The sequence below is a fragment of the Pseudomonas sp. Pseusp49 genome (genome assembly GCF_059491875.1).
The window spans coordinates 5226960-5282660 of the sequence record NZ_CP168514.1 but is presented as its reverse complement, the minus strand read 5'-3'; the positions used below and the strand labels follow the sequence as shown (position 1 = coordinate 5282660).

Annotated in this window: 52 protein-coding genes and 1 pseudogene (1 of these 53 cut by a window edge); 31 read left to right on the top strand and 22 right to left on the bottom strand. The window is 60.2% G+C overall.

Annotation, left to right across the window (positions count from 1 at the left end; genetic code table 11):
- Nucleotides 1-35 precede the first annotated feature (35 nt).
- Nucleotides 36-827 carry a dienelactone hydrolase family protein gene (locus ACEN83_RS23455; protein WP_495578570.1) on the bottom strand — a complete coding sequence of 264 codons (792 nt, stop codon included), beginning with the start codon at nucleotides 825-827 and terminating at the stop codon, nucleotides 36-38.
- A 146-nt stretch (nucleotides 828-973) separates the two neighbouring features.
- Between ACEN83_RS23455 and ACEN83_RS23450 the strand changes: the two genes are divergently transcribed.
- The 3 genes from ACEN83_RS23450 to ACEN83_RS23440 all read left to right on the top strand — a co-directional run bounded on the left by ACEN83_RS23450 (nucleotide 974) and on the right by ACEN83_RS23440 (nucleotide 3716).
- The gene (locus ACEN83_RS23450) at nucleotides 974-1576 is read left to right on the top strand and encodes a hypothetical protein (RefSeq protein WP_104449070.1); all 603 of its coding nucleotides are present in this window, start codon (nucleotides 974-976) and stop codon (nucleotides 1574-1576) included.
- A 119-nt stretch (nucleotides 1577-1695) separates the two neighbouring features.
- Entirely contained in the window at nucleotides 1696-2373 is a 678-nt protein-coding gene (locus tag ACEN83_RS23445) for a response regulator transcription factor (protein ID WP_007980106.1), read from the top strand.
- Nucleotides 2370-3716, top strand: a complete 1347-nt coding sequence (locus tag ACEN83_RS23440; protein ID WP_116579921.1) for an ATP-binding protein — start codon at nucleotides 2370-2372, stop codon at nucleotides 3714-3716. Before ACEN83_RS23445 ends, ACEN83_RS23440 begins: the two co-directional genes overlap by 4 nt.
- Nucleotides 3717-3876: 160 nt before the next feature.
- Here ACEN83_RS23440 and ACEN83_RS23435 read toward each other — a convergent pair whose 3' ends face one another.
- Nucleotides 3877-4875, bottom strand: a complete 999-nt coding sequence (locus tag ACEN83_RS23435; protein ID WP_495578569.1) for an AraC family transcriptional regulator — start codon at nucleotides 4873-4875, stop codon at nucleotides 3877-3879.
- Nucleotides 4876-5213: 338 nt separating this feature from the next.
- On the opposite strand from ACEN83_RS23435, the gene ACEN83_RS23430 reads away from it, so the two are divergent.
- A complete protein-coding gene (locus ACEN83_RS23430) occupies nucleotides 5214-6548 on the top strand; it encodes a dicarboxylate/amino acid:cation symporter (RefSeq protein ID WP_116579923.1) in 1335 nt (444 codons plus the stop codon).
- Between the two features lie 144 nt (nucleotides 6549-6692).
- Nucleotides 6693-7874: a CaiB/BaiF CoA transferase family protein gene (locus ACEN83_RS23425; RefSeq protein WP_495578568.1), complete on the top strand. Its 1182-nt coding sequence runs from the start codon at nucleotides 6693-6695 to the stop codon at nucleotides 7872-7874.
- Nucleotides 7875-7994: 120 nt separating this feature from the next.
- Here the strand turns inward: ACEN83_RS23425 and ACEN83_RS23420 are convergent, their stop codons facing one another.
- On the bottom strand, nucleotides 7995-8489 hold the full coding sequence (locus ACEN83_RS23420; RefSeq protein WP_007980095.1) for a SprT family zinc-dependent metalloprotease: 495 nt from the start codon (nucleotides 8487-8489) through the stop codon (nucleotides 7995-7997).
- A gap of 157 nt (nucleotides 8490-8646) precedes the next feature.
- Complete coding sequence (locus tag ACEN83_RS23415) at nucleotides 8647-9249, bottom strand: Yip1 family protein (RefSeq protein WP_007980093.1); 603 nt, start codon at nucleotides 9247-9249, stop codon at nucleotides 8647-8649.
- Nucleotides 9250-9593: 344 nt separating this feature from the next.
- On the opposite strand from ACEN83_RS23415, the gene ttcA reads away from it, so the two are divergent.
- Together ttcA and ACEN83_RS23405 are read left to right on the top strand one after the other, a co-directional pair.
- Complete coding sequence (gene ttcA / locus ACEN83_RS23410; protein WP_015096458.1) at nucleotides 9594-10418, top strand: tRNA 2-thiocytidine(32) synthetase TtcA; 825 nt, start codon at nucleotides 9594-9596, stop codon at nucleotides 10416-10418.
- 180 nt (nucleotides 10419-10598) lie between these two features.
- On the top strand, nucleotides 10599-11273 hold the full coding sequence (locus tag ACEN83_RS23405; RefSeq protein WP_116579925.1) for a DNA-3-methyladenine glycosylase I: 675 nt from the start codon (nucleotides 10599-10601) through the stop codon (nucleotides 11271-11273).
- 94 nt (nucleotides 11274-11367) lie between these two features.
- Here the strand turns inward: ACEN83_RS23405 and ACEN83_RS23400 are convergent, their stop codons facing one another.
- From ACEN83_RS23400 to arsC, 3 genes are read right to left on the bottom strand one after another with little or no spacing between them, the layout of a single operon-like run.
- Nucleotides 11368-11793, bottom strand: coding sequence for a DUF2069 domain-containing protein (locus ACEN83_RS23400; RefSeq protein ID WP_218482615.1), 426 nt, complete (start codon nucleotides 11791-11793; stop codon nucleotides 11368-11370).
- A 1-nt stretch (nucleotide 11794) separates the two neighbouring features.
- The gene (wrbA, locus tag ACEN83_RS23395) at nucleotides 11795-12391 is read right to left on the bottom strand and encodes an NAD(P)H:quinone oxidoreductase (protein ID WP_116579926.1); all 597 of its coding nucleotides are present in this window, start codon (nucleotides 12389-12391) and stop codon (nucleotides 11795-11797) included.
- Complete coding sequence (gene arsC / locus ACEN83_RS23390; RefSeq protein WP_116579927.1) at nucleotides 12388-12741, bottom strand: arsenate reductase (glutaredoxin); 354 nt, start codon at nucleotides 12739-12741, stop codon at nucleotides 12388-12390. Before arsC ends, wrbA begins: the two co-directional genes overlap by 4 nt.
- Nucleotides 12742-12855: 114 nt before the next feature.
- Between arsC and ACEN83_RS23385 the strand changes: the two genes are divergently transcribed.
- Nucleotides 12856-13323 (top strand): TlpA disulfide reductase family protein, encoded by a 468-nt coding sequence (locus tag ACEN83_RS23385; RefSeq protein WP_104449059.1) that lies wholly within the window; start codon nucleotides 12856-12858, stop codon nucleotides 13321-13323.
- An 86-nt stretch (nucleotides 13324-13409) separates the two neighbouring features.
- On the opposite strand, the gene ACEN83_RS23380 is transcribed toward ACEN83_RS23385, so the two are convergent.
- From ACEN83_RS23380 to ACEN83_RS23365, 4 genes are all read right to left on the bottom strand, one after another.
- Nucleotides 13410-13814 (bottom strand): META domain-containing protein, encoded by a 405-nt coding sequence (locus ACEN83_RS23380; protein WP_007974527.1) that lies wholly within the window; start codon nucleotides 13812-13814, stop codon nucleotides 13410-13412.
- Nucleotides 13814-14248 carry a hypothetical protein gene (locus ACEN83_RS23375; protein WP_015096451.1) on the bottom strand — a complete coding sequence of 145 codons (435 nt, stop codon included), beginning with the start codon at nucleotides 14246-14248 and terminating at the stop codon, nucleotides 13814-13816. Before ACEN83_RS23375 ends, ACEN83_RS23380 begins: the two co-directional genes overlap by 1 nt.
- A gap of 77 nt (nucleotides 14249-14325) precedes the next feature.
- Nucleotides 14326-15318 (bottom strand): 2-hydroxyacid dehydrogenase, encoded by a 993-nt coding sequence (locus ACEN83_RS23370; protein ID WP_495578567.1) that lies wholly within the window; start codon nucleotides 15316-15318, stop codon nucleotides 14326-14328.
- Nucleotides 15319-15474: 156 nt separating this feature from the next.
- On the bottom strand, nucleotides 15475-18228 hold the full coding sequence (locus ACEN83_RS23365; protein ID WP_495578566.1) for a response regulator: 2754 nt from the start codon (nucleotides 18226-18228) through the stop codon (nucleotides 15475-15477).
- Nucleotides 18229-18444: 216 nt separating this feature from the next.
- Between ACEN83_RS23365 and ACEN83_RS23360 the strand changes: the two genes are divergently transcribed.
- The 3 genes from ACEN83_RS23360 to ACEN83_RS23350 all read left to right on the top strand — a co-directional run bounded on the left by ACEN83_RS23360 (nucleotide 18445) and on the right by ACEN83_RS23350 (nucleotide 21157).
- Nucleotides 18445-19164, top strand: a complete 720-nt coding sequence (locus ACEN83_RS23360) for a response regulator transcription factor (RefSeq protein WP_116579930.1) — start codon at nucleotides 18445-18447, stop codon at nucleotides 19162-19164.
- Nucleotides 19154-20512 carry a sensor histidine kinase gene (locus ACEN83_RS23355; RefSeq protein WP_495578565.1) on the top strand — a complete coding sequence of 453 codons (1359 nt, stop codon included), beginning with the start codon at nucleotides 19154-19156 and terminating at the stop codon, nucleotides 20510-20512. Before ACEN83_RS23360 ends, ACEN83_RS23355 begins: the two co-directional genes overlap by 11 nt.
- A gap of 141 nt (nucleotides 20513-20653) precedes the next feature.
- The gene (locus tag ACEN83_RS23350) at nucleotides 20654-21157 is read left to right on the top strand and encodes a hypothetical protein (protein WP_495578564.1); all 504 of its coding nucleotides are present in this window, start codon (nucleotides 20654-20656) and stop codon (nucleotides 21155-21157) included.
- 46 nt (nucleotides 21158-21203) lie between these two features.
- On the opposite strand, the gene ACEN83_RS23345 is transcribed toward ACEN83_RS23350, so the two are convergent.
- Nucleotides 21204-21584, bottom strand: a complete 381-nt coding sequence (locus ACEN83_RS23345; RefSeq protein ID WP_495578563.1) for a hypothetical protein — start codon at nucleotides 21582-21584, stop codon at nucleotides 21204-21206.
- A gap of 463 nt (nucleotides 21585-22047) precedes the next feature.
- Between ACEN83_RS23345 and cysM the strand changes: the two genes are divergently transcribed.
- The 6 genes from cysM (at nucleotide 22048) to ACEN83_RS23315 (ending at nucleotide 29327) form a co-directional block, all read left to right on the top strand.
- Nucleotides 22048-22950 carry a cysteine synthase CysM gene (gene cysM, locus ACEN83_RS23340; RefSeq protein ID WP_116579933.1) on the top strand — a complete coding sequence of 301 codons (903 nt, stop codon included), beginning with the start codon at nucleotides 22048-22050 and terminating at the stop codon, nucleotides 22948-22950.
- Nucleotides 22950-24302 (top strand): 23S rRNA (uracil(1939)-C(5))-methyltransferase RlmD, encoded by a 1353-nt coding sequence (rlmD, locus tag ACEN83_RS23335; RefSeq protein ID WP_495578562.1) that lies wholly within the window; start codon nucleotides 22950-22952, stop codon nucleotides 24300-24302. The genes cysM and rlmD overlap by 1 nt, the downstream gene beginning before the upstream one ends.
- Before the next feature lie 122 nt (nucleotides 24303-24424).
- Complete coding sequence (gene relA / locus ACEN83_RS23330) at nucleotides 24425-26668, top strand: GTP diphosphokinase (RefSeq protein ID WP_007974540.1); 2244 nt, start codon at nucleotides 24425-24427, stop codon at nucleotides 26666-26668.
- Nucleotides 26669-26787: 119 nt separating this feature from the next.
- Entirely contained in the window at nucleotides 26788-27621 is an 834-nt protein-coding gene (gene mazG / locus ACEN83_RS23325) for a nucleoside triphosphate pyrophosphohydrolase (protein ID WP_495578561.1), read from the top strand.
- 28 nt (nucleotides 27622-27649) lie between these two features.
- On the top strand, nucleotides 27650-28192 hold the full coding sequence (locus ACEN83_RS23320; RefSeq protein ID WP_015096441.1) for a DUF2058 domain-containing protein: 543 nt from the start codon (nucleotides 27650-27652) through the stop codon (nucleotides 28190-28192).
- 187 nt (nucleotides 28193-28379) lie between these two features.
- Nucleotides 28380-29327: a hypothetical protein gene (locus ACEN83_RS23315; RefSeq protein WP_495578560.1), complete on the top strand. Its 948-nt coding sequence runs from the start codon at nucleotides 28380-28382 to the stop codon at nucleotides 29325-29327.
- 57 nt (nucleotides 29328-29384) lie between these two features.
- Here the strand turns inward: ACEN83_RS23315 and ACEN83_RS23310 are convergent, their stop codons facing one another.
- From ACEN83_RS23310 to ACEN83_RS23285, 6 genes are all read right to left on the bottom strand, one after another.
- Complete coding sequence (locus tag ACEN83_RS23310; RefSeq protein ID WP_056728002.1) at nucleotides 29385-29573, bottom strand: hypothetical protein; 189 nt, start codon at nucleotides 29571-29573, stop codon at nucleotides 29385-29387.
- Between the two features lie 402 nt (nucleotides 29574-29975).
- Nucleotides 29976-31196: a beta-ketoacyl-ACP synthase I gene (fabB, locus tag ACEN83_RS23305; RefSeq protein WP_007974551.1), complete on the bottom strand. Its 1221-nt coding sequence runs from the start codon at nucleotides 31194-31196 to the stop codon at nucleotides 29976-29978.
- Nucleotides 31197-31207: 11 nt separating this feature from the next.
- On the bottom strand, nucleotides 31208-31723 hold the full coding sequence (fabA, locus tag ACEN83_RS23300) for a 3-hydroxyacyl-[acyl-carrier-protein] dehydratase FabA (protein ID WP_003227150.1): 516 nt from the start codon (nucleotides 31721-31723) through the stop codon (nucleotides 31208-31210).
- A gap of 247 nt (nucleotides 31724-31970) precedes the next feature.
- A complete protein-coding gene (locus tag ACEN83_RS23295) occupies nucleotides 31971-33872 on the bottom strand; it encodes an ATP-binding protein (protein WP_495578559.1) in 1902 nt (633 codons plus the stop codon).
- Entirely contained in the window at nucleotides 33869-34801 is a 933-nt protein-coding gene (locus tag ACEN83_RS23290) for an ABC transporter substrate-binding protein (protein WP_495578558.1), read from the bottom strand. The genes ACEN83_RS23295 and ACEN83_RS23290 overlap by 4 nt, the downstream gene beginning before the upstream one ends.
- 1 nt (nucleotide 34802) lies before the next feature.
- Entirely contained in the window at nucleotides 34803-36926 is a 2124-nt protein-coding gene (locus ACEN83_RS23285; RefSeq protein WP_495578557.1) for a TonB-dependent receptor plug domain-containing protein, read from the bottom strand.
- Between the two features lie 195 nt (nucleotides 36927-37121).
- On the opposite strand from ACEN83_RS23285, the gene ACEN83_RS23280 reads away from it, so the two are divergent.
- From ACEN83_RS23280 to ACEN83_RS23260, 5 genes are all read left to right on the top strand, one after another.
- Nucleotides 37122-38147 (top strand): NAD(P)H-dependent glycerol-3-phosphate dehydrogenase, encoded by a 1026-nt coding sequence (locus ACEN83_RS23280; protein ID WP_033047849.1) that lies wholly within the window; start codon nucleotides 37122-37124, stop codon nucleotides 38145-38147.
- A gap of 31 nt (nucleotides 38148-38178) precedes the next feature.
- A complete protein-coding gene (locus ACEN83_RS23275; protein ID WP_007974561.1) occupies nucleotides 38179-38526 on the top strand; it encodes a DUF4389 domain-containing protein in 348 nt (115 codons plus the stop codon).
- On the top strand, nucleotides 38523-38978 hold the full coding sequence (gene sixA / locus ACEN83_RS23270; RefSeq protein ID WP_102699776.1) for a phosphohistidine phosphatase SixA: 456 nt from the start codon (nucleotides 38523-38525) through the stop codon (nucleotides 38976-38978). The genes ACEN83_RS23275 and sixA overlap by 4 nt, the downstream gene beginning before the upstream one ends.
- 143 nt (nucleotides 38979-39121) lie before the next feature.
- Nucleotides 39122-40789 (top strand): AMP-binding protein, encoded by a 1668-nt coding sequence (locus ACEN83_RS23265; protein ID WP_495578556.1) that lies wholly within the window; start codon nucleotides 39122-39124, stop codon nucleotides 40787-40789.
- Nucleotides 40790-40821: 32 nt separating this feature from the next.
- A complete protein-coding gene (locus tag ACEN83_RS23260) occupies nucleotides 40822-41265 on the top strand; it encodes a hotdog fold thioesterase (protein WP_495578555.1) in 444 nt (147 codons plus the stop codon).
- Nucleotides 41266-41301: 36 nt separating this feature from the next.
- On the opposite strand, the gene ACEN83_RS23255 is transcribed toward ACEN83_RS23260, so the two are convergent.
- Nucleotides 41302-44262 carry an RHS repeat-associated core domain-containing protein gene (locus ACEN83_RS23255; RefSeq protein WP_495578554.1) on the bottom strand — a complete coding sequence of 987 codons (2961 nt, stop codon included), beginning with the start codon at nucleotides 44260-44262 and terminating at the stop codon, nucleotides 41302-41304.
- Between the two features lie 196 nt (nucleotides 44263-44458).
- On the opposite strand from ACEN83_RS23255, the gene ACEN83_RS23250 reads away from it, so the two are divergent.
- The 5 genes from ACEN83_RS23250 (at nucleotide 44459) to ACEN83_RS23230 (ending at nucleotide 48766) form a co-directional block, all read left to right on the top strand.
- Nucleotides 44459-45265, top strand: coding sequence for an alpha/beta fold hydrolase (locus ACEN83_RS23250; RefSeq protein WP_495578553.1), 807 nt, complete (start codon nucleotides 44459-44461; stop codon nucleotides 45263-45265).
- Nucleotides 45262-46116, top strand: coding sequence for an alpha/beta hydrolase (locus ACEN83_RS23245; RefSeq protein ID WP_102699772.1), 855 nt, complete (start codon nucleotides 45262-45264; stop codon nucleotides 46114-46116). Before ACEN83_RS23250 ends, ACEN83_RS23245 begins: the two co-directional genes overlap by 4 nt.
- A 50-nt stretch (nucleotides 46117-46166) precedes the next feature.
- On the top strand, nucleotides 46167-46826 hold the full coding sequence (locus tag ACEN83_RS23240; RefSeq protein WP_495578552.1) for a glutathione S-transferase family protein: 660 nt from the start codon (nucleotides 46167-46169) through the stop codon (nucleotides 46824-46826).
- An 8-nt stretch (nucleotides 46827-46834) separates the two neighbouring features.
- Nucleotides 46835-47641: a DUF4892 domain-containing protein gene (locus ACEN83_RS23235; protein WP_495578551.1), complete on the top strand. Its 807-nt coding sequence runs from the start codon at nucleotides 46835-46837 to the stop codon at nucleotides 47639-47641.
- A 69-nt stretch (nucleotides 47642-47710) separates the two neighbouring features.
- On the top strand, nucleotides 47711-48766 hold the full coding sequence (locus tag ACEN83_RS23230) for an AI-2E family transporter (RefSeq protein ID WP_116579945.1): 1056 nt from the start codon (nucleotides 47711-47713) through the stop codon (nucleotides 48764-48766).
- A gap of 232 nt (nucleotides 48767-48998) precedes the next feature.
- Here the strand turns inward: ACEN83_RS23230 and ACEN83_RS23225 are convergent, their stop codons facing one another.
- Together ACEN83_RS23225 and ACEN83_RS23220 are read right to left on the bottom strand one after the other, a co-directional pair.
- Nucleotides 48999-50048, bottom strand: a complete 1050-nt coding sequence (locus ACEN83_RS23225) for a sensor histidine kinase (protein ID WP_495578550.1) — start codon at nucleotides 50046-50048, stop codon at nucleotides 48999-49001.
- On the bottom strand, nucleotides 50048-50806 hold the full coding sequence (locus ACEN83_RS23220; protein WP_104449037.1) for a response regulator: 759 nt from the start codon (nucleotides 50804-50806) through the stop codon (nucleotides 50048-50050). The genes ACEN83_RS23225 and ACEN83_RS23220 overlap by 1 nt, the downstream gene beginning before the upstream one ends.
- 296 nt (nucleotides 50807-51102) lie before the next feature.
- On the opposite strand from ACEN83_RS23220, the gene pyrF reads away from it, so the two are divergent.
- Nucleotides 51103-51801 (top strand): orotidine-5'-phosphate decarboxylase, encoded by a 699-nt coding sequence (gene pyrF, locus ACEN83_RS23215; protein WP_495578549.1) that lies wholly within the window; start codon nucleotides 51103-51105, stop codon nucleotides 51799-51801.
- A gap of 86 nt (nucleotides 51802-51887) precedes the next feature.
- On the opposite strand, the gene ACEN83_RS23210 is transcribed toward pyrF, so the two are convergent.
- On the bottom strand, nucleotides 51888-52892 hold the full coding sequence (locus ACEN83_RS23210) for an NADP-dependent oxidoreductase (RefSeq protein ID WP_104449035.1): 1005 nt from the start codon (nucleotides 52890-52892) through the stop codon (nucleotides 51888-51890).
- A 236-nt stretch (nucleotides 52893-53128) separates the two neighbouring features.
- Here ACEN83_RS23210 and ACEN83_RS23205 point away from each other — a divergent pair, with 236 nt between their 5' ends.
- The 3 genes and pseudogenes from ACEN83_RS23205 to ACEN83_RS23195 all read left to right on the top strand — a co-directional run.
- Complete coding sequence (locus ACEN83_RS23205) at nucleotides 53129-53890, top strand: SDR family oxidoreductase (RefSeq protein ID WP_218501378.1); 762 nt, start codon at nucleotides 53129-53131, stop codon at nucleotides 53888-53890.
- A 262-nt stretch (nucleotides 53891-54152) separates the two neighbouring features.
- Entirely contained in the window at nucleotides 54153-55538 is a 1386-nt protein-coding gene (locus tag ACEN83_RS23200) for an aminotransferase-like domain-containing protein (protein WP_495578548.1), read from the top strand.
- 108 nt (nucleotides 55539-55646) lie between these two features.
- Nucleotides 55647-55701 (top strand): annotated as a pseudogene (locus ACEN83_RS23195) (HAMP domain-containing protein); its annotated part runs 1052 nt beyond the window's last position; the annotation flags it as partial.

The following is a 55701-nucleotide window of genomic DNA, read 5'->3' as shown; positions in this document are numbered from 1 at the left end:
AACGGGGGCAAGCCCCCTCGCCACAGAGGACGGTGTCAACCAAAGATTTTTTTGAAGAAAACCTGCATGTCTGCCCAGGACTTTTCATCCGCCGCCTTGTTGTAGCCAATGTCCGGCCCGCCATGATCGCCATGGCCCAGTCGATCGGCATCCGGGTTGGTGAACCCATGCTTGGCGCCGTCGAGGCTGACAAATGTGTAGTCGGCCCCGGCCTTGTCCATCTCACTTTTGAAAGCCGTGATGTTTTCCGGGGTGACGATGCTGTCCAGCGCCCCGTGCTCCACCAGAATCTTCGCCTTGACGCTGCCTGGCGTTGCCGGCGTATTGGTCGCCAAGGCGCCATGGAAACTCACCACGCCTGCCAATGGCACGCCCTGTCTGGCGGCATTGAGCACCACGCCACCGCCGAAGCAGTAGCCGATGGCGGCGATTTTATGCGGATCGGTCTGCGGTTGTTTTTTCAACAGGTCGAGCCCGGCCTGAAACCTCGCGCTGGACACGGCACTGTCTTTTGCCACGGCTTGCATGAAGGCCATGGCGTCCTTGGGGTGCTCGGTATTTTTGCCGTCGCCGTACATGTCGATGGCCAGGGCGCTGTAGCCCAGACCGGCGAGATCCCGGGCGCGGCGCTTGGCGTAGTCGTTCAGGCCCCAGAACTCATGCACCACCACGACCCCGGGGCGCGGGCCCTTGAGGGCGTCATCGTAGGCGAAGTAGCCAATCATTTTCGTGCCATCGGCGCTTTGGTAGGGGATTTCCCGGGTCTGGATGGCAGCCTGGCTGAGCCCGCTCAAGGCCAGCAGGAGGACAGCGAAGAACATGCGCATGGTCGGAACTCCTGTTGAAACGTGTCGAAACATTCGGGAAAGGGCGGTTCAGCCCAGGTTCAGAGTGCGTTCAGGGGGAGTTCAGGGCGCGGTGCGTAACCTTGCCTCGTACCCAAAAAACAAACGGCACATGAGGAAACTCCCCAATGACTGCATTCAAAAAACTGCTTCTGGCATTCACGGTTCTGGGCGCAAGCACCGCAGCCTTCGCCTCCGACGACAACTTCGCCAGCCTTACTCTTGGACAGACCAGCGACAAGGTCAAAAAATCCCACGCCCTGAACGACAACCTCAATCACCCGAACGCCGATGGTGTGATCGGCAAGGACACCACCTGGGGTGTGCGTCTGGGCCAGCAGAATAGCCAGGGCCGCTACTACGCCACTTACGACAACGTGTCGGGCTCGCACAACGGCATTAAACTGCGTCAGGAAAACCTTCTGGGCAGCTACGATCTGTTCTACCCGGTGGGCGGCAGCACCAAATTGTTCGGCGGCGCCACGGCGGGCCTGACCAAAATGACCCAGGAGTCGCCAGGCTTCAGTCGCGACAGCGATATCGGCTACGCCATCGGTGGCCAGGTGGGTGTGCTGCAACAGGTTTCGCAGAACACCTCGGTTGAACTGGGTTACCGTTACCTGCGCAGCAACGCCAGCACCGAGATGAGTGAGCGTGGTGGCAGCAAGCAGGGTTCGCTGGACCTGACCAGCAGCGCCCAGACCTACCTGTCCGCCAACTACGCTTTCTGACAAGCGTTTCGCGAGCGGCCTGCGCCGGATCGGTCCGAGTGACGATCCGGCGTTGCCATGTTAGCTATTGAGGCGCGGCGTTGCGCCTCTGGAGATGTTGATTTGCCCGGGAGAGTGTTATGAAACTGCTGGTCGTCGAAGATGAAGCGTTGCTGCGTCATCACTTGAAAACCCGCCTGACGGAGAGCGGCCACGTGGTCGAGTCCGTGGCCAACGCCGAAGAGGCGTTGTACCAGACCGCGCAATTCAACTTTGACCTGGCGGTGATTGACCTCGGTCTGCCGGGCATGAGCGGGCTCGACCTGATTCGCCAGTTGCGTTCAGGTGGCAAGACCTTCCCGATCCTGATCCTCACCGCGCGCGGTAACTGGCAGGACAAGGTCGAAGGCCTGGCCGCCGGCGCCGACGATTACGTGGTCAAGCCGTTCCAGTTCGAAGAGCTGGAAGCTCGCCTGAATGCCTTGCTGCGCCGCTCCAGCGGTTTTACCCAGTCGACCATCGTTGCCGGTCCCTTGCTGCTGGACCTCAATCGCAAGCAGGCGTCCCTCGACGAACAGCCGCTGGCACTGACCGCGTATGAGTACCGCATTCTCGAATACCTGATGCGCCACCATCAGCAAGTAGTGCCCAAGGACCGCTTGATGGAACAGCTCTACCCGGATGACGACGAGCGTGATCCGAATGTGATCGAGGTGCTGGTCGGCCGTCTGCGCCGCAAACTGGAGGGGCCGGGTGGATTCAAGCCGATCGACACCGTGCGCGGCCTGGGCTATCTGTTCAATGAGCGTTGCACTTGATCCGTTCGCTGCGCATTCGCTTGATGCTCGCCGCCACGCTGTTGGCGGTGTTGTTCATGCTGGCGTTGCTGCCGGCGATGCAGGGCGCCTTCAGCCTGGCGTTGCAGGACTCCATCGAGCAGCGTCTGGCATCGGATGTGACCACGTTGATCTCCGCCGCCCGGGTGGAGAACAACAGCCTGCAAATGCCGGCGCAATTGCCCGACGAGCGCTTCAACCTCACCGACAGCCGACTGCTCGGCTATATCTATGACCGCGAAGGGCATCTGGTCTGGCGCTCAAAGGCGACCCGGGAAGAACGCATCAATTACAAGCCTCGCTATGACGGACGTGGCAACGAGTTTGCGCGGATCCGCGAAGCCAATGGCCAGGAATTCTTCGTCTACGACGTCGAGGTCAAGTTGCTCGGCGGCAAAAGTGCAGCCTTCAGCATCGTGGCCTTGCAACCGGTTCGCGAGTACGAACTGACCCTCGAAGGTCTGCGGGAAAATCTCTATCTGGGTTTTGGGGCGGCACTGCTGGTACTGCTGGCGTTGCTGTGGATCGGCCTGACCTGGGGCTTGCAGGCATTGCGGCGCTTGAGCCAGGAGCTGGACCAGATTGAAGGTGGTACGCGTGAAAGCCTCAGCGAGGAACATCCCCGGGAATTGCTGCGCCTCACCGGCTCCCTCAACCGTTTGCTGCACAGTGAACGTGAGCAGCGCAGTCGCTACCGTGATTCCCTCGATGACCTGGCCCATAGCCTGAAAACGCCGCTGGCGGTGTTGCAGGGCGTCAGTGAAGACATGGCCCAGCGTCCCGAGGATCGCGATCAGGCCTGGGTGCTGCAAACCCAGATCGAGCGCATGAGCCAGCAGATCAGCTACCAATTGCAGCGCGCCAGCCTGCGCAAGAGCGGTCTGGTACGTCATCAGGTGCACTTGCACCCGGTGCTGAAAAGTCTGTGCGACACGCTGGACAAGGTCTATCGCGACAAGCGCGTGCATGTCGCGTTCGACCTGCCCGACCCGTGCCATGTACCGATCGAGCAGGGCGCTTTGTTGGAAATGATGGGTAATCTGCTGGAAAACGCCTATCGCCTGTGCCTCGGCGAAATACGTATCAGCGTGCGTGAAACCCTCAGCGGCACCGAGTTGTGTGTCGAGGACGACGGGCCCGGTGTACCGCCGGATCAGCGCGCACGGATTCTCGAGCGCGGTGAGCGCCTGGACCGTCAGCATCCGGGGCAGGGCATCGGCCTGGCGGTGGTCAAGGACATCATCGAGAGCTACGGCGCCCAACTGACCTTGGGGGACTCACCGATGGGCGGGGCGGCTTTCCGGATTCATTTTCCGGTGGTTTGACCGGGAGTTTGATAGTGCTCTTTCGGGCCTCTTCGCGGGCAAGCCCGCTCCCACAGGGTTTTGAGTGAGTCAGATGATTTGTGAACAACGTCGGCCATTGTGGGAGCGGGCTTGCCCGCGAAGAGGCCGGTGATCACACCGAAAAAACGGGCACTGAACCTCAGCTCTCCTGCGCCCGATAAGCCCCCGGTGTCAGCCCGGTCCACTTCTTGAACGCCCGGTGAAACGCCGACGGTTCGGAAAACCCCAATTGCTCGGCGATCTGTTGCAACGACAGGTCAGCGCGGCTCAGGTGGTAAATCGCGATGTCCCGGCGTAACTGGTCCTTCAATTCCTGAAAGCTCGTGCCCTCTTCACGCAAATGCCGGCGCAAGGTTTGCGGGCTGATGTGCAGGTGTGTGGCCACGGCTTCCAGGTCGGGCCAGCGAGAACTGTCTCGGCTCAGCAAGCGGCGTAAGCGGCTGCTCAGGCTGTCGCCGTCATCCGGACGCGAAAGCAGGTTTGCCGGGGAGTGCTCAAGAAAATGCTTGAGGGTGCGCTCGTCCTGCAACAACGGCATGGTCAGGTAACGGCTGTGAAACAGCAGACTGCTTCGAGTGTGTGAAAACTCAAGCGGGCAGGAAAACAGTAGATCGTACTCGGCGCCGTGTTCCGGTCGTGGGTAGCTGAACGTGGCCTGTTCCAGGCGAATGCGCTGGCCGATCAGCCAGCTGCCAAAACGGTGCCAGATCACCAGTAGAGCCTCGGTCAGAAAGTGGTCCGGGTCCCAAAGCTGCGAGTCGTCCAGGCTCAGGCGGACCCATTCGTCCTCGTGAGTCAGCGTCAAACGCGGAGTCCCGGGGAATAGGCTATAAAACAATAAGCCGCGATTGAGTGCCTTATCCAGGCTGCGGCAGTGGATCACGGCATGGCACATCATCGCGAAGCTGCCCGGTCTGCTCGGAGCTTGCCCGAACCCCAGGTACTCGTCGTCCAGTGCCAGCCATAAGGCCTTGATCAATTGGGTGAACTGCTCCGGAGCGAGGCGCGCCCGCGGTTCGTCCAGCAGTTCGGGGCTGATTCCCAGTTGTTGCAGCAGTCTCGAATAGTCGTAGCCGTGTCGACGTGCCCCGCCGAGAACGGCGCGGGCGAAATGACTGGCAATGGTGCGTTCGCGCATGGCAGCAGGCCTGGCCGTTGAACGACGGATGGTAGCTGCGCACTGCGGGCATGAACAGGGCGGATATCCGCCAAATTGCAGGACGTCTTTAAGTGGAAGGGCGGAAATCCGCCACATGTTTGTAACCGTCCGGTGACAGGGGAGTTGCTGCAACCCCTGATATCAAAAGGCTTGCAGGGTTTTTACGGAAGGTGGCACGGGCCTTGCGATACAACGAGCAGATGCCTGCCGTTGCGCAGCTCGAAAAAACAAATCCCTCCAGTGCAGGAGGGTTCGCAATTGCGGTGTTGCGGGCAACAGATGGATGTTGTCACCGGGCACCTTTGAGGAACTTTGCAATGACGACTCGTCAGCCACTGTACAAATCCCTGTATTTCCAGGTGATCGTTGCAATTGTCATCGGTATCGCCCTCGGTCACTTCTACCCACAGCTCGGTGTGGCCGTGAAGCCACTAGGTGACGGGTTCATCAAGCTGATCAAAATGATCATCGCCCCGATCATCTTCTGTACCGTTGTCAGCGGCATCGCCGGTATGCAGGACATGAAGTCGGTCGGCAAGACCGGTGGCTATGCGCTGCTGTACTTCGAGATCGTATCGACCATCGCCCTGCTGGTCGGTCTGGTCGTGGTCAACATCGTGCAGCCGGGCAATGGCATGCACATCGACGTCGCCACCCTCGATGCCTCCAAGATTGCCACTTATGTTGCAGCCGGTGCTGACCAGAGCGTCGTCGGCTTCCTGCTGAACGTGATCCCGGCCACCATCGTCGGCGCTTTCGCCACCGGCGACATCCTGCAGGTGCTGATGTTCTCGGTGATCTTCGGTTTCGCCCTGCATCGCCTGGGTGCCTACGGCAAGCCGCTGCTGGACTTCATCGATCGCTTCGCCCACGTGATGTTCAACATCATCAACATGATCATGAAGCTCGCGCCGATCGGTGCCTTCGGTGCCATGGCGTTCACCATCGGTGCCTACGGTGTCGGTTCGCTGGTGCAGTTGGGTCAGTTGATGGCGTGCTTCTACATCACTTGCCTGCTGTTCATCCTGATCGTGCTGGGCTCCATCGCTCGCATGCACGGCTTCAGCGTGCTGAAGATGATCCGCTACATCCGTGAGGAACTGCTGATCGTGCTCGGTACTTCTTCTTCGGAATCGGTACTGCCACGCATGCTGGTCAAGATGGAGCGTTTGGGCGCGCAGAAATCCGTCGTGGGTCTGGTGATCCCGACCGGCTACTCGTTCAACCTCGACGGTACCGCCATCTACCTGACCATGGCCGCAGTGTTCATTGCCCAGGCCACCGATACGCACATGGACATCACGCACCAGATCACCCTGCTGGTGGTGTTGTTGCTGTCCTCCAAAGGCGCCGCCGGTGTGACGGGTTCGGGCTTCATCGTACTGGCAGCCACCCTGTCCGCCGTCGGCCACCTGCCGGTTGCCGGCCTGGCGCTGATCCTCGGCATCGACCGCTTCATGTCCGAAGCCCGCGCCCTGACCAACCTGATCGGTAACGCCGTGGCGACCATCGTTGTGGCCAAGTGGGTCAAGGAACTGGACACCGATGTGCTGCAGGCCGAGCTGGCCTCGGGTGGTCGCGGCATCGCCGACGAGCCTAAAGACGATGTGTTGGGCCACGTCGAAGGAGCAACCCCGACGAACGCCAAGTAAGCCTCGTTGTAATGAAAAACCCGCTTCGGCGGGTTTTTTCATGCCCGGCGTTTGAGCGTAACGGTCACTGCAAGTGGCACATAAGGTAATTGCTGCAATGTCCTTGGCTGCCTAGGCTGGAGGCATTGTTAACGGAGAACGTTCATGCTCGGTCCATTGGTATCACTCAAGGTTCTGGATTTCTCGACGCTGCTGCCGGGGCCGTTCGCCTCGTTGCTGCTGGCGGACATGGGCGCCGAAGTGCTGCGCATCGAATCACCCACCCGCCTGGATCTGCTGCGGGTGTTGCCGCCCCACGATCAAAGGGTGTCGGCCAGTCATGCCTACCTCAATCGCAACAAACGCAGCCTCGCCCTGGACCTCAAGCAGCCTGAGGCGCTGGATGTCATCAAGCAGCTGTTGCAGGACTACGACATCGTGCTGGAACAATTTCGCCCCGGTGTCATGGAGCGACTGGGGCTGGGGTATGAGGCCCTGAAGGCGATCAACCCAAAACTGATTTATGTGTCGATCACCGGCTACGGCCAGACCGGCCCCTACAAGGACCGCGCCGGCCATGACATCAACTATCTGGCCTTGTCCGGGCTGGCCAGTTACACCGGCCGAGCCGACAGTGGGCCACTGCCATTGGGCATGCAGGTGGCGGATGTCGCCGGTGGTTCGCTGCACGGGGTGATTGGCTTGCTGGCGGCGGTCATCGCCCGGCAGCAGACCGGTCAGGGTCAGCACCTGGATGTCAGCATGACCGACTGCGCGTTCAGTCTGAATGCGCTGGCGGGTGCGGGATATCTGGCCTGTGGCGTCGAGCCGGGGCCGGAAAACCAGGTGCTCAATGGTGGCAGCTTTTACGATTACTACCGCTCCCGGGATGGGCGCTGGCTGTCGGTGGGCAGCCTGGAGCCGGTGTTCATGAAGCAGCTGTGCGCGGCGTTGGGGCTGGAGGAACTGGCTGGCCTCGGCCTGTCACCGCAACCGGCGCATCAGAAACAGCTGAAAGACGCGCTGAGGGTCGAATTCGAAAAGCATGATTTTGCCGAGTTGCGTGCGCTGTTCGCTGAGCTGGATGCGTGCGTAGAACCGGTGTTGAGCCTGGGAGAGGCGCTGTGCCATCCGCAGTTGCAGGCGCGGGAGTTGGTGGCCGATGTGCCGCGGGGCGATGGTTCGGCTCAGGCACAGATGGCTTGTCCGCTGAAGTTTTCAGAGGGCTTGCCTGAGCCGAAGCATATCGGCGCGGCGCTGGGGCAGCATACGGATCAGGTGTTAGGGGAGTTGGGGTTTGGTGTCGAGCGGATTGCTGAATTGCGGCGAGCCAAGGTGGTTCTCTAGCGTCTGCTCCGGCCTCTTCGCGGGCAAGCCCGCTCCCACATTGGATCTATGCCATACCGGAGGTCCCCTGTTGGAGCGGGCTTGCTCGCGAAGAGGCCAGTACAGCCATCGCAAATCTCGCTACTCGACCCGCATCTCCCCACTGAACACCAAGGTGTTGCGACACCGTCGGCACAGGTACCGCCGCCCTTGCCGCACCAGGCTGTGGCGCTGGGCCGAGAACGGGAAGTCGCTGTCGGCGCACGGGCATTTGTAGATGTAACGGGTCACGCTGCGGCGTTTGACGTCATAGGTGTGGCAGCGGTTGGGCGGCAGTTCGTACACGCCGCGCATGATCAACTGCCACTCTTCGCCATGGGGCTGGATGCGGTCGCCAAACAGCTGATGGGCGATCAGGTGCGCGACTTCATGGGCCACGGTCTGCTTGAGGAAATCCTCGGTATTCTCCCGGTACAGCTGTGGGTTGAAGCGCAGCAGGTTCTCGTGCAAATGCGCGACACCGGCTTTTTGTCCGCGCAGCTTGAGGCTCACCACGGGGCGTTTGAAAGGTCGTTTGAAAAAGGATTCGGCTAGTTGGAAACAGTCTTCGACGCGGGAATTGAGTTGCTCGGGCATGCTTGATGGATCTCCAGAGCGGTCGAGTATGCCGCAACCCTCGGGCCTTGCGAATCACCAGGTTGCCGAATGGTCATGGGCTTTCTCGTTGCTGAAGAATGAAAAGGCCGCCTCGCGGCGGCCTTTATCGGCATTTCTGATTTTCAGTGATGAGCGGCTAGTTGGTGTAGACCGGCCCCACGCCGAGTCCCCAGACAATCACAGTGAACGCCATGATGGCGACCAGCACCACCAGGCCTACGGCGAGCACTGAACTTGAAAACAGGAAGCCCTCGTCAGATGGAATGTTCATGAACGTCGGTAAGCCCACATACAGCAAGTACACCGTGTAGCAGATGGCTGCGGTGCCGATGATCATCCCCAGCCACAGGTGCGGGTACAAGGCCGCGAGGCCGCCGATGAACAAGGGGGTCGCGGTGTAGGTTGCAAACGCAATGCAGCGGGCGAGGCTTGGGTTGGCGTCGTAGGTGCGGGCCATCCAGTGAATGAATGCGCCCATTACCGCCACACCCCCGAGCATCGCCAGGTACGACATGACCGTCATCCATATCGCGCTTTCTACGGTCAACATCACGGGAGGCCGATTGCCGATGACCCAGCCGACCTGTGTGGTGCCTATGAAGGCAGACACGGCGGGGATGGCCGCCAGGATCAGCGTATGGGTCAGGTACATGTGGCTGATGCTTTCCTCCTGGTCGCCACGGATTTCTTTCCATTCTTGGTCAGGGTGGGTGAAGAGCCCCACTACGTGATGGATCATGCCAGTCACTCCTCTTGTCTTTACCGTCGCCCCCCAGTGGAGCGCCTACGGGCCAATGCGGCCAAGCAAGTCACAGGTCTGAAATATGTAAGCGACCTTATGTCGCAGTATAGGGAGGAGTTTCCATGGGTGGAGCAGGGGCTTTAGAGCAAATCGCGCTGTAAACACGAGGCCTAATCGCGGTTGCGTCTGTACGGGCTGCCGAAGGCTGTGATCTTTTGATCTTTGGTGATTTCAGCGCCACCGAAGATCAAAATCAAAAGATCGCAGCCTTCGGCAGCTCCTACGGGTCGATTTTTTGCGTAAAATGCCCGCCTTTCGTCACACCTCACGGATTTCGCGCCATGGGCACTCTCACGGTCAACCAGAACAAACTGCAAAAGCGCCTTCGCCGACAGGCCGGTGAGGCGGTTGCCGATTTCAACATGATTGAAGACGGCGACAAGGTCATGGTCTGCCTGTCCGGTGGCAAGGACAGCTACACCATGCTCGATGTGCTGATGCACTTGCAGAAGGTCGCGCCGATCAAGTTCGAGATCGTGGCCGTGAACATGGACCAGAAGCAGCCGGGTTTCCCGGAGCACGTGCTGCCGGCCTACCTGAAAGAACTGGGTATCGAATACCACATCGTCGAGAAAGACACGTATTCGGTGGTCAAGGAGCTGATTCCGGAAGGCAAGACCACGTGCTCGCTGTGCTCGCGCCTGCGTCGCGGCACGCTCTACACTTTCGCCGATGAAATTGGCGCGACCAAGATGGCCCTGGGTCACCATCGCGACGACATCGTCGAAACGTTCTTCCTGAACATGTTCTTCAACGGTTCGCTCAAGGCCATGCCGCCGAAGCTGCGCGCCGACGATGGTCGAAACGTGGTGATCCGCCCGCTGGCTTACTGCAACGAAAAAGACATCCAGGCCTACTCGGACTTCAAGCAATTCCCGATCATTCCGTGCAACCTCTGTGGTTCCCAGGAAAACCTGCAGCGTCAGGTGGTCAAGGAAATGCTGCAGGACTGGGAACGCAAGACCCCGGGCCGTACCGAGAGCATTTTCCGCAGCCTGCAGAACGTGATCCCGTCGCAACTGGCGGACCGCAACCTGTTTGACTTCACCAGCCTCAAGATCGACGAAAGCGCCGCATCTCGCTTCGTCAACGTGGTCAACCTCTGATTAAAACTGTGGGAGCGGGCCTGTGGCGAGGGGGCTTGCCCCCGTTTGAGTGCGTAGCACTCACAAGATCTTTGGTACATCGGAGATCTTGGGGCCGCTTCGCAGCCCAACGGGGGCAAGCCCCCTCGCCACAAGCCCGCTCCCACATTTGGTTTTTCGTTTCAATTCTCAGGAGAGGGCATGCGCGATTACAAGTGGCTCAATGAATACTGTCTGAACCGCTTCGGTTCGGCGGCTGAACTGGAAGCCCATCTGCCCGTTCCCAAGACTCCCGCGCAGTTACGCAAGATCAGCGACGATCGCTACCTCTCGATGATGGCGCTACGGGTGTTTCGCGCCGGGCTCAAGCACAGTCTGGTGGACGCCAAGTGGCCAGCCTTCGAAGAAGTGTTCTTCGGGTTCGACCCGGAAAAAGTCGTGCTGATGAGTGCTGAGCACCTTGAGCGGCTGATGCAGGACACGCGGATCATCCGGCACCTGGGCAAGCTCAAGAGTGTGCCGCGCAATGCACAGTTCGTACTGGACGTGGCCCATGAAAAGGGCAGCTTCGGCGAGCTGATCGCCGACTGGCCGGTGACCGATATCGTCGGGCTCTGGACCTTCCTGAAAAAACGCGGACATCAGTTGGGTGGGCTGTCAGCCCCGCGCTTCCTGCGGATGATCGGCAAGGATACCTTTGTGCCGAGCTACGACGTGGTCGCGGCGCTGAATGCGCAAGACATCATCGACAAGGTGCCGAGCAGTCTGCGCGACCTGGCGCTGGTGCAGGATGTGTTCAACCAGTGGCATGCGGAAAGTGGCGGGCGGCCGATGAGCCAGATTTCGATGATGCTGGCGTATACCGTCAATCATTGAGGGGGTGGGTGGCTGAAAAGATCGCCGCCTTCGGCAGCTCCTACAGGTTTACACATTCCCCTGTAGGAGCTGCCGAAGGCTGCGATCTTTTCTGTCAGACGACGGAAATCTCGCCCTCGCCAGCCAGCTTGCGGTTCAACTGATAACGCCAGCGCACATACAACAGTGCCGAGCAAAACACCGCCAGGCTCGCGCCCATCTCCAGCAAACCGAAGATTTGCCGGTTCGGGTCATAAGCGGCCAATGCGCCCTTGATGAAATACAGGTTCACCACAAAGCACATCCATGAATGCCCGCGAGGACTGCCGACGATCATGCCCGGCGCCAGTATCAGCAGTGGCACCAGTTCGATCAGCAGAATTACCCATGGCCGGGCGCCATGCAGGTCGGCGATCAGCAGGTAGTAGACGCACAGCAGGCCCACCAGCCCCAAAAAGCACAGCAGGCTGATGACACGCATCGCCCGCACCCGCGGCTCGAGCCAGTCAATGGCAGGGAGAATCTTCGGCTTCCTGGCCACTTCAGCTCTCCAGTTTCTGTGCAGTCTTGGCCAGGCGCATGCCCAACGCGCGGCACAGCGCCACTTCATGGCTATCCAGGCCGCTTTTGCCGTCGGCACCGGCGTGGTGGCTGGCGCCGTATGGCGTACCGCCGCCCTGGGTTTCCAGGAGTGCCGATTCGCTGTACGGCAGGCCGGTGATCAGCATGCCGTGGTGCAGCAATGGCAGCATCATCGACAGCAGGGTCGTCTCCTGGCCGCCGTGCAGGCTCGCGGTGGAGGTGAATACGCCTGCCGGTTTACCCACCAGGGCGCCGGTCAGCCACAGGTTGCTGGTGCCGTCGAGGAAGTACTTGAGCGGCGCGGCCATATTGCCGAAGCGGGTCGGGCTGCCGAGTGCCAGGCCGGCGCAGTTCTTCAGGTCGTCGAGGCTGGCATACAGCGCGCCTTCGTCGGGAATCTGCGGCGCAACGGCTTCGCACTCGGTGGAAATCGCCGGCACTGTGCGCAGGCGGGCTTCAAGCCCGGCCTGTTCGATGCCACGAGCGATCTGCCGGGCCATTTCGTTGGTCGAGCCGCTGCGGCTGTAGTACAGAACCAGAATGTAAGGTGCACTCATGGCAACAGTTCCAGGATCTGCTCCGGTGGACGACCGATGACGGCCTTGTCACCGACTTCGAGAATCGGTCGCTCCATCAGTTTCGGGTGGGCGGCGATGGCGGCGATCAATTGCGCTTCGCTCAGGCTGCCGTCGGCCAGATTGAGGGTCTTGTACTCGTCCTCGCCGGTGCGCAGCAACTGCCGCGCGCTGATCCCCAGCTTGCCCAGCAGGCGCTGGATTTGCGTGGCGTCCAGCGGGGTGTCCAGGTAACGCACCACGGTCGGGGCCAGGCCACGGGCTTCAAGCAGTTCGAGCGCACCGCGGGATTTCGAGCAGCGCGGGTTGTGATAAAGCGTCAGATCGGTCATGAGCGGGTCGCATCTTGCGTAAGGTGGCGGCTATTCTAACTGTGCAGCGCGCAATCCAGAACCGTGAGAGGCGATGGGTCGCAGGCGTATTCAATTTTTGACAAGGAACACGACATGACAAGGCGACTGGCAGCAGCATTGGCGATCATCGGAGCGTTGATGCTGGGGGGCTGCGGGAATGACTATGGCATCGACCAGGACGGCCACAAGATCGCCGCCGACCGACTGGACGGCAAATGGCTGGTACTCAACTACTGGGCAGAATGGTGCGGACCCTGCCGTACCGAAATCCCGGAGTTGAACACCCTGGCCGAGCAACTCAAGGACAAGAAAATCGGTGTGTTCGGGGTTAACTTCGACAACGTCCAGGGGCAGGAACTGAAGGGCGCGAGCGAGAAACTGGGGATCAAGTTCACCGTGTTGGCCCAGGACCCTGCCGAATTGTTCGAATTGCCGCGCAGCGAGGCATTGCCGGTGACGTACATCATCGATGACAAGGGCAAGGTGCGTGAGCAGTTGATGGGTGAGCAGACGGCGGCGGGGGTGATGGCGAAGCTTGAGGCGTTGCAGGCAAAAAATTAAGGCAAAAGATCGCAGCCTGCGGCAGCTCCTACAGATTTACGTTTAATCCTGTAGGAGCTGCCGAAGGCTGCGATCTTTTTTGCGGATCAACCTTCCTCAAGCCACCAACGCAGCGGCTTGCCTTCGGCTGGCCAGAAACGGATCTGCTCGATCGGGGAGACGTCCCAGCGCTGGACGTTTTCCAGGGCCTGCAGGAAGCGTTTTTCCTGCTCCATCAGCGCCGGCGCGCACAGTTTGCGGGTGCTGCCGATTTTGCCGAAGGTCAGTTTGTCGCCCTCCAGGGTGTACGGCGCGAACCAGTGGTTGCAGCCGCCATTGCCGTAGGCCCGGCCATCTTCACCGAGCGTGATGGTCAGGTGGCTGTAGTCCATCAGCGGCCGCTCGCCGATCCACTCCAGGATGTAGCTGCGATTGTGTTCAAGCTGCACCGGCTCGGCGGCGCAGCCCAGCAGGCTGGCACCGGTCATCGCGCTCAGAGCGAGGCGTTTCATCACGCAGGCTCCTGGCATTTCGGGCACAGGTGTTTCTCGCCGACGGTGGTCCAGCCCAGCTCGGCAATGCGCGCGGTGGCGGCAGGTTTTTCGGCCTTGTTGCCCAGCTTGGCGTCGACGGCGAACTCGAAGCTCAGCGCTTTGGCGCAGCTGTCGCAGTTCACTTGCCAGGTATGGATCGCCAGTTCGCCGAACACCGGGCCGCTGGCCACCGCGACCCATTGGCCGGGCGGATTGATCAGGTGGCGAACCGTTTCGACGGTCAGGCGCATGGACAAGTCCTTGGCGCCCTTGAGGGTCACGACCAGCACGTCGTTGTTGCGAATCGAGCCACCGTTGCCGGTGACCTGATAGCGCCCCGGCACCAGGGCGCGGCATTCGGTGAGGGTGTGTTGCGGGTTCATCAGGCTGTAGCGGAAATCGTGTTCGACCATGGGTCCTCCAAATATGCGCGATATGCTAGCACGGGCTTGCATGCCGCATCGCGCAGGCCGATGACCTTCGATCCGTTTCAGTCGCTCGTGACCAGGTTTTCCGGCGTGCCCGCCACCCAGGCGGCGATGTTGCGCAACGTGGTGGCGGCAATCGCATCCAGCGCTTCGTGGGTCAGAAAGGCCTGGTGCGCGGTGACGATCACGTTAGGAAAGGTCAGCAACCGGGCCAGCACATCGTCTTGCAGCGGCAGGTCGGAACGGTCCTCGAAGAACAGTTGCGCCTCCTCCTCATACACGTCCAGACCCAGATAGCCGAGGCGACCGTCTTTCAACGCGTCGATCAGCGCCGGGGTGTCCACCAGGCCGCCACGTCCGGTATTGATCAGCATCGCGCCCGGCTGCATGTGGGCCAGTGATTCACGGTTGATCAAGTGCTTGCTCTGTTCGTTGAGTGGGCAGTGCAGGCTGATGATCTGCGATTCGGCCAGTAGTTGCGGCAGGCTCAGGTAGCGCGCGCCCAAGGCTTCGACCTGCGGGTTGGGGTAGGGGTCATAGGCCAGTAACCGGCAGCCAAAACCGTTCATGATTTTGGCGAAGGTGGCGCCGATCTGCCCGGTGCCGACCACGCCGACCGTCTTGCCCACCAGGTCGAAACCGGTCAGCCCTTGCAGCCTGAAATCCCCTTCGCGGGTGCGGTTGTAGGCGCGGGGCAAGCGGCGGTTGAGTGCGAGGATCAGCGCCACCGCGTGTTCGGCCACGGCGTGGGGCGAATAGGCCGGGACGCGTACGATGGCCAGTCCCAGACGTTTTGCCGTTGGCAAGTCGACGTGGTTGTAACCCGCCGAGCGCAGGGCGATCAGGCGGGTGCCTCCAGCGGCCAGGCGCTCGAGTACTGCCGCGCTGAGGTCATCATTGATGAACGCGCAGACCGCTTCATACCCTTGGGCGAGCGCGACCGTGTCGAGGCTCAGGCGCGCAGGCTGAAATTGCAGCTCGATGCCGGCCGGTCGCCCGGCCGCGAGAAAGCTGTCGATGTCGTAGTTCTGGCTGCTGAAAAGAATCGTGCGCATGATTTCCTCTTTGCCTCGTTCCTGTAGGAGCCGGCTTGCCGGCGATGAGGGCCGCAAACTCTACGTTGCCCTTGAGGCCGCCATCGCTGGCAAGCCAGCTCCTACAGAGTAGGTGGTGAGCTTACGCTGATGTTTGGTTCCCACGATTGCGCTGCATCAAGCGTTCATTCGCGCGTGGGCTGCCAGGCGATTGATCGCCCGGTCGAGCTCGTCCAGTGCCACGCTGGCTTTCGGATCCTGTTGCTTGAGCAGGGTTTCGCTGCGTTGGCAGGCCGCACGCAATTGCGGTACGCCGCAGTAGCGTGTCGCGCCATGCAGGCGATGGACCCGTTCGATCAAGGCGTTGTGGTCATTGCTCTGCTGAGCCAGACGGATGGCTTCGCGGTCAGCCTCCAGGGATGCCAACAGCATCGCCAGCATGTCTGCGGCCAGATCAGCCTTGCCGGCGGCCAGGCGTAATCCTTCCTCGTGGTCGAGCACCAACAAGTCATGGGCGCTGCCGTGCCCATCGCCGGAGCGCTCCGGGCTGTGATTGCGCAACGCCAAACCGCTCCACTTCAGCACCACCTGGGCCAATTGTCGTTCGCTGATCGGTTTGGTCAGGTAGTCGTCCATGCCGCTTTGCAGCAGTGCGCGTTTTTCGTTGGCCATGGCGTGGGCGGTGAGGGCCACGATCGGCAACGGCGTGCAATGCCGCTCGCTTTCCCACTGGCGAATCGCCTCGGTGCTCTGGCGGCCGTCCATGCCGGGCATCTGCACGTCCATCAATACCAGATCGAATGTCTCGTTCTGTACCGCCTTGACCGCGGCATAACCGCTTTCCACCGCGAGCACCTTGGCGCCCATGTCTTCGAGCAGGGTCTGCACCAACATCAGGTTGGCCGGGTTGTCATCGACGCACAGCACCTTCGGTGCACGGCTGGACACCGGTTCGCCCGGCTCGCTGCGCATCGGGCGCGGGCTGACGAGGTCAGACAGGGAGCGTCGCAGCTTGCGGGTACAGGCCGGTTTCGCCTGGAGCTGGCTGTGGGGGTTAGGCACGGAAAGGTGGAACAGCGTCTGTTCCGTGGTCGGGCACAGCACCAGCACTTTGCAGCCAAGGTGTTCGAGGTCCCAGATGTACTGGTTGAGGCGTTCCGGCGGCATGTCGTTGCTGGTGATGCCGAGCACGGCGAGGTCGATTGCCTGATCGGTCTGGTGGGCGGCGGTGACGCCATTGGTCAGGCTTTCCAGGGTATTGAACGGCGTGGTACTCAGGCCGCAGTCTTCCAGTTGATGCTGCAACGCCTGTCGGGCCAGTTCGTGGTTTTCCAGGACCGCCACCCGACGCCCGAGCAAGGGCGCGGCGGGCAGGTCTTCGGCATCGTCGCGGGCTTTTGGCAGGCTCAGGCTGATCCAGAATTCCGAGCCTTCCCCGGGTGTGCTGTCGACGCCGATCTCTCCGCCCATCTGTTCGATCAGGCGCTTGGAAATCACCAGGCCCAGGCCCGTGCCGCCAGGTTGCCGCGACAGCGAGTTGTCGGCCTGGCTGAAGGCCTGGAACAGGGCGCGCACGTCCTGGTTGGACAGACCGATGCCGGTGTCCTGAATGCTGATGCGCAGTTGCACGGTGTCTTCGTGCTCTTCTTCGAGCATGGCGCGGGCGACGATGGTGCCTTCGCGGGTGAACTTGATGGCGTTGCTCACCAGGTTCGTCAGGATCTGCTTGAGCCGCAGCGGGTCGCCGACCAGGGACAGCGGCGTGTCCCGGTACACCAGGCTCACCAGTTCCAGCTGCTTGGCGTGGGCGGCGGGGGCGAGGATGGTCAGGGTGTCCTGCAGCAGGTCGCGCAGGTTGAACGGAATATGGTCGAGCACCAGCTTGCCGGCCTCGATTTTCGAGAAGTCGAGAATTTCGTTGATGATGCCCAGCAGGCTGTCGGCGGATTTTTCGATGGTACCCAGGTAGTCGAGCTGGCGTGGGGTGAGCTCGCTTTTTTGCAACAGGTGGGTGAAACCGAGAATGCCGTTGAGCGGCGTGCGGATCTCATGGCTCATGTTGGCCAGGAACTCGGACTTGATCCGGCTTGCTTCCAGGGCCTCCTTGCGCGCCAGGTCCAGCTCGATGTTCTGGATCTCGATGGTTTCCAGGTTCTGGCGTACGTCTTCGGTGGCCTGGTCGATGCTGTGCTGCAATTCTTCCTGGGCATTTTGCAGGGTGCCGGCCATGCGATTGATGCCGGAGGCCAGTTCGTCCAGCTCCTGGCTGCCGAGGGGCGGCAAGCGGGTTTCCAGATGGCCGTCCTTGAGTTGGGCTACGGCCTGCTTGATCTGGCTCAGTGGCCGGTTGATCGTGCGACCCATGCGCAGGGCCAGCAGTGCCGCACCGATCAGTCCGGCTGCGATCAGCATCAGGCTGGCGAACAGGCTGCGGTAACCGCGCAACAGCATGCTGTTATGGGACAGCTCCAGTTCGACCCAGCCCAGCAGGCGGTCGGCTTCTTCGGGAATCACGTCTCCGGCCAGGTTGCGGTGTTTGCCGAACACCGGCAGCAAATAGCGGGTCGCATCGTTGCCACTGCGGCGCAGCATCTGCATGCCACTACCGGAAGGTGTCTGGTTGAGCATGGTCGGGCCGGCGTGGGCCAGCAGCGTGCGGTCGGGAGCCAGGAAGGTTACGGCCCGTACGTCGGTTTGTTCCAGGGCCTGGGTGGCGATGCGTTCGAGCAGTTCGTTGTCCTGATGGCCCATGGCTGGCGCCGCCAGGGGGGCCAACTGCTCGGCGATCATTTCGCCGCGCTGCATGAGTTGGGTTTGCAGGTCAGCCTGTTGCATCCAGGTAAAATACCCCCCCAGCACCAACGCCATCAGGCTGGTTGGCAACAGGGTCAGCAACAGCACGCGGCCTTTGATTCCCAGTTTCTTGAGCACGCATCTCTCCTGCATCCCGCTATTCATAGACCTGCACATATATCCGTCATGCAGCACTTGCGCAGTGTAGCGATTTGCTCGCGGGCAATCTTCGTAAAAATGCGGCTGCCATTCGTCGGCCCGAGCAGCTCATTGGTGCTCCAGCCAAGCGGTGGGTTGCCCCTGGCGAGGCAATCTTGAATAATCAATTCAACTGAGAATTGTTTGCAGATAGTCATGACTCCCATCACAGCCAGCCTCCCCCGAATCCTGTCCATTGAAGACGACCTCGTGCTGGGCGCCTACGTGCATGAGCATCTGGACCGCAGCGGCTTCCAGGTGACCTGGTGCCAGAACGGCCAGGAAGGCCTGGACATGGCCCGGCGGCAACCTTTCGACGTGGTGCTGATGGATATTCTGCTGCCGGGCCTGGACGGTCTGGCGGTGCTGACCCAATTGCGCCAGAGCCATGCCACTCCGGTGTTACTGATGTCGGCCCTCGGTGCCGAATCCGACCGCATCAGCGGCTTTCGCCTGGGGGCCGACGATTACCTGCCAAAGCCTTTCAGCATGGTGGAATTGCGGGTGCGCATCGAAGCCATCCTGCGGCGGGTGGCCCTCGACCGCCGCCCCGTCCCAGCAGTGCCAGCCCCTTCGATGGACAGTCTGCGTTTCGACGATGAACGCTTCGAGGTGTTTTATGGCGAGCAGGCCGGCGGCCTGACCCGCAGCGAGTATCGCTTGCTGGAGACACTGCACCGCAGCGCCGACGAAGTCTTGAGCAAAGCCTTCCTTTATCAGCAGGTGCTGCAGCGCGGTTACGCGGCCCATGACCGCAGCCTGGACATGCACATCAGCCAGATCCGCCGCAAGCTCAAGGCCATTGGCTACACCGAGCGCGAAGTGCGCACGGTCTGGGGCAAGGGTTACATCCTGAGCGCCGCCGATGAAATGTAACTTGCCGGGCAGGCATTCGCTGTTCTGGAAACTGGCCTGTTTATTGGTCGCGTTCTGTCTGCTGATGATCTGGTTGAGTTGGTCCTGGGGCCGTTACATGGAGCAGCGCAATCAGTTTCTCTCCGATGAGGCCCGCGGCACCCTGACGCGCTATGCCGCCGAGGCCGAGCAGGCATGGCAACAGGCGCAGAGCGCGGGTGTCGATGAATGGTTGCAAGGCATGCATCAGCGGGAAAAAGGCTGGGTGGGTGTCATCGGCGCGGATTTGCAGTCCTTGAGCAACCAATCGCTGACGGACAAGGAAGTCGAACGCCTGACGTTTTTGCGCGGCCTGGATTGGCCCGTCCACAAGAAGGGCCGGCCCTGGATGCGTGTGCCGTTTCCGGGGGACCCTTCCACCGGCAGCCTGGTGATCGAGTTGCCCGAGCGCTTCGTTCCCGGGCACTACCGGCTGTTCTGGCGGGTGATCACCAATGGGGTGATTCCGGGATTGTTCACCCTGTTGCTGTGCGTCGGGCTGTACCGCCTGCTGGTGGTGCCGCTCAATCACTTGCGCGCGCAGGCGAATGCCTGGCGTGCCGATCAACTGAACGTACGGCTCTCGAGCCGGACCACCAATCGGGCGGATGAACTGGGCGAGCTGGGCAGGGCGTTCGATCACATGTCTGAACGCCTGCAAAGCACCGTGGCCTTGCAGCAGCAACTGTTGCGCGACTTGTCCCACGAGTTGCGCACGCCTTTGAGCCGCTTGCGGGTGGCCAGTGAAAGCGAGCAGGGGCTGGAGCTATTGCGCGAACGTATCGCCCGGGAGGTCGATGGCATGCAGCGCCTGGTGGAAGACACGCTGCAGCTGGCCTGGCTGGACACCGAGCGCACCCGCTTGCCCGACGAAGCGATCCAGATCCAGGCGCTGTGGGAGATGCTCACGGAGAATGCCTGCTATGAAAGCGGTTGGCCTGATACTCGGCTGCAATGCACGGTGGATGCATCCTGCTGGGTGCGCGGTCATCTCAACACCCTGGCTCAGGCACTGGAAAACATTCTGCGCAATGCGATTAGGCATTCGCCCAGCGGCGGCGTTGTTCATCTCGGCGGACGGCGTGATGGTGATTACTGGCACCTGTGGCTGGAAGATCAGGGGAGTGGCGTGGCGCAAGAGGATCTGGAGCGGATGTTCCTGCCCTTCACTCGACTCGACGGCTCACGGCCGGGGGACGGTGGGTTTGGCCTGGGGCTGAGCATTGCGAGGAATGCGGTGCGGCGCCAAGGCGGGCAAATTTGGGCGCAGAACACCGGCACTGGCCTGCAGGTGAATATGCGGTTGTTGGTTCATGCATCACCGGTTTGATTCGATGATGTTCGCAATGCTTAGTTTGATATAACTTGCAACATGTTTTGGGTGGGGTTGGCGAGTTGGGGGGCTAAAGATCTAAGTCTGGATACCGATACCTAGTTTGCGAATAAAATCCAAGAGAGGACGGTAGAGAATATGATAATAAATTATCCACCCCTGTCGATGAAAGTGGATCCTTATGTTGTCAATAGTCCTGGGGAAACAAAGAATGCATACACAATAACAGAGGCAGATAAAGCCGAGAGCAAGCTGAATTTTACAGACAAATATTCGATTGATGATCTGAAAAATTCGCTGAAGGGTTATGATTTCACATCGGTCACTACCGATGAACTTGTAGAGATTGGCGCGATATTCTTCGAGAAAGGTTTGATTGATTCAGGTGTGTTTGGTTTTTTTATATCCGGGAATATGGCGTCTGATGAAAATGGTCATCAGGCGGCAAGAAACGTTAAGTATAACGCAATAGCCATGTTTAATCAGATGTTTGAGGAGCGATTGGCTATTAGTGGGTCGTATTCCAATCCGGGATTTCATGAGATAACCAAGGATTTGTTACGTACGAATCACACCATCGCCGCGCTCTCTTTTTTTGCAGGCTCGGATCAAAACGATCTGTCCGTAAGCATTAAAGCCTGAACTCACCAGTGCCCGAAAAACTACTGGGCACTGGCAATCTTACTGCTTATCGCCCATATCGCGTGGTGCCGGAGTAACCTTTGGCTACGTTGTGTTCATTTTTGAGGCGGACTCTGTAAGTGCCTAGTCGACCCAATGCTGAAACATTTTGGCGGTTGCCACCGTCGACTTTGGTCCAGTTTGAACCATCCAGTCTTTCAATAAACAGCTGTGGAGGAGAGCCAGAGCCAAGACCTGTAATAGTGGATGAAATATTTGCCTGTTGGCATCCATTTGCGCTGGTGATGGTAAACGGCCCCTGTACAGTTAATTCTGTGTTGGCAGGTACAGTGCCACTATAGGAGTTTTGAATGTAGATGCATGCTGCCGAAGCCTGGCCGGCAGCAAGTATCAGTCCCGCGAGAGAAAATGTAAGAAAAATTTTCATTTGGTTTCTTCCTTGAAGTAAATTCATTTTGACAAATTTGAAGGTGTGAGCCTCGCATACGAGCTGTCGCGTTTCCCTGCACCCTATGAAAAGTCAGACGTCTTGTTGACTGATCATGGAAAAGATTACCTGCCAACTCTGATACTCACTAGTTCATGCGTGTCGTTGCAATGCGCAGGAAACTTCCGATGAATACATTCTTTTTTCTTACAGAAAATTGCATTTTCTGGCAGCGATTTGTTACCCCTTGTTTTAAACAGGACGGAAAGCTGCGACAGGTGCTTATCTCCGTGTCGTGCGAGTTGGGTTGCAGGAGCGAAGCTTGCCCACGAACAGGCACGCACATTCGCCACGAATGTCTCCCTTATTCCCATAAACCATAAGCATCACACTTTGCGTGATATGGCCTGAGAACGTTTGCCGGTATGATAGGCGCCCCCGCAGTCTGGATTGCGAATACGCCATGACCTTGCAGTACCCAACCATCGCCGATTGCGTCGGCAACACTCCGCTGGTCCGTTTGCAGCGCCTGCCCGGCGCCACCAGCAACACCCTTTTGCTCAAGCTCGAAGGGAACAACCCGGCGGGTTCGGTCAAGGACCGTCCGGCGCTGTCGATGATCACCCGCGCCGAACTGCGCGGGCAGATCCATGCCGGCGATACGCTGATCGAAGCGACCTCGGGCAACACCGGGATCGCCCTGGCCATGGCCGCCGCGATCAAGGGTTACAAGATGATCCTGATCATGCCTGACAACTCCAGCGCCGAACGCAAGGCGGCCATGACCGCCTATGGCGCCGAGCTGATCCTGGTCAGCCAGGAGCAGGGCATGGAAGGCGCCCGTGACCTCGCGCAGAAGATGGAAGCCGAAGGTCGCGGCAAGGTTCTGGATCAGTTTGCCAACGGTGACAACCCCGAGGCGCACTACACCACGACCGGCCCGGAAATCTGGCGCCAGACCGAGGGCACCATCACCCATTTCGTCAGCTCCATGGGCACCACCGGGACCATCATGGGCGTGTCGCGCTACTTGAAAGAGCAGAACGACAACGTGCAGATCATCGGCCTGCAACCGATGGAAGGCTCGGCGATCCCGGGCATCCGCCGCTGGCCCCAGGAATACCTGCCGAAGATCTACCAGGCTGACCGCGTGGACCGGATCGTCGACATGGCCCAAAGCGAAGCCGAAGACGTGACCCGTCGGCTGGCCCGTGAAGAAGGCATTTTCTGTGGCGTGTCCTCGGGCGGTGCCGTGGCGGCAATGCTGCGCCTGTCCAAAGAAGTTGAAAACGCGGTGATCGTCGCGATCATCTGCGACCGTGGCGACCGTTACCTGTCGACCGGCATTTTCGACGCGGCCAACTGATGGCCAAGCATGAAAGAGGCCTGCGCTTCCAGCCCACCGGTGGCAGCAAGGCCCCGCAAATCCCGACCGGCAAAAAGCAGCGCCTGACCATCGAGCGCCTGGCCAATGACGGTCGCGGCATCGCGTTTTTCGAAGGTCGCACCTGGTTCGTCATCGGCGCGTTGGCCGGTGAAGAGATTGAAGCGCGTGTGCTCGGCGCCCACGGCAAAGTGGTCGAGGCGCGGACCGAACGGGTGTTCAAGGCCAGCGAATTACGCCGCGCGGCACCGTGTGCCCATGCCGGCCGCTGCGGCGGTTGCAGCGTGCAGCATCTGCCTCATAACGAACAACTCGCCCTGAAACAGCGCATGCTCGCCGAGCAGTTGTCGAAGGTTGCGGGCGTCGAACCCGAAGAGTGGGCGCCGCCATTGAGTGGTGCAGAATTCGCCTACCGGCGTCGCGCCCGCGTGGCGGTGCGCTGGGACATGAAGGCGAAAAAGCTCGAAGTCGGTTTCCGTGCCGCCGGCAGCCAGGACATCGTTGGCATCGATGATTGCCCGGTGCTGGTACAGCCCTTGCAACCGATCATGGCCCGCTTGCCGGAAATGTTGCGGCGCTTGAGCAAACCCCAGGCACTGGGGCACGTGGAGTTGTTCAGCGGCTCGACGCTGGCGGTCTTGCTGCGGCACATGGCGCCGTTGTCTGAAAGTGACATGACCATCCTCAAGGATTTCTGCGCGTTCCATGAGGCCCAGTTGTGGCTGCATGGCGACGGTGAACCGCAACCGGTCGAGGCTGACCAGTCGCTGGGCTATCGTCTTGAACAGTGGGATCTGGAGCTGGCGTATCGGCCGGGAGATTTCATCCAGGTCAACGCCGGCGTCAACGAAGCGATGGTCGCCCAGGCGCTGGACTGGTTGAAGCCGACGGCGGATGAGCGCGTACTCGATCTGTTCTGCGGCCTGGGCAACTTTGCCTTGCCGCTGGCCAAGGCTGCTCGCGAAGTGGTGGCCGTGGAAGGTGTGCAGGTGATGGTCGACCGGGCGGCGGCGAATGCCGCTAGCAACAATCTGCATAACGCGAAGTTTTTTCAGGCCGATTTATCCCAGCCTTTGACGGACGCCGAATGGGCCGCCGAAGGCTTTTGTGCGGTACTCTTGGACCCACCGCGTGACGGTGCTTTCGAGGTTGTGCGCAAGCTCAAGACCCTGGGCGCCGAGCGGTTGGTGTATGTGTCATGCAACCCGGCAACGCTGGCGCGCGACACGGTCGAATTGATCAAGCAGGGCTACCGGTTAAAACGTGCCGGGATTCTCGATATGTTTCCTCAAACGGCACATGTCGAGGCCATGGCTTTATTTGAAGCGAGCTAGGATGCTCGTCTGGTCCGACTGGCCCGCCCGTGCAGCCGCGCACCGAGCCCGACGTGGGCGCACCGGCAACGAAGGTCAGCGATTTGACGCATTGAATCTGCGTCGTAGGGAAGGTAAGCAAGATGGTACAGGTGAGAGCACACCAGCCGATCAACACCGACGGCAGTATCAATCTCGAGGCTTGGCTCGATCACGCGGTGAGTGTCGATCTGGCACTGGATCGCGAAGCCTTGAAGGAAGCCTGCGAGTACGCTCGCGAGGCCGAACAACAAGCCAATGCGGCACAGAATCTGTGGTCGGAAGGTAACTCGACTTTCCGTACCGGACTTGAGATCGCCGAGATCCTCGCCGATCTCAAACTCGACCAGGACTCTTTGGTCGCCGCGATCCTGTATCGAGGCGTACGCGAAGGCCAGATCAAGTTGCCGGCGGTCAGCCAGCGCTTCGGTCCGGTGGTGGCCAAACTCATCGATGGCGTGCAGCGCATGGCCGCGATCAGCGACAGCCTGAGCCCGCGAAAATCTTTGGTGCTGGGCACCCAGGGCCAGGTGGAAAACCTGCGCAAGATGCTGGTGGCCATGGTTGACGACGTTCGCGTCGCCCTGATCAAGCTGGCCGAACGCACCTGCGCCATTCGTGCGGTGAAAACCGCCGACGACGAAAAGCGCAACCGCGTGGCCCGTGAAGTCTTCGACATTTATGCGCCACTGGCCCACCGCCTGGGTATCGGCCACATCAAGTGGGAGCTGGAGGATCTGTCCTTCCGTTACCTGGAGCCGGACCAGTACAAGCAGATCGCCAAGTTGCTCCACGAGCGACGACTGGATCGCGAGCGCTTCATCAGCGACGTAATGAGCCAGCTGAAAAACGAATTGCAGGCCACCGGCGTCGATGCCGACATCAGCGGCCGGGCCAAACACATCTATTCGATCTGGCGCAAAATGCAGCGCAAGGGTCTGGAGTTCAGCCAGATCTACGACGTGCGTGCCGTTCGCGTGCTGGTGCCGGAAATGCGTGACTGCTACACCGCGCTCGGCATCGTCCACACCCTGTGGCGGCACATCCCCAAAGAGTTCGACGACTACATCGCCAACCCCAAGGAAAACGGCTATCGCTCACTGCACACGGCGGTGATCGGGCCTGAGGGCAAGGTGCTGGAAGTACAGATCCGCACCCACGCGATGCATGAGGAAGCCGAGCTCGGCGTGTGCGCGCACTGGCGCTACAAGGGTACCGACGTCAAGTCCGGTTCCAATCACTACGAAGAGAAAATCTCCTGGCTGCGTCAGGTGCTGGAGTGGCACGAAGAGCTGGGCGACATCGGTGGCCTGGCCGAACAACTACGGGTCGATATCGAGCCTGACCGGGTCTATATCTTTACCCCGGACGGCCACGCCATTGACTTGCCGAAGGGCGCGACGCCGCTGGACTTCGCCTACCGCGTACACACCGAAATCGGTCACAACTGCCGTGGCGCCAAGATCAACGGGCGCATCGTGCCGCTCAACTACAGCCTGCAAACCGGTGAACAGGTCGAGATCATTACCAGCAAGCACGGCACCCCAAGCCGTGACTGGCTGAACCCGAACCTGGGTTACGTCACCACGTCGCGGGCACGGGCGAAGATTGTTCACTGGTTCAAGCTGCAGGCTCGCGACCAGAACGTCGCGGCCGGTAAAACCCTGCTTGAACGCGAGCTCAATCGCCTCGGTCTGCCGGCGGTGGATTTCGACAAGCTGGCCGACAAGGCCAACATGAAAACCGCCGAAGACCTGTTCGCCGCCCTCGGTGCCGGCGACTTGCGTCTGGCGCAACTGGTCAACCTGGCGCAGCAACTGGTCGAGCCGGAGCGCGGCAACGAACAGCTGGAATTGATTCCGCGCAAAGCCACGGGCTACAAACCAGGTAAGCGCGGTGATATCCAGATCCAGGGCGTCGGCAACCTGATGACCCAGATGGCTGGCTGCTGCCAGCCATTGCCGGGCGATGCCATCGTCGGCTACATCACCCAGGGGCGCGGTGTGAGCATTCACCGCCAGGACTGCGCCTCGGTGCTGCAACTGGCCGGGCGCGAGCCGGAGCGGATCATCCAGGTCAGTTGGGGGCCGGTGCCGGTGCTCACCTATCCGGTGGACATCGTCATCCGCGCCTACGACCGTTCCGGTTTGCTGCGTGACGTGTCGCAAGTGCTGCTCAACGAGCGGATCAACGTGCTGGCGGTCAATACCCGCTCGAACAAGGAGGACAACACCGCGCTGATGTCCCTGACCATCGAGATTCCGGGGCTGGATGCATTGGGGCGGTTGCTGGGGCGGATTTCCCAGTTGCCGAACATCATCGAAACCCGGCGTAACCGTACGCCGTGATGCGCGCTATGTAGGAGCTGCCGAAGGCTGCGATCTTTTGATTTTGTTTTTCAAGATCAGATCAAAAGATCGCAGCCTTCGGCAGCTCCTACAGAGACCGGTTTTTGCGAGAGAATTTGATGTACAGCCTTGAAGATTTGCTGCATCTGATGAACCGCCTGCGCGACCCGCAGTACGGTTGCCCATGGGACATCAAGCAAACGTACGCCACCATCGTCCCGCACACCCTTGAGGAAGCCTACGAAGTCGCCGACGCGATCGAACGCGGTGACTTCGATCACTTGCAGGGCGAGCTGGGCGATCTGCTGTTCCAGGTGGTGTATTACAGCCAGTTGGCTCGCGAGGAAGGGCGCTTCGAGTTCGCCGGCGTAGTCGACAGCATCACCCGCAAACTGATCCGCCGTCATCCCCACGTGTTCCCCACCGGTGATCTGTACGCGCCTCTGGATGTCCCACGCCTGAGTGAGGAGCAGGTCAAGCAGCGCTGGGAAGAGATCAAGGCCGAAGAACGCGCGGAGAAATCTTCGGCACCCGAGCAGTTGTCGTTGCTCGACGACGTCCCTGCTGCATTGCCGGCGTTGTCACGCTCGGCAAAATTGCAGAAGCGCGCGGGGCAGGTCGGCTTCGACTGGCCGGACGCCTTGCCGGTGCTCGATAAAGTGCGTGAGGAGCTCGATGAAGTGCTCGAAGCCATGTCGGAAAACGATGCCGAAGCCGTGGCCGACGAGATCGGCGACCTGCTGTTTTCCGTGGTCAATCTGGCGCGGCATCTCAAGGTTGATCCGGAAACCGCACTGCGTGGCGCCAACGGCAAGTTTGAAAGACGCTTTCGTTTTATCGAACAGGCATTGCGCGATACCCGTCGTCCCATAGAAGATTGCACCCTCGAAGAGTTGGACGCCTTGTGGGGCGAAGCCAAACGTCAGGAAAAGAATTTGCCCAGCTGCGGTTGAGCCGTGGCCCAAGTGAGTAATAAGCACCATGAGCATTTCCCTTCGCGACCAGTTGCTCAAAGCAGGGCTGGTCAACCAGAAGCAGGCCAAGCAGGTCAGCAAAGACAAGCAGAAACAACAGCGCCTGGCCCACAAAGGCCAGATCGAGCTGGATGACTCCCAACAGCGCGCAGCGCAGGAAGCCATGGCCGAGAAGGTCAAGCGCGATCAGGAACTCAACCGCCAGCAGCAGGAGAAAGCCGAGGCCAAGGCACGTGCCGCGCAGGTCAAGCAGTTGATCGAAGTCTCGCGCCTGCCAAAGCTGACGACCGAGGACTACTACAACTTCGTCGACGACAAGAAGGTCAAGCGCATCTGTGTCAACACCCTGATGCGCAACAAGCTCAGCAGCGGATCGTTGGCCATCGTGCATCACGCTGGCGGCTACGAAGTGATTCCGCGCGAGGCGGCGCTGAAGATTCAGGAGCGCGATCCGCAGCGCATCGTGCAGCTCAATGTGCAGACTGAAGAGGTCATCGCCGAGGACGATCCGTACGCAGCCTATAAGATCCCGGATGACCTGATGTGGTAACAGATTCAATGTTCTAGCAGGCTTACATGTTTGCTAGTACTTTGCATGAATAATGCATTGAGCCCGAAAGATTGTATAGATACGATCTTTCGGGTTTTCTTTTGCCTGGGAATAATATCTTTTTGGAATGATATTTGTGTCAGGAGAAAGCAAGTGAAATGAACTTTAGTATCCAAGGATGGAATAAATGTTTGTCAGTATCGCTTCGTTACGCCAACCCACGTGCAAGTCGCAGCTTTCACAGTCGCGACCGCTCGGACAATCCATTCGCGATTATCTGGACGATGAAATTGTCGCTCGTGCCGAGCTTGTACGCCGAAAAATCAAGATCGCTGCAAAAGCCGCTCGCGAGGATCATGGCGCGAGCGCTTGTGTTTTCTTTACCCTGCCTGAGTTCTTCTGGAACATCCCCTGGCGTGAGGTCCGCAATGTGGAGGAACTCCATGAACTGAATTCTGCCTACCTGGAGAAAGTGCCAGCATGTATAGCTTTATTGATGACCGAACTGCCAGTGGAGCGCTATGGAAAGGTCGTATTGCTGGCGGGAAGCTGTGCGACACTCATCAAGGTTGGAGAAGGTGAGTCGAGTTATTACGACGTTATTAATTACTTGCTGGCGATCACCAATAAAGAATATGAAGTCGATATTCCTTTGATGTCGATGTGGCCGAAGCGCCATGTATCAGGTATCGACTTCGGCAAATACCTGGCTTCGGAGGGGGACTTTTGGCTGTTCAAGATTTCCGAGGAAATCGAGGTCAAGGTGAAGAAACTCAGCAGCGTGCGGGCTGAACACAGTTATTTCGGTGGTTATGAAGGGAAGTTCATCAATAGCCTCGTCAATGGCTGCCCTTTTGCAATCAACTTGTGCCTGGATTACTACAGTCTGAAAGAAGGCGAGCGCGACATTCAGGTTGAACTGACCGAGGCAAAAATCGATTTCCTGATCGCCTGCGGCTTGCCTTTCAATTATTCCAAGCGTCACCCGTTATCGCTGCAGTTTTCGACCCGCAATGACGGAATGGGCAATGGCGAGGTCGAGGTGGTCAGGCTTCAAGCGGGCTGGATTGTTGAAAGTGTTCCTTCGGTGAAGATCGAAGATGACCTCCATTTGACGCTGATCGAGGTTGTTTGATGTGGATGCAGCCTGCCTGGCAGGAAAGGGCAGGCTGCACCGTGGTCGAGTCTGTTTTCAACCGGTTGCGAGCTCGCGTTTACGCTCGAGCATTTCCAGTTCGGCCCTGTAGTTTTGCGCGTCGGTCTCGGAATGGAACATACCGACCAGCAGGTCTTGTTGGTGCACGTCCCAGATCCGGATACCGGCGGCTACACCCTCGTGGGATTTATGTGAATCGTCGCGTTCAGTTACTTTGACAGTCATCTGCTAGCTCCAATCTCTGTTATCTGCAGCAAGGCGTGTGCAGGCCTCTGTTATAGAGTTTGGTAGCTTGCTAAGTAAATGGTTGAGTTTGGTAACGGTTTTTTGCAAAAACGGAAACAGTCCTGCAGCCCGCTAAATACGCGACATTCGGTCGCAGGCCGTTGAGTTTCATGACAAAGGTTTCATGTTTGTGACGATGAAACTGCAGGCTGAATGCAAAACCTGTGGGAGCGGGCTTGCTCGCGAAAGCGATTTAATATTCAACATGGATGTCGACTTCCCCACCGCTTTCGCGAGCAAGCCCGCTCCCACATGGATCGCAGTGTTGCCCCATTTTCAGCAGCAAAAAAAAAGCCCCGAACCAGTCGGGGCGTTTTTTTTGTGCGGCTCAGCAGCGGGAAATTACTTGCCTTCCCAGCGCTTCAGTACCAGCGTGGCGTTGGTGCCACCGAAACCGAAGCTGTTGCTCATCACGGTGTTGATGGTGGCGTTTTCGCGGGTCTTGGTCAGCACCGGCAGGTCGGCCACTTCAGGGTCCAGCTCGTCGATGTTGGCGGAGCCGGCAATGAAGTTGCCTTCCATCATCAGCATGCAGTAGATCGCTTCGTGAACGCCGGCGGCGCCCAGGGAGTGACCCGACAGGCTCTTGGTGGAGCTGATGGCTGGAGCCTTGTCGCCGAACACTTCACGCACGCCTTTCATTTCCGCGACGTCGCCGACCGGAGTCGAGGTGCCGTGGGTGTTCAGGTAGTCGATCGGGGTGTCGACGGTGGACAGCGCCTGCTGCATGCAGCGGATCGCGCCTTCGCCACTTGGGGCAACCATGTCGTAGCCGTCGGAAGTCGCGCCGTAGCCGACGATTTCCGCGTAGATCTTCGCGCCACGGGCCAGAGCGTGTTCCAGCTCTTCGACCACGACCATGCCGCCACCGCCGGCGATGACGAAGCCGTCACGGTCGGCGTCGTAGGCACGGGAGGCTTTTTCAGGGGTGTCGTTGCGCTTGCTGGACAGAGCACCCATGGCGTCGAACAGGAACGACTGGCTCCAGTGCTCTTCTTCACCGCCACCGGCGAAGACGATGTCCTGCTTGCCCATCTGGATCTGTTCCATGGCGGTACCGATGCAGTGAGCACTGGTGGCGCAGGCAGAAGCGATGGAGTAGTTCAGGCCCTTGATCTTGAACGGAGTGGCCAGGCAAGCGGAAACGGTGCTGCTCATGGTCCGCGTGACGCGGTATGGGCCGACGCGCTTGACGCCTTTTTCGCGCAGGATGTCCAGCGCTTCCATCTGGTTCAGGGTCGATGCGCCACCGGAGCCGGCGATCAGGCCGGTACGCGGGTTGGAAACCTGCTCTTCGGTCAGGCCCGAGTCGGTGATGGCGTCTTTCATGGCCAGGTAGGCATAAGCTGCCGCATGGCCGACGAAGCGATAGATCTTGCGATCGATCAGTTCTTCAAGGTTGAGGTCGATGGAGCCGGAAACCTGGCTACGCAGACCCATTTCGGCATATTCCGGGTTGAACCGGATGCCAGGGCGGCTTGCACGCAGGTTAGCGGAGACGGTCTCTTTGTCATTGCCCAGGCAAGAAACGATGCCCAGACCAGTGATAACGACGCGGCGCATGCGGATAACCCTTAGAAGTTGTCAGTGGAGGTGAACACGCCGACCCGGAGGCCTTCGGCGGTGTAGATTTCGCGACCGTCGACAGTGACCGAACCATCGGCGATGGCCAGGTTCAGCTTGCCCTTGAGGACGCGCTTGATATGAATGTTATAGGTGACTTTCTTGGCGGTCGGCAGGACCTGGCCGAAGAATTTCACTTCGCCCGAACCCAGCGCACGGCCACGGCCCGGCAGGCCTTGCCAGCCCAGGAAGAAGCCGACCAGTTGCCACATGGCGTCGAGGCCCAGGCAGCCCGGCATCACCGGATCGCCTTCGAAGTGGCAGGCGAAGAACCACAGGTCCGGATTGATATCCAGCTCGGCGACCAATTCACCTTTGCCGTACTTGCCACCTTCTTCGCTGATCAGGGTGATGCGATCAACCATCAGCATGTTCGGGGCGGGCAGTTGCGCGTTACCAGGGCCGAACAGCTCACCGCGACTGCAGCGCAGCAGGTCTTCCCGGGTAAAGGCGTTTTGTTTGGTCATGCGAGCTCCTCAATAGTCCCATGCGGCAGGTGGGGCAAATCTTCCCGGCCGATCGAAGCGTTCATGCCTCGAACCGGCAGCCTACTCATAGACTATTGCGTTGTGGTGAAAGTCACAGCACCAAGGACATGAATGTACACTTGTGCACTGAAATTATTATTCAAGCCCCTTTTCGGGCCTGTCGAGGTGCCTAAGACTGCCGCACTTTCGCCTTTCACGCCAGTCGCAGATGGTCGAAAGGCCTGTACTACTGCACCCACCGTTGCAGAATTTGTTGCAGATCAGTCCGTTTGAATGGCTTGGCCAGGTAATCGTTCATCCCTGCCGACAGACAGGCCTCGCGATCGCCCTGCAAGGCGTTGGCGGTCAGGGCGATGATCGGCAGGTCGGTGCACCCGGGTAACTGGCGGATTTGTCGGGTGGCTTCATAGCCATCGATGACCGGCAAGCGGCAATCCATCAGGATCGCTTCGAAAATCAGGCTCTCGGCACTGCGTACCGCCTGCGCGCCGTCGGCGGCGACACTGACCTTGAAGCCCAAACTGCGCAACATGGCTTCGATGACCGTCTGGTTGACCGGGTTGTCTTCGACCAAAAGCACATTGCGCCCTTCGCCGTCGCTGTCGCCGGTTTGCGTGCGGTGGGGCAACAGCGGCTGCGTCTGCTGGTGCAGGGCCAGGGGAATTTCCAGGGTGAACACCGAACCGCGGCCTTCCTCACTCTGCGCGCGCAAGGTGCCGCCCATGCGTTCGGCGAGGGTGCGGGCAATCGGCAGGCCCAGCCCGGTGCCGCCGTAGCGTCTTGAAATGGAGCTGTCGGCCTGCTGGAAAGCGTTGAACATCAATTCCAGGCTTTCGGCCGGGATGCCGATGCCGCTGTCGCGCACCGTGCAGGTGAACCACAGCAGTTCGTGATCCAGCGACTGCCATTGCGCCTCGAGGGTGACGCGCCCCTGCTCGGTGAACTTCAGCGCGTTGCCCACCAGGTTGACCAGTATCTGCCGGATACGCGTCGGGTCGCCCTTGACCTGCAGGCCGCGCATGTCGTCGGGGATCATCAATTGCAGGTCGAGACCGCGTTGCGCGGCGCTGTGCTGGAACGACTGGGCGCAACTGCCGATCAGGTCGGCGAGGTTGAAGGGAATGTGCTCCAGTTCCAGCTCCGAACGTTCGATCCGCGAGAAATCCAGGATGTCGTTGATGACCTTGAGCAAGTGTTCGGTGGATTCCGAGGCCAGCGCTGCGTACTCCACCTGTTCTTCGGTCATGTCGGTGGTTTCCAGCAACTGCAGCATGCCCAGTACGCCATTCATCGGCGTGCGCAGTTCATGGCTCATCATGGCGAGGAAATCGGATTTGGCGTTGTTGGCCTTTTCCGCCTCTTCGCGGGTCTGGATCAACTGCGCCATGGCCTGGTGCTGTTCGCGGCTGGCCTGCTCGAGACCGCTGGCGAGGTTGTTGATGTGTTGCGACAGCGCCCCCAGCTCGGTGTCATCGACAATCGGCAGAGGTGTTTTGTATTCGCCGGCCTGTATCGCCTTGACGGCATTGCCGATATCACGGATCGGTTGTGACAGGCTGCCTGCCAGGCGTCGGGCTACAAGGAAGGTAAACAACAAGGCAAACAGCGCCAGAATGGCAGCCTTCAGCACGATTTCCTGCTGGCGTCGACTGAAGGCATCGTTGGACAGCCCGACGATCACCCGGCCGAGGTAGTCCTCGGTGGGGGCGGCAGTGGCGGTTTTGCTGCTCTGGAAAAAGTCATTGTGCAAAGCGATTCGCTGGAGCCGTATGGGGGCCTGGAACACTTCGAGCTGTTGCGCGCGATTGTGGTGTTCGTTCGGTTGTTCGACGTACACCAGAACCCGGTTGGCGCTGTCCTGGATTTCCAGAAAACTCACGTTGGGCGTGCTCAGCGTTGCCTTGAGCAAGGTTTCAAGCACTTCGCTGTTGCCCGAAATCACCCCGTACTCGGTGGCGGGGGCCAGTTGGTTGGCGATCAACTGGCCGGTGTGGGAGATTTCCTGACGCAGATCCTGGATACGCACGAAGGTGAAGAAGCTGATCAGCAACAAGGTCAGCAGCAGGGCGGGGCCAAGGCTGATGAGTTGGGTGCGGGTGTTGATGTCCCAGCGACGACGCAGGTTCATGGACGGCGTTCTCCTTCAGCCAGCAATGTGGCGACTGACGCTTCGTTTATCTGTTCGATACCCAGGGAACGCGCCACCTGGGGATTGCTCGCGACCTTGAATCGGTGGGGGTAGTGCGAGCGTGGCCAGGTGGCCGGTGGCCGGTCGAGCAATTCGTCGAGGACCGCCAGCCAGTCGCTCTGATCGCTGTAGGTGCTGGCCAGGCTCCCGGCCTTGACGAAGCCCGCGTTGGGGCCGATCAGTGCCATTTGCCGCGAGTAGGTGCTCAGCAGCAGGTTCTTTGCGGTTTGCGGGTTGTACAGGTCGGCGTCGTCCAGTCCCAGCAACACGTCGCTGTTTTTGAGCAAGGTCTGTAACGGGCGGCTGTCGTGAATGTTGTTCCAGCGTTGGGTGACCACCTCAAGGCCCAGGGGGAGGGCGGCCTGACGCAGTTCATCCAAGAGGAATTCACTGTGGCTGTCGTAGAGCACGCCGATGCGTTTGGCTTGGGGCAACAGGGTGCGGGTCAGGCGTAATTGGCGGGCCGGCGGTGGATCGCTCCACAGCAGGCAAAGGCGCGCCGGCAGCGAGCTGCTCAAGCGTTGCCGGGCTTGCAGGCGGCTGATGCGCAGCACCAGTGTCGCCGGACCCTGGGCGTCCTGCAGGCGCCAGTCGAGGCTGGGCAGGTCGAGGAGAATCAAACGGATGTTTTCCGGCAGTTTTCCCGGTATCGGCAAACTGGCCAGCGTCTGGAATCGCACGTTGTCGTTCGGTCGCAACTCGCTCAGGGCCCGGCTAAACGCCCGCACACCGGGGCTGTCTTCGGCCCCCGTGAGCAAAATGTCGGCCGCGTTGCTCGCCAGGCTGCCCAGCATGCCGGTGAACAGCAGGCAAAGCAGCGCCAGCAACCGGCCCAAGGTCGGTGTTTTCCAGGCCGGGCGATACGGCACCTTAAAGTTCCAGCTCTGCACTGAAATACATCACGTGGCGCTGGTCATAATGGTTGTCGACGAAGGTGGTCGGCTGATTGTCCAGGCGTTGCTGGAGCACCCCGGCCAGCTCCAGGCTGGCCTTGCCCAAGGCGATACGCTTGGCGATACGCGCATCGACCCGTTCGAAGCGGTAGCCGTTGAGTGCGTCGTCGCCATAATAGAAAAGCGCACTGTTCCAGCCCTTGCCCCAATCGCGCAGCCATCCGGCCGAACCACTGTTGCTTGCTGTCTGCCTGGCATCCAGTGGATTGCTGGCGTCGGCATCGACGAAGGCATAGGTCAGTCGCAGACGATCGAAGCGGCCGACACGCCAGTCGAGCTGGGTTTCGGCTCCCGAAAAACGCTCTTTGTTGGCGTTGCTGGCGATGTACTGATTGTTGCGCAGCGGTTCACTGATCATGCCGGTGATTTCGTCGTGGAACAGCTTTACGTCGAGTGCCAGCCCCGCTTCGGGGAAATAGCCGTTATAGCCCAGCTCCCGGGAGCGCATGTGCTCTTGATCGAGGTCACCGGGGCCACGGGTCTTGACGAAGTAACGGGCGCTGGACTGGCCAAAGGCACCGGGCTTGAGGTTGGTGACCTGATAACTCCAGTTGACGTTGTTCTCGAACATGTCCGGCGAACGGATAGCCTCGGAGTACACCGCACGCAAGCCGTGGCGCGGGTTGATCAGGTAGTTGACCGCCATGCGAGGTGTCAGCGAGCTGCCGATCAACCGGGTGTCCTCGAACATGGCGCCGCCTTGCAGCAACCAGTGTTCGCTGGCACGCCACTCGACCTGGCCGAACACCCGCCAGATCCTGTCGTCGAGAGTGCCATTGAAGTAAGTCTCGGAATCCGCCCGGTCGTAACGATAGTTCATTCCGCTGACCAGCCGCAGGTTATCGGCAAGGCTCAAGGTGTCCTGCAGTTCAAGGTCGTAGCGCGTTTCCCGGGTGCTCTGGTCGATGTCGCCGCAAACGGTCTGGTTCGCACCGTTGCGCCATTGATCGAGTACCTGGTTGGCCAGCGCCTGCTCGGCGGGTGTGCCAGCCGGGGCACCACGGCCGGTGAAGCGTGTGATGTTACGGGCCAGGCGTTCGGTGTAGTTCGGGTTCAGTTGCCAGAGCTCGGTCAATTGCGGGCTGAACGAAATTTCTGCGTCGCAGGCGCGCCAGGTTTGCTGGCGATCCCAGTGTTGGGCCGAACCCTGGATATAAAGGCTGTGATCGGGATTGATGTCCAGGTTCCAGCGCAACGACCCGGCGTAGTCCTTGGCCGTGACGTCGGAGTCGTTGCCGGCGCGGGTAATTCCCGGGAACACCGGCTGGTAGGTATAGGGCCGCTGGTTGGTGCCGTCCTTGGCATTCACTTGCCAATCGAGGCTTTGCCGTTCGTCGAGGCTCTGGCTGACCGCGAGGTTGAAGCGATCGAGGCGACGACTGTCATGGTAATCAGCGCCGGTTCGGTCGGTATCGAAGCCGTCGTCTTGCTGGCCGGACAGGGACAGGCGCATGTCACCATCCTCCCAGCCCAGGCCCTGGCTGGCATAAAAGTCGTTGATGCCGCGCTGGCCCCGGGTGACTTTCATGCGGGTACCGTGGCTGTCGGCCGGCCGCCGGGTAATGATGTTGACCACCGCCATCAGGGCATTGGCGCCGTAGCTGACGGTATTGGGCCCGCGAAAGACTTCGATGCGCTCGATGTCTTCCATGGCCACCGGAATGTCGCTCCAGTCGACGGTGGCCAGGCCGGCGCGATACACCGAGCGCCCGTCGATCAGCACTTGCATGCGTCGCGCTTGCGTCGCATTGGTGCCGTGGTAGTTCACCGCGGCCTGGTTGCCACTGATGTTGCCGACCATCATCCCCGGCACCAGGCGCAGCAGTTCGCTGATGTCGCGGGCACCGCTGGCGTGGATCAGGGCGCTGTCGATCACCGTCATGCTGCCTGGCACGGCAGCGGGCGACTGCTTCAGGCGCGTGGCGGTGAGCACTTGCGGCAGCGGTTCGCTGTCCAGGAACAGGTCGTCGGCCAGCACCGGCGAGCTGAAAATCAGCGCCAGTACCAGAGGCGAACGCGGTGAGGGAGCAGCCGGAGACACAACACATCCCTGTCAGTGATTGATGGCGCGCATGTTAACCGAGCCGAATGACTTTTCCATTCACGATGTCTGCATTTTCCTCGGTTTTATTGGTCTTCTTCCTAGGGGAGCAGGTATTTGATGTCGGGGCTGGCCGCCGATGGGCTGCCCCGTATAATGCCGACATCGCCACTGGTATGGATTAACGGATTGCATATGACTGAACAGCGCCCGATTGCGGTCCTGGGAGGCGGAAGTTTTGGAACCGCCGTGGCTAATCTGCTGGCCGAGAACGGGCATCAGGTCCTTCAGTGGATGCGTGACCCCGAACAGGCCGAGGCCATTCGGGTCAATCGCGAAAACCCGCGTTACCTCAAAGGCATCAAGATTCTGCCCGGTGTTACGCCGGTCACCGACCTGCAAGCCACTCTGGACGCCTGCGACCTGTGTTTCGTCGCACTGCCCTCCAGCGCGCTGCGCTCGGTGCTGGTGCCGCACGCCGAACGCTTGAGCGGCAAAATGCTGGTGAGCCTGACCAAAGGCATCGAAGCCCACACGTTCAAGTTGATGAGCGAGATTCTCGAAGAGATCGCCCCGCAGGCACGCATCGGCGTCCTGTCAGGCCCCAACCTGGCCCGCGAAATCGCCGAACATGCGCTGACGGCCACAGTGGTCGCCAGTGAAGACGAAGAACTGTGCCAGCAGGTTCAGGCCGCGTTGCACGGCCGCACTTTTCGGGTTTATGCCAGCGCCGACCGTTTCGGCGTGGAACTGGGCGGGGCGTTGAAAAACGTCTACGCGATCATCGCCGGCATGGCGGTAGCGCTGGGCATGGGGGAAAACACCAAGAGCATGCTGATCACCCGGGCACTGGCGGAAATGACCCGCTTCGCGGTGAATCAGGGTGCCAATCCGATGACCTTCCTGGGCCTGGCCGGCGTGGGCGACTTGATCGTGACCTGTTCTTCGCCAAAGAGCCGCAACTATCAGGTCGGCTTCGCCCTCGGCCAGGGCCTGAGCCTGGACGAGGCCGTCACGCGCCTGGGTGAAGTCGCCGAAGGGGTCAACACCCTCAAGGTACTCAAGGCCAAGTCCCAGGAGGTTGGCGTGTACATGCCGCTGGTCGCCGGGCTGCACGCGATTCTGTTCGAAGGCCGCACGCTGGAGCAGGTCATCGGTCTGTTAATGCGTGGCGAGCCGAAAACCGACGTCGACTTCATTTCCACCAGTGGTTTCAATTAATCACGCTTGCCAGAAAAGCAGGGAGTTGCGCATGAACGATCCAAAAGTAGAAGCCAAGTATGAATCCATCCTGCTGCGCGTGTTGTGGATGATCGTCTTCGTGCTGGTGTGGCAAGTCGCGCAGTTCATCCTCGGCGCCGTCGTGCTGGTGCAGTTGATCTATCGTTTGTTCTATGGCGCCCCGAGCGCCAGCCTGATGAACTTTGGCGACAGTCTGAGCCAGTTTCTGGCGCAGATCGGTCGTTTCGGCAGCTTTCACAGCGACCAGAAGCCTTGGCCGTTTGCCGATTGGCCGACGCCGCGTACACCGGAAGGTGAAGCGCCGCATGTAGTGGCACCGGCACCGCATCCGGCTCGAGATGAGGAACCCAAGCTATGAAACTCTGGGTATTGCGTCATGGTGAAGCTGTACCGCACGGCTCCCGCCCCCACGATTCGGAGCGGGAACTGACGGACCACGGTCGTGAAGAGGTGCTGCGCAGCGCCGCGCAACTGATTGGGCAACCGCTGACGGCGATATACGCAAGTCCGTACCTGCGAGCGCAGCAGACGGCGCAACTGGTGCGCGAAACACTGGGGTTCGAGCCGGAAATCCGCACTGTCGAGTGGCTGACACCGGACACCGAGCCGGACAAGGTCGCCGAGCAAATGGTGGCGGTGAGCGATGTCCTGCTGGTCAGTCACAACCCTCTGGTGGGGAATTTGTTGAGCTACCTGCAACATGGCGCTGGACATCCACCGGAGCGGGTCAGCACCGCCGGCCTGGCTGAGCTCGAGAGCAATGAGTTGTTGGTCGGGTCGATGAGGCTCAACGACATCAAGCACCCATAAAAGCAAAGATCGCAGCCTGCGGTCTCCTGTAGGAGCTGCCGCAGGCTGCGATCTTTTGATCTTGCTTTTTACCTGTAAAAAATTAACCAAGCACTTGCTTGGTTGACTACGCTTGCTCCAGAACAAAAACACAGGAGCGAGTCATGTCTGCTGCTTTTCGTTTGCCGCTGGACGTTTTCTACGAGCGTGAGGCCCGTCATCCCCGCCAGCGCTTCCTGGTCCAGCCTGTCGGAGGCGGCGAGGTCGAGACCTTGACCTGGGCGGACGTCGGTCATCAGGCCCGTTGCGCGGCCCATTGGTTGCGAGCGCGGGAGTTGCCGCAGGGCAGCCATATCGCCCTGATCTCGAAGAACTGTGCACACTGGATCATCGCCGACCTGGCGATCTGGATGGCCGGGCATGTGTCGGTGCCGCTGTACCCCAACCTCACCGCCGAGTCGGTTGCCCAGGTGCTCGCACACTCTGAAGCGGCGCTGGCGTTCATCGGCAAGCTCGATGATTGGTCAGGCATGTCCCGTGGCGTCAGCCCCGACCTGCCGACCATCAGCCTGCCCCTGCATCCGCCGGGTACGTTCGATTTCAGTTGGGCCGACCTGCAAGGCAGCTCGCCGATCCAGGACGACCCGAAACCTGCCGCCGATCAACTGGCGACCATCATTTACACCTCCGGCACCACGGGCATGCCCAAGGGTGTGATGCACAGCTTCGGCACTCTGGGCTTCGCCACCACACGCGGCACTGCGTTGTTTGGCCTCAACGAGTCGGACCGGTTGTTGTCCTACCTGCCGCTGTGTCACGTTGCCGAACGGATGTTCGTAGAACTGGCGTCGATCTATACCGGACAGACGGTATTTTTCGCCGAGAGCCTCGATACCTTCCTCACCGACCTGCAGCGTGCGCGCCCGACCGCTCTGTTTGGCGTGCCGCGCATCTGGACCAAATTCCAGATGGGCGTGTACAGCAAAATCCCGGCAAAACGCCTCGACTTCCTGCTCGGCTTGCCGATCATCGGCAAACGGGTCGGGCATAAAGTCCTCGCCGGGCTGGGTCTGGATGCGTTGCGCATCGCGTTGTCCGGTGCGGCTCCGGTGCCGCAGACCTTGTTGCAGTGGTACCGCAAACTGGGACTGGACGTGCTTGAGGTCTACGGCATGACCGAGAGCTGCGGTTACTCCCACATCGGCATGCCGGGCCAGAACAAACCGGGCTGGATCGGCAAGCCGTGCCCGGAAGTCGAAGTGCGGATCGCCGAGACGGGGGAGGTCATGGTACGCAGCGGCGCGATCATGCTCGGCTATTTCAAGGAACCGGAAAAAACCGCTGACACCATTACCGAGGACGGCTTCCTGCGCACCGGCGACAAGGGCGAGGAGGATGCCGAAGGCAATCTGCGCCTGACCGGGCGCCTGAAGGAAATCTTCAAGACCAGCAAAGGCAAATACGTGGCGCCGGCACCGATCGAAAATCGCCTGGCCGTGCATTCGCGGATCGAACAGGTGTGTGTGGTGGGCGATGGCTTGAGTGCACCGCTGGGGTTGTGTGTGCTGTCGGCGGTCGGCCAACAGGATGCCGGCGGGGCTGCACGCGCCGGTTTGCATTCCAGCCTGGAAAAGCTGCTGGAAGAGGTCAACGGCGACCTCGACAAACATGAACGGTTGCGGCGCCTGGTGGTGGTCAAGGACAGTTGGGCCGTGGAAAACGGCTTTCTCACCCCGACGCTGAAGATCAAGCGCAACGTGATCGAAGCGGCGTACGGTGAGCGTTTTGAAGAATGGAGCGAGCGCAGCGAAGCGGTGCTGTGGCAGGATTGATCCACCAACAAAACCGACAAGGAAACCCTGCGATGAGTCTGTGGCGCACCACTCCCAACATCGAGCAGTTGAACGCAATCCAGAAAAATACCATCGGCGAATTGCTGGACATCCGTTTCGAAGCTTTTGACGATGAGTCCCTGACCGCCAGCATGGTCATCGATCACCGCACCCATCAGCCTTACGGCTTGCTGCATGGCGGTGCCTCGGTGGTGCTGGCCGAATCGGTAGGCTCGATGGCCAGCTACCTGTGCATCGATGCCAGCAAGTTCTATTGCGTGGGCCTGGAAATCAACGCCAACCATTTGCGTGGCCTGCGCAGCGGGCGGGTGACCGCGGTGGCCAAGCCGATCCACATCGGCCGCACGACCCATGTCTGGGACATTCGCCTGACCAGCGATGAGGGCAAGGCCAGTTGTGTGTCGCGGCTGACCATGGCAGTGGTGCCGTTGGGTGAGACGCCTCCGGTGCGTTAGTAGTGCAGATGGACTCTGCCGCTGATAAACACAGACCTACACAAAACTATTGCTGGTTGCTCTCGATGGAGCACTGGCCGTCACGATCGAACGGTCGAGAATTCTCGACCAACCGCGTCTGACGTATTGATTTACATACCCTCGCAGTTCGGTCACGGCAGAGACCCCCGCTCGGCCCATGGCAACGGCTCCTCTTGTTGTGGCGCTTTGCGAGTCGGCGGGGTTGCCTGTGATGGCTTCAGCAAGCGATTCAACGCCTTCTGCGCCCCAATAAGACCATTCGGCATTGGTAGTGCGGCTCAATATTTCAGCGGCCAGATCATTGATGATGGGCACTTGTAGGGTCGCGGTGTGTGGCTGATGTGCAGCATGCGGATGGGTGCTACGCAAAAGTGTGCCGGTGGCACCGTCCAAAGCCTCAATAGTCGGAGAAAGGTTAGGTTGAAGAACTTCCGGCACGTGAGGGCGTCCCAGCTCTCGGCTGGTTGTTCCTGGAAAGTACAGTGCGGCAGCCGCGACAGTTCTCGGGAGTCTTTCACGCAATGGCACCTCGCCCCACTCGAAATTGCTCCCAAAACCTCTGAGCAATTGCTGGAAAAGGCCGCGGGAAATAGCGCTTGTCTGGCCAACAAACCTTGCCCGAGTGACTGGATCCCACTCGTCTTGCCCATGGTGGGCATGAAAGTCGTAACCCACTGAAACACCCAACGCGGGTAAGGTGCCCACAGCTAACGAATTGGCTGCCTGCAAATGGTTGCCTAATACACCGGCTGACGAGTAATAAACCGAGATGAAACTGATGGATTCCACGACGTATCTCAATGCCGTGTTTCTTCCGGGGGTCGCGGGAATCATGTCAAACGCCAGGTTTACACCCGCTGCGACGGTATTACCCAAATGGCTCCCCAGGTAGTCACGTGCAGCCGCTGAAGCCATGGCTTGTGGAATGTTTCCGGAAAGAAAGGAACGGGTTCTTTCCCATAAGCGCATGGCTGCGCCGCGAACGACAGAAAACAAGCTCAAGCCCTGTAAATCGACATGGCCTATAGGGTTTCCGTTCACCATTGAATACAGATTCAGCCCATCGACCGTTCCTGTCGGATCTGCACTCAGCCACCGCTGACACCATGGCAAGTAATATCGAAAGCCGTAGTAGTAGAGGCCGCTGGCATCCCGTTCCTGTCCCGAGTAGCGGAGCGTTTTGTAGCTGGCTTCAACCTTGTTGCGTCCGGCCCACCAGCAGGTTCCGCCGTAGGGGTAGTAGCTTTCTCGGGAGATGAGCAATGCCGCTTCGTCCAGTTCGAGGGTGCTGGAGCCCAAATGATCGGTGAAGCTGTAACGTTGTTGGTCCTGAGGGATGCCGGTGGGTTGTCCTTTTTGCCAGTGCAGTACCTGAACCGTGCCACGCCCGGCCTTGGCTGTGATGACATGGAGAGTTTCGTCGGCGGATGTGCGGATTTCCAGACCCGGCAGGTAGCGGGTTTCATGAGTGCGGATCAATTTGCCGGTGTAGGCCTGACGGATTTTTCGTTGGCGCTGGCCACCGCCGTCGTACACATAAAACTCGCAATCGTCCGGCTCCTCTTCACGCACCACCTGATCGACCTGTCGCAGTTGATTGCACAGGTTCCATTGCAGGGATTGCCCCGGTTGAAGCTCGGTGCGGTTGCCATTCAGGTCGTGACCAGCGGCAATTTCCTGTTCGTCGGGCAGTTCGTCATTGGTTTTTTCGGGGAGGCTGCGATTGCTGAACCGGGCGACGGCCGTGCGTTCGGTACGGCAGGCACTGTCTGCCTGATGCTGCAGGACCTTCAGGTTGCCGGCCTCATCATAGGTGTAGACACGCGTGTAATTTTCCAGTTGTCCGGGATCGATCGTGGTTTGGAAATCCGGGAGCTGAGGTCCACCTGGCGCATTGCGCAATTGCCGGCCACTGGCCTCGATCAGGCGGTAGAGGCTGTCGTAGCGGTAGCGATTAACGGGCTCGATGCGCTGGTTGCGGTGAAAGTGAGTCGCTTGCGCGGCATCGGTGATGCAGGTGACATTGCCCACCGCGTCGTATTCATAAGTCAGGTCTTGCAGCGCTGGCTGACCTGTTACATAGGCTTTCAGCTGTTCCAGTCGGCCATCGTCGGGCCGAAAAGTCGCCCGGGAAATAACGCCATTTCCAGCGCGCTGTTGTTCGACATGACCAAAGGCGTTGTACTGAATGTCTTGGACCAGCGCCGTTTCGTCAGCCTGCCCGGCGAGTTTCAAACGAACCTCACGCAGTTCGCCCGCACAGTTGTGAATGAACGTTTGCCGGTTGCCCAATGCATCGGTCTGGCTGACCGGCTCGCTGGCGGCGTTGCAATGAAGGCGCGTGATTGCAGGTTCGATTTCCAGCAAGGCGTCGCGTTCAGGCACTGACTCGGGCCAGTCCACCGGCCATTGCGGGTCGGCGATGAAGGTTCGGCTGTGCTGCAACGGCGTACCGTTCAGACTGAACCCGGTAAAGAGCAGGGTGCCGGCGGTGTCGTCCTGTCGAATCAGATGACCGCGCAGGTTATGGCCGACATCGGCGTCGCCAGCGGCATAGGTGAGCCGTGCGATGCAGCGTTCGGTTCCCTGCCACGCGCGCTCGAACGTAGCGACCGGGCGGCACTGGGGGTCATGGTCCACGCGGCTCTGGCTGAGTTTCTGATCCCAGCCTACAACCCTTTGCCCGTGTGCGCCGAGCAATCCCAGGCGCCAGCCGGCGTCGCTGTTGTGCGAAAGAACGACAGCGCCCGAGAAACTGAAAAGGTTTTGCTGATTGGCTGTCGCCTGACCGTCCTGATGTAAACGGAACAGGCGTGGATCACGACTGAGGACGGCGCGACCAGCGCCGTCATATTCCTGCTGAGTGATGCACGGTTGCGGAGCCGACGCGTTCTGGCGACGGTGATAGGCTACATCGCGCACGCTCAGCCCGCGTGGGTCAAAGGCCTGGATGGCCGGCGTGTTGGCGTGGCTCATTGTGAATGTGCCCGTGACTCGGCGGAACAGCCCTTCTTATCCGCTTGATGCCGGTTGCCAGTCAACTGTCAGAAATAACAGGTGGCGCCGTCATAGCCACGGCAGGTCTGTCATCATTCCTGGCAGTTACGGTCATTGCTGCAAGACGCGGTCTTGCGGACAATCAACCTCTGTTCTCGCTCATGGATTTGCAGGTATGTCGCAACAGATCTTTTTCGCCCACGCCAATGGTTTTCCTTCGGGGACCTACGGCAAGTTGTTTGCGGCGCTGGCACCCGAGTTTCAGGTGACGCATCTGGAGCAGCACGCCCACGACCCGCGTTATCCGGCGGACGACAACTGGTACAACCTGGTGGATGAGCTGATCCATCACCTGCAACAACAGGCCGAGCCCGTGTGGGGCGTCGGTCACTCCTTCGGCGGGGTGTTGCACCTGCATGCGGCCTTGCGCTGCCCCGAATTGTATCGAGGGGTGGTGATGCTCGATTCGCCCGTGCTGACCCGAGCCGATCAATGGGTCATACGTGCGGCCAAACGCTTCGGTTTCATCGACCGCCTGACGCCGGCCGGCCGTACCCTGGGCCGCCGTGAAGAGTTCGCCGACCTGGAAAGTGCCCGCAAATACTTTGCCGGCAAGACCCTGTTTCGCGGTTTCGACCCCGAATGCTTCGATGCCTACCTGCAACATGGCTTGCACCGGGTCGGCGACAAACTGCGCCTGCGGTTCGATCCGGCCACGGAAATCAGCATCTATCGCGGCGTGCCCCACACCAGCCCGGGCAGCACCCGCAAGTTGCAAGTGCCACTGGCGGTGGTTCGCGGGCACAACAGCCGCGTGGTGATGCGCCATCACGCCAGTTCGGTCGACCGCCTGCCGTTGGGCGAGTCGTTGACCATGCCTGGCGGCCACATGTTTCCGCTCGAACGTCCCCTTGATACTGCCCAAATGCTTAAAGGCCTGTTCCACCGCTGGGGCGGCCGTCGACAACAGGATTGCGCATGAGCCACGCCGTCGAAGAAGTTCGCCTGAGCCTGCCGCACATCGAGCTGGCGGCGCACCTGTTCGGTCCTGAAGACGGTTTGCCGGTCATTGCCCTGCACGGCTGGCTGGACAACGCCAACAGCTTTGCCCGTCTGGCGCCCAAACTCAAAGGCCTGCGCATCATCGCGCTGGACATGGCCGGTCATGGTCATTCCGGGCATCGCCCGCCGGGCGCCGGTTACGCCATGTGGGACTATGCCCACGATGTGCTGCAGGTCGCCGAACAGCTTGGATTGAAGAAATTTGCGCTGATGGGGCATTCGATGGGCGCCATCGCTTCGCTGATCATCGCCGGGTCGATGCCTGAGCGGGTCACCCACCTGGCATTGATCGACGGCATCATTCCTCCTACGGACAAGGGTGAAAACGCTGCCGAGCGCATGGGCATGGCCCTGCAGGCGCAACTCGATCTGCGGGAGAAGCGCAAACCGGTCTACGACACCCTCGATCGTGCCATCGAAGCGCGCATGAAGGGCCTGGTGGCGGTCAGCCGTGAGGCCGCGGAACTGCTGGCGCAGCGTGGCCTGATGCCGGTATCGGGTGGTTATACCTGGCGCACCGACAATCGCCTGACGCTGCCATCGCCACTGCGCCTGACCACCGAGCAGGCCATGGCCTTCGTCCAGCGGATCAAATGTCCTGCAACGCTGGTGGTAGCTGCCGACGGCATGCTCGCCAAACACCCCGAGTTGCTGGAGCGTCTACCCTTTAGCCGGGAACAGCTGCCAGGCGGCCACCATTTGCACCTGAATGACGAGTCCGGTGCCGATCTTGTCGCAGACTGTTTCAATCGGTTCTTCGCCATTCCTTGACTTGCGCCGGTCAACTGTCGAGGCTTGGTGGGTTGAAAAGGGAGACAACCATGATAGATCTCTACACCGCTGCGACCCCGAATGGCCACAAGGTCTCTATCGTGCTCGAGGAACTCGGCCTGCCCTACAGGGTGCATGCCTTGAGTTTCGACAAGAAGGAGCAGAAGTCCGCGGACTTCCTCAAGATCAACCCCAATGGCCGGATTCCGGCGATTGTCGACCGTGCCAACGGCGATTTCGCCGTGTTCGAGTCCGGCGCCATCCTGATTTACCTCGCTGAACAGACCGGCAAACTGATGCCGAGCGACCCGAAGGGACGCTCGCTGGTGTTGCAGTGGCTGATGTTCCAGATGGGGGGCATCGGTCCGATGCAGGGCCAGGCCAACGTGTTCTTCCGCTACTTTCCGGAGAAACTCCAGGGCGCTATCGACCGCTATCAGCACGAGACCCGTCGCCTCTACGAAGTGCTCGACACGCGTTTGCAAGGCGTGGAGTTCCTTGCCGGCGAATACAGCATTGCCGACATCGCCACCTTTCCGTGGGTGCGTGGTTACGAGTGGTCGGGCGTCTCGGTGGAGGGCTTGACGGCGTTGCAACGCTGGATGGCAACCCTGGAGGCCCGGCCGGCGGTGCAACGTGGTCTGCAGGTACCGCAACGCGCCGATGAAGCCAGTGTCATCAAGGGCGCCCAGGCCATGCTGATCCGATGAGTCTATCCATGCGTTCATTCAGTTTGCTGGTGCTGTGCAGTTTCAGTCCCTTGTTGTTCGCCGCCGATGTTCCGGGCAGTCAGGACCTGCCGATAGTGCCGCGCATGGTCGACGCCCAGATTGTCGACTATCGCCCCACCGTCGAACTGGAGCGGATCTACCCCTTGGGCTCGATCCGCAAGATCAGTGGCCAGTTACGTTTCGACGGTCAGGTCAGTGCCCGTGGCAACGTCACTTCGGTGACCTACGAGTTGCCAGCGGAGCATTCATCCATCGAAGCGTTCACCGCTGCCCGCGAGGCTTTGCAAAAGCAGGACGCCGGGTTGCTCTTTTGGTGCCAGGCGCGCGATTGCGGCGAAAGCAGCCTCTGGGCCAATGAAGTCTTCGGCAACGCCAAGCTGTACGGTGCCGACGATCAACAAGCCTATTTGCTGCTGCGACTTGCCGCGCCGCGGGATAACACACTCGTTGCGCTGTACAGCATCACTCGCGGTAATCGCAAGGCCTACCTGCATGTCGAGCAGTTCGACGCTTCGGCACCGCTGGGTGAGTTGTTGCCGACCTCCGCGACTTTGCTGCGTGAACTCAAGAGCACGGGCGAGCTTGATTTTTCCAGGCTCAACAGCGCACCTGACGAAACCTGGCTGCGCCTGATTTCCCGCGGACTGAATCTGGACACCACCTTGCGGGTCAGTATTTCCGGAGCGAACGCCGAAGCCTGGCGTCAGGCACTGATTGCCCAGGGCGTGCGTGCCGCGCGGATGGAAACCGGCAGTGTCGAAGGCTCTGGCCTGCACATCGAGCTATTGCGGTAGGCTGTACCGGGCGAGCGTGCACGCTGCGTTCGCCTACTCTTTTGCTGACTGACTTTTTCGGGATTTTCGATGATCAATAACGATCGCCTGTTGGTGCAGATCCTGCTCGTGGTGCTGTTCGGCGCGAGCTTCTGGGTGATGGCGCCGTTCTGGTCGGCGATGTTCTGGGGCGCAGTCCTGGCATTCGCCAGTTGGCCGCTGATGCGCTTGCTGACCCGTTGGCTCAACGGCCGCGAGTCTCTGGCGGCGGCATTGCTGACGCTGGGCTGGATGTTGCTGGTCGCGGCACCGCTGGTGTGGCTGGGTTTCAACCTCGCCGATCATGTGCGTGATGCCACCGCATTCATCAAGGACGCGCAGGTCGAGGGGTTGCCCGAAGCACCGGTCTGGCTGGGTTCGATTCCCCTGGTGGGCGAGCGGCTGGTCGGAATCTGGAACAGCATCGATGAGCAGGGCGCGGCGATGATGATGGCGCTCAAGCCTTATCTGGGACAGGTGGGTAACTGGTTGCTGGCGCGCAGCGCGCAGATCGGCGGCGGTATTCTCGAACTGACCCTGAGCATCGTTTTCGTGTTCTTTTTCTATCGGGACGGGCCGCGCCTGGCGGCGTTTGTGCACACATTGCTGGAACGGCTGATCGGTCAACGGGCCGGCTACTACATTGAACTGGTGGCAGGCACGGTGCAGCGGGTGGTGAACGGTGTGATCGGCACAGCAGCGGCCCAGGCGATCCTGGCGCTGATCGGGTTCCTGATTGCCGGTGTACCGGGTGCGCTGGTGCTTGGCATCGTGACCTTCATGCTCAGCCTGATCCCGATGGGGCCGCCGCTGGTGTGGATTCCGGCGACCGCGTGGCTGGCCTGGAAAGGCGAGTACGGGATGGCCATATTCCTCGGCATCTGGGGCACATTCGTCATCAGCGGTGTCGACAACGTGCTCAAGCCGTACCTGATCAGCCGTGGCGGTAACCTGCCGCTGGTCATTGTGCTGCTTGGGGTGTTTGGCGGGTTGATTGCCTTTGGCTTCATCGGCCTGTTCATCGGCCCGACATTGCTGGCGGTGGCCTATAGCCTGTTGATCGACTGGAGCAAGACTCAGTCACGGGCTGAGGATCGCCTGCCCTGAAGCTCCAGGCCGTAGTCCATTGAACCGCCGAGGGGTAGTGGGCTTTTTTTGGGTTCTTCACGGAACGAAATATCTGTAGGAGCTGCCGGAGGCTGCGATCTTTTGATCTTGATCTTCAGCAATCTCCAGATCGCAAAAGCAAATCAAAAGATCGCAGCCTCCGGCAGCTCCTACAGGGGAGTGCGTGCACCACCAGACAACGAGGCCGATCGCGGCGGGCTCTGTAGGGGTATCAGGTACGCGGCAGGCGAATCACGGCCGTCAGGCCGCCACCAGGCGTCTCTTCCAAGGTTAACTGGCCGCCCATTCGTTGCGCCGCCTCGCGGGCAATGGTCATGCCCAGGCCAACGCCGCCGGAGTTGCGATTGCGCGAGCCTTCAAGGCGAAAGAAGGGTTCGAACACGGCTTCACGTTGTTCAGTGGCGATACCCGGTCCATGGTCGATGACCCGGATCACCAGGTGTTCTCGATGGTCATCCAGGGTGATCAGCGCCTGCCCGGCATAGCGCAGGGCATTGTCCATCAGGTTGTTAATGCAGGAGCGCAGGGCCATCGGCTGCACTTGCAGCGGGGCACAGTGACCGCTGGCCTGCACGTCGGCGCCCTGGTCCTGGGCATTTTCACTCAGGGACTCCACCAGCGCCTGCACGTCCATCCACTGTGGAGCTTCGCTGGTACGCTGTTCATGCAGGTAGGTGAGGGTGGCGTCGAGCATGTTGATCATGTCGTCGAGGTCCTGGCGCATCTGGCCTTGCAGCCTGTCGTCGTCGATTTTCTCCAGCCGCAGCTTGAGGCGCGACAGCGGCGTGCGCAGGTCATGGGACACGGCGCCGAGCATGCGCGAGCGCTGCTGTACCTGTTCAAGGATGCGCCGCTGCATTTTGTTGAAAGTGTGCGCCGCTTGCCGCGCTTCCCGTGGCCCCGACTCTTCCAGCGGCGGGCTGTCGAGGTTCTCGCTCAAGCGCTCGGCTGCGTCGCTCAGGCGCTGGATTGGCCGGCTCAGCAGTTTGGCGCCATACCAGGCGGCAATGATCAGGGATATCAATTGAAAGGTCAGTGGCACCAGGGGGCCGCCGAACCACGGCCGTGGTGGCCGCTTCTCGAAGCGTGGGTCCAGTGGCGGGCGTGGTCCTTCCAGGCCTTCGGAAAACTCCGGTGGAGGCGGCGGCGTTGGCGGACCGTAATGATGAAACCAGGCAAAGGCCAGCAGATGCGCGAGGATAATCGCCAGCAACAACACGCCAAACAGGCGGCCAAACAGGGTATCGAAGCGCCCGCGCATCAGCCGATGTCTCGGGCATCGAACAGGTAACCCTCGCCACGAACGGTCTTGATCAACTGCGGAGCCTTGGGATCGTCGCCGAGTTTCTGGCGCAGGCGCGATACCAGCAGGTCGATGCTGCGGTCAAAGGCTTCGATCGAGCGACCGCGGGCGGCGTCCAGCAGTTGTTCACGGCTGAGCACCCTGCGCGGACGTTCGATAAACACCCAGAGCAGGCGGAATTCGGCATTGGACAGCGGCACCACCAGGCCATCGTCGGCAATCAGTTGCCGCAGCACGCTGTTCAGGCGCCAATTGTCGAAGCGAATATTCGCCCGCTGTTCGCTGCGGTCATCGCGCACCCGACGCAAGATGGTCTGGATTCGCGCCACCAGCTCGCGGGGCTCGAACGGCTTGGCCATGTAGTCGTCGGCGCCCAGCTCGAGGCCGATGATCCGGTCGGTGGGTTCGCAGCGGGCGGTGAGCATCAGGATCGGGATGTCCGACTCGGCGCGCAGCCAGCGGCACAGCGACAGGCCGTCTTCGCCGGGCAGCATCAGGTCGAGTACCACCACGTCGAAATGCTCCGCCTGCATCGCCTGGCGCATCGCGGCGCCATCGGTGACGCCGCTGGCGTGGATGTTGAACCGGGCCAGATAGTCGATCATCAATTCGCGGATCGGCACGTCATCGTCGACGATCAAGGCGCGAATGCTCCAGCGTTTGTCGTCACCGGGCGTCTTTTGGTCGTCGTTCACGGGTGCTTGGGTGTTGTGCATGCGTGCGTTCATCTGCCAGGTAGGCTGCCAACCACAAAGATAGGCTGCGAGGTTGTGGTTCCAGCATAGGCGTCCGGCCCTGAGGCGGGAAGTGCTGTTGCAGGGATCCGTTGCGGTTGCCGAGGGTAGCCGGCGCGGGTGTTGCGGGCGTGTCGTGTGTGTATCGAACTCGACACAATGGCCTCGGGGGCTAGTCTTGCTTGAGCCGTCTCGACGATTTACCGATCATCGGGTCCCGCAGCGGCGCTGGTTCCGCTACAATGCGCGCCGATTTCGACTTGCCTGAGAGCCTACTCATGTCCGCCTGCCAGACGCCTATCATCGTCGCCCTGGATTTCCCTACCCGTGACGCCGCACTGAAGCTGGCCGATCAGTTGGACCCGAAGCTGTGCCGGGTCAAAGTCGGTAAAGAACTCTTCACCAGCTGCGCTTCGGAAATCGTCGGCACTCTGCGCGACAAGGGTTTCGAAGTGTTCCTTGACCTCAAGTTCCACGACATCCCGAACACCACCGCGATGGCCGTCAGGGCCGCGGCGGAAATGGGCGTGTGGATGGTCAACGTGCATTGCTCCGGCGGCCTGCGCATGATGGCCGCGTGCCGTGAAGTGCTGGATCAGCGTAGCGGTCCCAAACCACTGCTGATCGGCGTGACCGTGTTGACCAGCATGGAGCGTGAAGATCTGGCAGGCATCGGTCTGGACATCGAGCCGCAAGAGCAGGTCCTGCGCCTGGCCGCCCTGGCGGAAAAAGCCGGGATGGACGGCCTGGTGTGCTCGGCCCTGGAAGCCCAGGCGCTGAAATCGGCGCATCCGTCGCTGCAACTGGTGACCCCGGGGATTCGTCCGGCGGGCAGTGCCCAAGACGATCAGCGTCGCATCCTGACGCCACGTCAGGCACTGGATGCCGGTTCCGACTATCTGGTGATCGGCCGTCCGATCAGCCAGGCGGCGGATCCGGCGAAGGCGTTGGCCGACGTAGTGGCTGAACTCGCTTAAAAGATCGCAGCCTTCGGCAGCTCCTACATGGGATCGCGTTTTCCTGTAGGAGCTGGCGCAGCCTGCGATCTTTTGATCTATCGCTTTTAAACCTTCAGCACCAGCTTCCCGAAATTCTCGCCGTTGAACAATTTCATCAGCGTCTCCGGGAACGTCTCCAGTCCTTCGACGATGTCTTCCTTGCTCTTGAGCTGCCCCTTGGCCATCCAGCCGGCCATTTCCTGGGCGGCGCTGGCGTATTGGGCGGCGTAGTCCATCACCACAAAACCTTCCATGCGTGCGCGGTTGACCAGCAGCGACAGGTAATTGGCCGGCCCTTTGACCGCTTCCTTGTTGTTGTATTGGCTGATGGCACCGCAAATCACCACCCGCGCCTTCATGTTCAGGCGGCTCAACACCGCGTCGAGAATGTCGCCACCCACATTATCGAAATACACGTCGACACCTTTCGGGCACTCGCGCTTGAGGCCGGCGAGGACGTCTTCGCTCTTGTAGTCGATAGCACCGTCGAAACCCAGTTCATCGATCAGGAATTTGCACTTGTCTGCGCCGCCGGCGATGCCAACCACCCGGCAGCCTTTGATCTTGGCGATCTGCCCGGCAATGCTGCCCACGGCGCCCGCCGCGCCCGACAGCACCACGGTGTCACCGGCCTTCGGCGCGCCGACGTCGAGCAGGGCGAAGTAGGCCGTCATCCCGGTCATGCCCAGTGCTGACAGGTAACGGGGCAACGGTGCCAGTTTCGGATCGACCTTGTAGAAGCCTCGCGGCTCACCCAGGAAAAAGTCCTGCACCCCGAGGGCACCGTTAACGTAGTCCCCGACCGCGAAGCCCGGATTGTTCGACGCAATGACTTTGCCCACACCCAAGGCACGCATGACTTCGCCGAGCCCGACCGGCGGGATGTAGGACTTGCCCTCGTTCATCCAGCCGCGCATGGCCGGGTCCAGGGACAGGTATTGGTTTTCGACCAGGATCTGGCCCGCCGCCGGCTCGCCGACCGGTACTTCCTGGTAGGTGAATGTCTCGCGGGTCGCCGCGCCAACCGGACGTTTGGCGAGCAGGAATTGGCGATTGGTCTGGGAGGTCATGACAGGCACTCAAGATGAATGAAGCTTTGTTGATAGCCGGTCAGCGCCGATGCCGCAAGTTCGGCTGATGCGGCGAATGCAGGTTGATCCAGTGCAGTGATAGTTGGTACGGCAGTTCCATCACTGCAACTCATGGGCGTCCAACCGGAGTCCTGATAGTGCTGCCGCGTTCAGCACCTCCATGGCTAGACTGGCCCTGTGCGATTCCCCGCTTACTTCTCTTCGAGGACATAACAATGAGCATGACGTTTTCCGGCCAGGTGGTTGTGGTGACCGGTGGGGCGGCCGGTATTGGCCGCGCGACCGCCCAGGCATTTGCCGCCGAGGGCGTTAAGGTCGTAGTGGCCGATATGGACACGGCGGGCGGCGAGGGCACGGTGGCGCTGATTCGTACGGCCGGTGGCGAGGCGACCTTCGTGCGCTGCAACGTTACCCTGGAAAGCGATGTTAAAAATCTGATGGAGGAGGTGATCAATACTTACGGTCGCCTCGACTATGCCTTCAACAATGCCGGTATCGAAATCGAGAAAGGCAAGCTGGCCGACGGTTCGCTCGACGAGTTCGACGCAATCATGGGCGTCAACGTCAAAGGCGTCTGGCTGTGCATGAAGTACCAGTTGCCGCTGCTGCTGGCGCAAGGGGGCGGCGCGATCGTCAATACGGCTTCGGTGGCGGGCCTCGGGGCAGCGCCGAAAATGAGCATCTACGCAGCTTCCAAGCACGCGGTGATCGGCCTGACCAAATCGGCGGCCATTGAGTACGCCAAGAAAAAGATCCGGGTCAACGCCGTGTGCCCGGCGGTGATCGACACCGACATGTTCCGTCGCGCTTATGAAGCCGACCCGAAAAAAGCCGAGTTCGCCAACGCCATGCACCCGGTCGGTCGCATCGGCAAGGTCGAGGAGATCGCCAGCGCGGTGCTGTATCTGTGCAGCGATGGCGCGGCGTTCACCACAGGGCACTCATTGGCCGTGGACGGTGGCGTTACCGCGTTTTAAAACGACGCACCGATACTGAATACATACGGAACCTGTGGGAGCGGGCTTGCTCGCGAAGAGGGCGTGTCAGTCGACATATTTATTGATTGATCCACCGCATTCGCGAGCAAGCCCGCTCCCACAGGTTTTTTGGTTCTGTTAACGGACCGGGCATGTGTTTCAAATAATTAGATCGAATGGTTTTGGCGGCGTTGTCGCACATGCCTTCGAACCCTCCTGTGATTAACTGCTTCCGGCAAAATCAACAGGAGTTTGCTTGCTCATGGAGTTGAGAATCGACCGACAGGCGCTGGTGCCCGTCGTACAGCAAATTGTTGACGCACTGACCGGCTGGCTTCACTCCAGCGGGGTATCGCCCGGTACGCGCCTGCCTTCGGTGCGACAGATCGCGCGGATCAATTTGCTCAGTCAGTCCAGCGTCGCTCAGGCCTGTGAACGCCTGGTGACGCAGGGGATGCTGGTGTCAGGTCATGGGGCCGGCTATACAGTCGCCGCCCCGGCATCGGTCACGAACGCAAGGCATGAGCCTGTGTGGTTTGAGGGGGTCGAACCCGAGTATGGGCCGTGGTCGGGGGAGCTGAGGCTGGGCTGTGGCGGGCTGCCTGAAAGCTGGCGCGAGACCGACGATCTGATCTACGCGATCCGGCAAGTCAGTCGTACCGATACGGCCAGTCTGTTCAACTACAGCACGCCGTTGGGTTTGCCAGCCTTGCGGCAACAGATACTCAAGCGCCTCAGGCAGCTGGACATCCCGGTACAGGACAACCGGATCATGACCACCGCGGGGGCCAGTCAGGGGCTCGACCTGATTGTGCGGACACTGTTCAAGGCCGGTGATTGTGTGGTCGTGGAGAGTCCCGGTTATCCGCTGCTGTTCGATCTGCTCAGGCTGCACGGCATCCACATGGTCGAGGTGCCGCGAACACCGCGCGGGCCGGACGTGGACGTGCTCGAGTCGGTGCTGGCCAAGCACCGGCCTCAAGGATTGCTCATCAATAGCTTCTTTCACAACCCGACCGGCAGCAACCTTTCACCCGGGGTGGCGCGTCGCGTGCTGCAACTGGCCAGGGCCTTTGGCGTGCTGGTGATCGAGGATGACGTCTATGCGGATTTGCGCAGCGGTTGCGGTACGCGACTGGCTGCGCTGGACAACAACGTGATCTACGTGGGCAGCTATTCCAAGACCCTCAGCAGTTCCTTGCGGGTCGGTTTCGTGGTGGCCGATTGCGCACTCATTACGCGTCTGGCCGAGGTCAAGATGATCGCTGGTATGGGCGCCTCACGATTTTGCGAGTCGGTGCTGGCGTGCCTGTTGGCTAACGGTGCCTACGGCAAACTGGTGCAGCGTCAGCGCCAACGCTTGAACAACGCCCGGCTGGCGGTGTTGCAAATGCTTGAGGATGCCGAATGGGAAGTTTTCGGCAAACCGGCGGGAGGCCTGTTTATCTGGGCGCGATCACGAATGTCCGACTACGATCAGGTGCTGGCCCGGGCACGGCGTCTGGGTGTGGTGTTGTCATCGAAGACCGCCTTCAACGCCTCCGGCGGGGCCAGTGACTGGCAGCGTATCAATGTGGCCTGTGCCTGCAACCCGCGTGCCCATGCGTTCTTTCAGGCCACTGCTTGGGATCGACCTCAAGCGTTCTGAAAGCGACGTTGGCGTAGCTTTTGGCCATTATTCCGGCGCCAGAGTCTTGTGTTGCCACTGGCCCGTTGCGAATCTGCGCCTACAGACTTTGGCAGGGGACTAAGTGCAATGAATTCGGCCGTGCAAGGACGTTTTGCCAACCTCGGTATGGCGAAAAAACTGG

Bases quoted from the DNA above. Each gene is read 5' to 3' on its own strand.
- ACEN83_RS23345 (WP_495578563.1), bottom strand. From the start codon at position 21,584: ATGAAAATTTTTCTTACATTTTCTCTCGCGGGACTGATACTTGCTGCC.
- ACEN83_RS23355 (WP_495578565.1), top strand. From the start codon at position 19,154: ATGAAATGTAACTTGCCGGGCAGGCATTCGCTGTTCTGGAAACTGGCC.
- ACEN83_RS23385 (WP_104449059.1), top strand. From the start codon at position 12,856: ATGACAAGGCGACTGGCAGCAGCATTGGCGATCATCGGAGCGTTGATG.
- ACEN83_RS23415 (WP_007980093.1), bottom strand. From the start codon at position 9,249: ATGATCCATCACGTAGTGGGGCTCTTCACCCACCCTGACCAAGAATGG.
- ACEN83_RS23375 (WP_015096451.1), bottom strand. From the start codon at position 14,248: ATGGTCGAACACGATTTCCGCTACAGCCTGATGAACCCGCAACACACC.
- ACEN83_RS23240 (WP_495578552.1), top strand. From the start codon at position 46,167: ATGATAGATCTCTACACCGCTGCGACCCCGAATGGCCACAAGGTCTCT.
- ACEN83_RS23360 (WP_116579930.1), top strand. From the start codon at position 18,445: ATGACTCCCATCACAGCCAGCCTCCCCCGAATCCTGTCCATTGAAGAC.
- ACEN83_RS23205 (WP_218501378.1), top strand. From the start codon at position 53,129: ATGAGCATGACGTTTTCCGGCCAGGTGGTTGTGGTGACCGGTGGGGCG.
- ACEN83_RS23420 (WP_007980095.1), bottom strand. From the start codon at position 8,489: ATGCCCGAGCAACTCAATTCCCGCGTCGAAGACTGTTTCCAACTAGCC.
- ACEN83_RS23405 (WP_116579925.1), top strand. From the start codon at position 10,599: ATGCGCGATTACAAGTGGCTCAATGAATACTGTCTGAACCGCTTCGGT.
- sixA (WP_102699776.1), top strand. From the start codon at position 38,523: ATGAAACTCTGGGTATTGCGTCATGGTGAAGCTGTACCGCACGGCTCC.
- ACEN83_RS23450 (WP_104449070.1), top strand. From the start codon at position 974: ATGACTGCATTCAAAAAACTGCTTCTGGCATTCACGGTTCTGGGCGCA.
- ACEN83_RS23295 (WP_495578559.1), bottom strand. From the start codon at position 33,872: ATGAACCTGCGTCGTCGCTGGGACATCAACACCCGCACCCAACTCATC.
- fabB (WP_007974551.1), bottom strand. From the start codon at position 31,196: ATGCGCCGCGTCGTTATCACTGGTCTGGGCATCGTTTCTTGCCTGGGC.
- ACEN83_RS23200 (WP_495578548.1), top strand. From the start codon at position 54,153: ATGGAGTTGAGAATCGACCGACAGGCGCTGGTGCCCGTCGTACAGCAA.
- ACEN83_RS23260 (WP_495578555.1), top strand. From the start codon at position 40,822: ATGAGTCTGTGGCGCACCACTCCCAACATCGAGCAGTTGAACGCAATC.
- ACEN83_RS23220 (WP_104449037.1), bottom strand. From the start codon at position 50,806: ATGCACAACACCCAAGCACCCGTGAACGACGACCAAAAGACGCCCGGT.
- rlmD (WP_495578562.1), top strand. From the start codon at position 22,950: ATGGCCAAGCATGAAAGAGGCCTGCGCTTCCAGCCCACCGGTGGCAGC.
- ACEN83_RS23210 (WP_104449035.1), bottom strand. From the start codon at position 52,892: ATGACCTCCCAGACCAATCGCCAATTCCTGCTCGCCAAACGTCCGGTT.
- mazG (WP_495578561.1), top strand. From the start codon at position 26,788: ATGTACAGCCTTGAAGATTTGCTGCATCTGATGAACCGCCTGCGCGAC.
- ACEN83_RS23430 (WP_116579923.1), top strand. From the start codon at position 5,214: ATGACGACTCGTCAGCCACTGTACAAATCCCTGTATTTCCAGGTGATC.
- ACEN83_RS23445 (WP_007980106.1), top strand. From the start codon at position 1,696: ATGAAACTGCTGGTCGTCGAAGATGAAGCGTTGCTGCGTCATCACTTG.
- ttcA (WP_015096458.1), top strand. From the start codon at position 9,594: ATGGGCACTCTCACGGTCAACCAGAACAAACTGCAAAAGCGCCTTCGC.
- cysM (WP_116579933.1), top strand. From the start codon at position 22,048: ATGACCTTGCAGTACCCAACCATCGCCGATTGCGTCGGCAACACTCCG.
- ACEN83_RS23275 (WP_007974561.1), top strand. From the start codon at position 38,179: ATGAACGATCCAAAAGTAGAAGCCAAGTATGAATCCATCCTGCTGCGC.
- ACEN83_RS23235 (WP_495578551.1), top strand. From the start codon at position 46,835: ATGCGTTCATTCAGTTTGCTGGTGCTGTGCAGTTTCAGTCCCTTGTTG.
- ACEN83_RS23310 (WP_056728002.1), bottom strand. From the start codon at position 29,573: ATGACTGTCAAAGTAACTGAACGCGACGATTCACATAAATCCCACGAG.
- wrbA (WP_116579926.1), bottom strand. From the start codon at position 12,391: ATGAGTGCACCTTACATTCTGGTTCTGTACTACAGCCGCAGCGGCTCG.
- ACEN83_RS23315 (WP_495578560.1), top strand. From the start codon at position 28,380: ATGTTTGTCAGTATCGCTTCGTTACGCCAACCCACGTGCAAGTCGCAG.
- ACEN83_RS23280 (WP_033047849.1), top strand. From the start codon at position 37,122: ATGACTGAACAGCGCCCGATTGCGGTCCTGGGAGGCGGAAGTTTTGGA.
- ACEN83_RS23255 (WP_495578554.1), bottom strand. From the start codon at position 44,262: ATGAGCCACGCCAACACGCCGGCCATCCAGGCCTTTGACCCACGCGGG.
- ACEN83_RS23350 (WP_495578564.1), top strand. From the start codon at position 20,654: ATGATAATAAATTATCCACCCCTGTCGATGAAAGTGGATCCTTATGTT.
- fabA (WP_003227150.1), bottom strand. From the start codon at position 31,723: ATGACCAAACAAAACGCCTTTACCCGGGAAGACCTGCTGCGCTGCAGT.
- ACEN83_RS23265 (WP_495578556.1), top strand. From the start codon at position 39,122: ATGTCTGCTGCTTTTCGTTTGCCGCTGGACGTTTTCTACGAGCGTGAG.
- relA (WP_007974540.1), top strand. From the start codon at position 24,425: ATGGTACAGGTGAGAGCACACCAGCCGATCAACACCGACGGCAGTATC.
- ACEN83_RS23455 (WP_495578570.1), bottom strand. From the start codon at position 827: ATGCGCATGTTCTTCGCTGTCCTCCTGCTGGCCTTGAGCGGGCTCAGC.
- ACEN83_RS23230 (WP_116579945.1), top strand. From the start codon at position 47,711: ATGATCAATAACGATCGCCTGTTGGTGCAGATCCTGCTCGTGGTGCTG.
- arsC (WP_116579927.1), bottom strand. From the start codon at position 12,741: ATGACCGATCTGACGCTTTATCACAACCCGCGCTGCTCGAAATCCCGC.
- pyrF (WP_495578549.1), top strand. From the start codon at position 51,103: ATGTCCGCCTGCCAGACGCCTATCATCGTCGCCCTGGATTTCCCTACC.
- ACEN83_RS23250 (WP_495578553.1), top strand. From the start codon at position 44,459: ATGTCGCAACAGATCTTTTTCGCCCACGCCAATGGTTTTCCTTCGGGG.
- ACEN83_RS23245 (WP_102699772.1), top strand. From the start codon at position 45,262: ATGAGCCACGCCGTCGAAGAAGTTCGCCTGAGCCTGCCGCACATCGAG.
- ACEN83_RS23225 (WP_495578550.1), bottom strand. From the start codon at position 50,048: ATGCGCGGGCGCTTCGATACCCTGTTTGGCCGCCTGTTTGGCGTGTTG.
- ACEN83_RS23320 (WP_015096441.1), top strand. From the start codon at position 27,650: ATGAGCATTTCCCTTCGCGACCAGTTGCTCAAAGCAGGGCTGGTCAAC.
- ACEN83_RS23435 (WP_495578569.1), bottom strand. From the start codon at position 4,875: ATGCGCGAACGCACCATTGCCAGTCATTTCGCCCGCGCCGTTCTCGGC.
- ACEN83_RS23425 (WP_495578568.1), top strand. From the start codon at position 6,693: ATGCTCGGTCCATTGGTATCACTCAAGGTTCTGGATTTCTCGACGCTG.
- ACEN83_RS23370 (WP_495578567.1), bottom strand. From the start codon at position 15,318: ATGCGCACGATTCTTTTCAGCAGCCAGAACTACGACATCGACAGCTTT.
- ACEN83_RS23380 (WP_007974527.1), bottom strand. From the start codon at position 13,814: ATGAAACGCCTCGCTCTGAGCGCGATGACCGGTGCCAGCCTGCTGGGC.